A 52,570-nucleotide genomic window follows, 5' to 3' on the forward strand; every position below is an offset into this window, starting at 1 on the left:
TTAGTGTTCCCCCCGATAGCGGTAATGCACCAAGATTGCTCAACGCAGTTGTTTTATTTGATACATCATTGAGGTTCTGGCTTTTATCCATTTTACCTGAAACAGAGTTTACAACGCTGTTCCATGATGGCCCGCTGTACTGGCTTCCATCAGGCAGAGTGACCGTAATACTGCCGCTAGCGCTATATACCTGCTGCCAGTTTGCTTTGTCGAGGTTGAGTCCGCGGATGGCCTTGGCTACGTCTGCCGCCACCTGTGCAGTTATCCCCACTAGAGCGGCGTTCGGAACTGCTGTCCACGCAACGCCTGAAGCTGCTGGGCCATTGTAAGCCGTGATTAGGGTAACGCCGCTAGCGGAGTTCACTGATTGCACAGCGAGCGTATAGGTAACACCACCAACGATAGCAATAATGAAATCGTTAGCTTTCAGCTCGGTTGTGAAAGATGTTCCTGAGCCGGTAACAGCCGTTGAGTTGTTAGTTAATGCAATAGTGCCTGCTGGCATAGCGTTCTCCGGGCAATAAAAAACCCGGCGCGATGGCCGGGTGTTATTGGGAATGGTTTCCAGTTCTTCCGATTAAGCAAAATAAATACATCCATCTTATTAATTCACTCAATCATACAAACCGTGCATGATATAAAATCAGCACATAATAAGAAAAGGATATTTAAATGAAAAGGGTAATGACTATCATTTGTGTTGCAACGACTCTTTCGGCTTGATTATCAAGTTCGCCACCCATTTGCTATAACGAAGCCGTTATTTACAAACAAAAGTACGACATTGCAGTGTTTAAAATTGAAGACGGCAAGTACCTTGCTGGAAAACCTTTTTATACATGGACAAACAAATCACAGTTTACTGATACGGCAGCATGCGATCGATTAAACCCCTAGCGCCTGCCTGTAGTAAGAGTCATATACATTGCAGTATATAAATCCTGGAGGTCCGCATGAATAACTAGGCGGCCTTCCCTGTGGTACCTGATAGTTAGAGGATGAAAACAGATCGCCACCGCTAGCTTCATAGTTGCCAGAACTATTCACTCCCCCGCTGTAGCAGTTATAGAGCGTTACGCCTGTGTTTGGGTAGGCGGGATCGAAGGGCTGACTTACCACCACCGAAACACCGCTGGTAGATGCTACAGGCTGCCCCGCATTTGTAGTCGACCCAGTCTGCATTTGCAAAGGAAGGCAATTGCTGTGCCATACCATTTTTCCATTGTCGTACATGAAGAAGCCACCAGAAGGTACGTTCACCATCATCTTGGCAAAAACATAGATGCGTGTAGCCGTCATCTGGTAACCAAAGTTAGGCCTGAACTGCAATGCCCAATAGCCATTCTGGTTTATCTCTGTCCACCATACATGATTAAATCCAGAAGAGGCCAGGCTTCTGTGAAAAGCTATAAATGGAGTGCTGACGGGAACATTGGTCTGCATGACCTGACCAAAGGCGGGCGTCAAATCTATAACCTGAACAAGATTAAATGGCGTGAAGGTTGGTGCAAGTTTGAATACTGGAGGATTTAAAGAGTAATCATTATATACAAAGCCTGCATAACTGAGAGTAGTGGTCGTTGTCGCCGTCACTATCAATTTTGAGGATATGTCGACATCATTCCAAAATACCGTTTGTCCTGAAACAGAAACGGTGTAATTAATCTGGCTCGAACCGGCTGAGGTTCTTCCTCCTATGATTACAGCACTGATGGTGAATCCGTTTAGATTATAGGTTTTGTTTCCAGTTCCTGACACAGTAGCTACATCTGCAATAAAATTGTATGACATGGCATTAACTGCATCGAATGAGGTGCCATTAATAAAAGCCTGAAATCCTGCCATTACCTCTGTACCCCCATAGAGCAAACCAACTGTCCACTCGCGTTATACCAGGCTGCGCCCCTGTTATCTATTACAAACCTTCCCTGCCCTGAAACCGGCCCGTTAAGCTCGAATGATCCATCTGACCTCATGATTGTGCCAGTCTGTCCTGAAACATAATTTGCCGAATACCATGAGCCAACCTTGGCAAGCGTAAACGAGGCATAGTTAATGAACGCGTCTCGCATAAAGACCTGACCATTTACGGCCGTAAATGCGAGCTGATAAGTGCCATTGGTGGTGTTGTATATGCCAAAGTTATCAGCACTGAATAAGGCGAAAGACTGTGTTGTGCCGCCATTACCTTCAACGCCCAGCTGCATACCGGCAACATATTTATTACCGTTACTGTCCACCTGAACCTTCACGCCCCATTGAGCAGAAAGCTTGCCGCTGAGGTCTGAATAAGCGCTGGATACCTGCTGCACGGACGCGGTGTTCTGGTCTGACCGAGCCTGAATCTGCTCAAACTTCTGAGCATAGGCACTGTCATTATTAGCTACAGTCTGCCTGACTGAGATGATATCCGCTCGGTTGCGCCCATAAGCCTCAAACTGGTGATCGATTGATGCATCCAGGTTGAGGGCATTCTGAAGTATGCCTTCAATGTTCGTATCAATATTCGAAGTAAGACGGCCGAATGCCTCCGACTCTCGTATCGCTTTATCGATGTAATCAAGCATACCGGGGATGTCAGAGGATGCTTGGCCTGATGCCTGAACGAAAGGCGAGACGCCAAACGCGTTTTTTGTCCTGACATACATGTAATAGGTATGGTCAGCCTTAAGGCCATGCAGTGTCCACTGTGACGCCCTTCCGAGAAACTGCGCCTCTGTCTCCACGGCACCGATTGAACTGGCTGGCACCTCACCCGTGTACCAGAACTCAAATGTCGTGTCTGTAGTTGCTGATACGTTCATAACCGGCACGATATCGGCTGAGAAGATGCCCGGAGTCCATTGAATGAAAGAAGGTGCAGAAGGAGCGCCAATTACCAGGCTTACCTGAGTCTCCGCTCCTTTCATTCCGTTCTCATTGCGGCCACGTACGCCAAGCGTATAAATGCCTGAATCCAAACCATAGAAGTCATAACGGAACTGGTCTGTTTCGTACTGAGCAACAACCTTCCTGTCTGCGTTATAAACGTAGAGTTCGAACACGATCTTCTTGGTCAGCGTCGCCGTCTGCCACGTTGCCGTGACCTGAACGGTTTCACTGTTGACGTTAATAATGCGCAAGTTTTCGATGTTTGGGACACGATATCCATTGAGGGTATCGTTGGGCGCTTCGAAAACCGCGCCATCATCCACGATAGCCTGCTTGTTCGGGTCGAATAGCGTTGCTGAGATGCTGTAAACAGAGTTGTTTTCGTCTTCAGAGATACCCATAACCCGAAACAGACGCGTGGCTACCTCACCGGTAGAGATAACAAATATTGTTCCGTCTTTAACCCAGTTAGGCGGAGTTCTCAGCGTGATGACCCGACCCGAAACTGATGCGATCTGATAGCGTTTAAACTTGCCGTCAGAACCCATGAGCGACATTGTGTCACCGCCGCCTGCCAGAGATGAAACATCTGCGTCTACAGTTATCACCGCGCCGCTGTGAGAGATAATGCGACCGCCAAGGCGGGTTGCGGCATAGTTGTTATCCATGACTTCAATGACATCACCCGGCATAAAGGCGATAGCATCTCGCGCCATCTTGAAGGTGACCTTCTTCGTTTCCCTCTTCGCGGTTTCAAGAAGCCACTTGCCGGCACGAAACGCCTGGCCGCGCGAAGTGCAGCCGAATGCCTCCAGCGTTGTTTCGTTGTAGCCGTAGCGGTCAATCATCTGGTCGTCGGAAACGTACTCCTTAACCTGCTCCCAACCATTGTTAGGGTCAGTCCATGAGACAACCACGGCGTTAAAGCGCTCTGAGCGTTTCATAGAGCTGTAAGTGAATAGCCCGTCCACAACATTGGCATTGGTTACCGCTGCCACCGGGTCCTGCGGGTTGTCCAGCATGATTGAAAATCGCATGCCGTCCCACAGAGCAATGCCGCGGAACATGCCAGCAATTTTGTCGAGAATATCGCGGGCGCTTGATTGCTCAGTGATATAAGCATTAAGGGTGAAGCGTGGTTCTTTGCCGCCATAGCCATCATCTACAAGCTGATCGCAGAACTGAGAAAGAACATACAGGCTGCCATCGTCAACATCGATGTATCCTGCACGTTTAGCCAGTCCGTAACGTGTGTTTTTGACTAAAGCACGAAACAGCCAGGCGGGATTGTTAGTCCACGCCGATTTAAATCCACCGGTCCAGATGCCAGCGTATGTTCTGGCGATCGGATCATAGCTGTCCGGCACATCGACAATGAGTCCACGCAGGTGATACGTGCGGGTAGGCGTGTCGGTGTACTGGTCACGGTCAATTACTGCGCCTGCTATGGCCGCATATGGATATGAGAGGCTGTCGTCTGTGATTTCAGTAAAGCTGTTCCAGATAGTGCCGTTGGTCAGGAGGTCGCTTGAGCTATCCGCTGTAACCCGGCGCAGGCGAATATCAAACGGTTTGCTGGCAGGAGCATCAATTACATGCGCCTCAAGATACTCGCCTGATATTTTTCCGCTGATAGTCACCGTTTTCTGAATGCTCCACGAGCCAGCGGAACCGTTTCGCGTTTCAATGACCATGGTCACCGATGTTTCGTGCTGGTTGCCCTTTGTGTCCTGCTCGACCAGCCCGGTTACCCCAATATTCATGCGTACGCGTGTCACATCAGTGTCAGTTACTGTGCGCACCAGTGGTGTGCTCTGCGTGACATCGGTTTTAACGACGGTGGTTGCTTCAATCGCATCAAAGCCGGTGATTGGTGACTGATTTGCAGAGCCCGGACGCCATGCCACGCTGACGCCGTTAATCGTAACGTTACCGCCTGCATCAGTGACTGGCGTTTTATTCAGCATGAATGATGAGAGGTGGTTCTGATCTACCGGGCCGTAAATCGGGCCTTCCGAGATGAGATCGAGGACTTTGAGAAACTGCTTTGATTTGAGGTTGTCATCGATAAGTTTGGGAGTGCTACCGCCACCGCCGCCTGAGCTCATGCTTTCACCTTAACTGATGGAAATATCCCAGTCCTGATTGTTGCTGGTATCAATACCGAGAGAGATAACGTTACTTCCAACCACCATTTCGCCAATCAGTAACGGAACCGGCCTGCCCTGCCCGATCCGGTTCTCTGCACTGGTGAATGAGTTGTTGGTAATGGAGTTTGTGTCCTGGTCTGCTGAACTCTGCGTCTTCATGTGCGAGGTCATATAAAGCGAGTAAGCAACCGAGGCGACCGTGACGGCCACCATGATCCATACTGCAGCTACGGCACTGATTGCCCCCTCCACAATCGGCACGAAGAGGACTGTCGCGCCGTCTTTAAGGTGCCTGTTCATGTGGAATTCGAGGTTATCAGCTGAAACGTCACCGTCATCGATGCGCAGCCGCAGCCGGGTTTTATAGAAATCGCGTTTGAATTCGGGACATTGAGCAAGCAGAAGGCGCAGGCCTTGCGAGGGTGTATCGACGTTCAGAGTGATTTGGCGGAAATGTCGTCGGAGATTCCCCGCAAATCTAAAGATGAGCATTGTGCATGCCTCCATATAGAGTGCGTCAGGCTTACATAGGCTTGCCGGTAGGGCTCGCGGCGGCTGAGGCGCCCGGCCAATTCGTGATGAAGGACGGTGTTGTCTCCAAGCCAGAGCATTGCGTGGCAAGGGTCTGACTCAGGGAAAGCGCGCCGAATGATCACATCGCCCGGTAGAATGTCGGCCGGAGCAACTTCGTAAAATCCGTTGGCTGCCATATTCTTCAGGTAGATGTTTTCACCCCTTACCCACCAGCCGTTCGTGCGTTCGAAGTCTGGCAGGTCGATACCGCACAGGTGGTAAGCGTCCCGAAAGAGCGTGTAGCAATCCATAACGCCATGTTCGAACCGCCGACCCAGTAAATGCGGCACAGGTCGGAACTTTCGAAACCTGCCAGCGCTTACCAGCCACCACTCAATACCGGTAGAAATCTGCGCCACCCTGTCGGCAGCCGACAGAACGAGTTTTGGCTCAGGATGTGAATGAAAAACGGCGGTGATTTCTCCCGCCGCTTCTGCTCTCATCCAGTCTGTATCGCTTATGCGAAAGTTTCGCGCCGGGTCCGGGTGCTGGTTATCACAGCGCATGACCCGCTCACCATCAACAATCAGGCCACATACCTCATCGAGGGATGAGGCTGCATATGCAAGGCATTCATCTTCAAGCATCATGACACCTTGGCAGAGCCAGGATAGCCACCATAGGGAAGCGGTTCAGGTTTTGGGAATCGCATGCGGCAACCGGTGAGGTGCTTTGAGCACTTATCCCGAGACATGTCTGAGGTTGGGCTATCTTTCTCATCGGCCACCGGCCCGCCTGAATAATCACAGCCGTCGCCGCGGTAAACCCATTGGCAAACATCAGCCAGAATGGTTCGCGCCGGTATGATGGCGTTATCGCAGTCGACCGGCGTTGCGAGGTTATAGGTAACAGTTTCGAATGTCTCTTCTGCCATCTCCTCGATGACATAGCGAGATACAGCTTCCATAGTCGGGTCTGCATCAGCATTGCCATTCGGGAAGTTAACCGCGTCCAGATGCTTAACCAGCACCTGCCGGCGCGTTACTACCGCACCTAATGCATCATCGAAATCGTGGTTGATGCCGGTGATGAGTCCGGTGATGTTTGCTACCTTCATCGTCGGGCGCGAATAGGTGCCTTCGGACTTTGTTTCGAACCCTTCAACAGCAATCGGATAGGCTGAGTAAGCACGACCCTGCCAGATGACATCGTTGTAATAGCCGTTTGTTCCTGCATGGAAGCGGATAACATCGCCGCCGAATGACTGAAGGTCCACCTCGAACAGGTCGAGCATCGCGCCAACGCCGGAATCAGTGCTTTCGATGATTAGATTTGATGGAATGTCGCGCACGCAATCCTCCAATAAACCCACCACAAGGTGGAGATATTTTGAATTAAGGTATCGTATGAATTACATATGATAATGTTGTTGCTAATTTGCAGAATTGGACAGTTTATGGTGATAAATAAAATGCTGGGCTTGTTCAAAAAAGATAAATCGGACAGCTATGTGGAATCAGTTCTTAACATTCCTTCTTCGTCAGAGAAATGGCTTCCAGTTTTACAGGTCGCTGTTGGAGGCTTAACGGAAGTTGGCTTTTCCCATAAACAAAATCACTTACTGTTAGTCGTATCATCCTCCGGACGCAGTGTATACAACTGTATTAATGGTGAAAAGCTTGCCAGAGACTACTCTGACCATGCAGATTGGTATTCTCCGTTGAGCCTTATCTGTAAAGGGATTGGCCCTTTATCCCATGAAGATATCTCAATCTCCGGATTATGTGGTGGCGGTTTACCAATGTATAACCGTTATGGGGAAAGTTTAGTCCGCGTAGCGCCGCAATGGCCTCTTGAATTATTAATCTGGTGTCCGAAAAACAAAGATGCTTTAACGGTTGGTCATCAAGATGGCTGTATCAGACTTGCATCGGACCATTTCATTTGTACCGGGTTTTCATGGGATGGTGAGTTTATAGTTTCGGCTACAAGTAGTGATTTCACTGTTTGGTGTAGAAAATAATGCCCCTTGATGCAAATCTTCTTTAACGCGCTACCTGTTCAAATGTTGCCGTTAGTTCATATTGGTTGCCTGTTTTCTTTAATGACCATGCTCGGCATACAAACAGCCGCTGCACGCCGGTATCTGATGGTGTCCAGTAGAACGCCTCTACAGCCATTCTCTCCTTCAGGAAAGCATCGGCCGCCTTAGCTGCGTTGGGGCGGGAACATTTGGCATCGTCGAAGCCAATGAACGTCAGTTGGTACCGTCCCATTAACGGATTGATGCCCTTAACCTGCCGTTGCTCATAACCATCGCCCAGTTTAACTACGGCTATATCAGGCGTGCGGTCGCCCGTGAAGCCCTTTTGAGGGCTCCATGTGAAAGTTTCTGGCATTAAATGCTCCAGTGTATAATCAGGGGGAAACTTACTCTAAAAATGGAATATATATGAGCTCGAATAAAGGTTTACTGATTGACACAATGGCAGCGCATACAGCTATACAGTTCATCATTTCCGTTCTTTCTGATGAGCAGAAAAAGAGACTTGAAAATTTAGTAACTGCAGCATCAGCACTTCCTGCCGAAGCCGAGATTTCTGATGAAATTAAATCCTACATGGAGGAGATGCATCTGAAGGTTCAGGAAATGGTTAAAATTGGCACAGGGAAAACTGATTAACCATAAGCGGCCTGAGAGCCGCTTATTTTTTTCTTGCCTGTAGCATGCCGCCTGGTCGAGTGCTCTGGTCTTTCATTTGATAAAGTGCAACCTGCTTCATCATGCCGACCATTTTATTCATCGTAGCTTCATCTATGCCGTTCGTTGTTTCAATATTGAAGGCGACATTAAAGATGTTACCGCCGCCGGCACTGCCCCCTCCGCCAATATCTCGGTTGCTGATTACCGAACCATTGTCGCCGGGGATCATGTACTGGCTGCCATTGCTGGCTTTGAAGATTTCAGGCTTACCGCCTTCACCTACCCGGTACATGCTGCTGGCGTTGACTGGGCCGCCGTGCTCACGAGCGCCAGCTATTGCCAGTCCCTTTGATGCCGCTAATGCTGTGGTATAGGCGGTAGTACCCACCGCTGAAGCGCTGCCTAGTGTTGCTATTGACGCGCTCATGGCTGCAGGAGCCCATGCTGCGGTAGCTGCTGTTGCCTGAGCTGCAGTTGATGCCAAAGCAGCTGTTGCAGCCGCCTGCCCCATAATCATGTTTTTGACGTACTGCAGGCCCATTTCCACAAGGCCAGTCACGACGCTGTTCAGGATAGTCGTCCCAATGTTAGCGAACGACTCAGCCAGGCTTTGTGTCCCATTAAGAAGGCCAGTGATCGCATTTGTTGCTCCGCCCTGAAGTGAGTCGATTGCATCGCCCAGCATCTGATTTGCTTGGCTCTGGTTTTCCCATATCTTCCACGCAGCATCGATGCGGGCCTGCTCATACTCAGTATTGGCTGCGTTGATAAGTGCCAGGCCGTTAGCAGTAATAGCGCCTTTCTCAGTTTCGAACTCCTGAATCAGCGCCAGTTTGCGGGCATTCTCATTTGCGAGAGCCTGAACCGGATCTATGGCTCCTTGTGCATCCTGAGTAGGTGAAACTCCTGCAGCTGTTTCGGTACGGATCTTTGCAAGGTTAACCTGGTGTTGCGCCTCAAGTTGCTCTGATGTGGCGTTGTACTGCTGCTGGCTTATCTTTTTCGCTGATAATGCAGTCTGAAGATCAGCTACATCTTGCTTATAGCTGGCATCTTCCTTGGCTTCTGGGAGAAGTTTCTCAGCTGCCGCCTGCGCCCGGATTGCGTTGCCGGTATCCCACTTAGCTGCGGCATATTGCCCAGCAAGCCTGATATCGTTCTGCGTAGCCGCACTACCCAATGACTGTTGAGCTGTGAGGATTGCCTGCTCTCTGCTGAGTTCGCGAGTTGAATCGCCAGCCAGCTCTGACTGCTGCTTCAGATTAGCCAGTTTCTGCGCTATTGACTCAGCCTGAGTCTCAGCTTTCTTACCGGCAGCCAGACCGTCCTTCGTTTCTTTATTCCTGGCTGCCTCTGCTGCCTGAAGGTCGTATTGCGCTCCAGCTAATTGGCCTGCTGCATTTACCTGATTCTGGTTGCCGCCTTTATCTCCGGCCTCCATGCGGGCTTTAGTAACTGCGCGGAGGCGCTTGTCAGTGATGGCGAGCAGCGTATTTTCATCTTCCAGATCTTTGTTATATGCATCAGCTTTATCGCTGCGGGGTATTTCCAGACTGGTAGAGTTGAACTTATCCTTTGCGCGACTGGCAAAGTCTATTGCGTGGCCGAATTGATTCATCAGCCCGCTAGCCACGCCAGCAGCGTCACCGTCACGCTTCAGTAAGTCGATTCCCTGAGCAAAAGTGCCATTCATCTGAGCGCGGAGTATGCCCGTTTTACTGACGGTCTGGCTGAGCTTTTCTTGTGCTGATTCGTTCTGCGCCAGCAACTGAGTGTGCTCACTCTGAACATCAGCCAACTCAGAGAGCGTGACTTTATAGAGAAGGCTTCCCTCTTCAAGAGATCCGAGAGTACGACGGAGCCGCGACTGCTGAAGTTCGTTAGCCTCAAGTGTCGACTGATTGTCTTTTAACGCATCAACTTGAGCACGGATTGACTTGCTGGCGTTGTCGATTTCAGCAGCAAGCTGAACCTGACTCATGCTTTTCATTTTGGCAATGACGCCATCGAGCTTGTCAGCAAAGTCGATGCTTTCCTGCCGCGCCTGCTGCATCTTCTGATAGAAGTAGAAGATTCCCGCCGCTGCAATAACGGCCGCACCAACCGGTCCTCCAATAAGGGCGAGGGCGCCACTGGCAAGAGACTTGATCGTGGTTGTGGCAGTCACTGCTGCAGTTTTAGCTGTTCGCGTTGCGGCAGCCTGAGCAATCTGGGACTCTGCATATGCAGCAGATCGCTGGATAGCCACTGACTTTACGGCATTGAGATTTTGCAGGGCTAAGCCCTCTGCTGAAGAGCCTTTTGCAACGTTGTACTCAGCCTGAGCCAGTGCAAGCGAAGACAGAGCGGCTTCTTTATCCAGCAGTGCCTTTCTGGCGACTACAGTGGCTGCTGTGGCTGTGGCTGCGGTGGATTGCGCGGTAGAAACTGCCTGAGCTCTGGCGGCTAATGCGTCATCCACTCTTGCTTTGGTTGCCATTGCAAGCGCGCCGGTAAACCTACCGCCAAAAATTACTGCTGCGGCAGCAACCACGTTAGCAACCACATCCAGATTCTCACTTAAAGAAATGACGCCCTGGTTAAAAATCCTGATTGACGTGCTGACGCTGGAACTTTCGCCGACAAATTTAGTGATGTTATTTGTGGCAACTGTGAATGCCTGCCCCATGGTCAATGCGGTGTTGGCAAATTCCTTCGCAATGGCATCACTTTGCTTCAGCAGGCCATTGACCACTACCTCTGTCGTCAGCTTGCCCTGTGCGGCCATGCCACGAAGCTGACCAATAGTCACGCCCAGAGAATCAGCCAATGCAACAGCCAGTCGACTGCCGTTTTCAGAAATTGAGTTGAATTCTTCGCCGCGGAGAACGCCAGATGCAAGCGCCTGAGACAGCTGCGTCATGGTGGAGCTGGCTTCTTCAGTTGTTGCGCCAGATACGGTAAGACCCTTGTTGATGGTCGTCGTAAGCTTAATCAGGTCGGCTGTGCTGGTTCCTGCGCTCCTTGTAGATCGCTCAATGCGTCCATAAAGGGTTGCCGTTGCTTCCAGGCTAGACCTTGTATCCTGAGAAACATTGAAGACTCGCTGTGTAACATCCGCTAGCTGCTCATTAGCGCGAACGGAGTTGGCGAGCTTGTTGTTTACCGTGACCCATGCATTGCCGTATTCGGCAATCTGCTGCACGGAGATAGCAGCTGCTAAAGCTGAGGCGACTTTAGTAAGCGAGGAAAATGATTTCTCTGCATTCCCAACAGATTTGGCAGTGCTATTAAAGCCTTGGTCGAGCTTGTTGAGGCGATCATTTACCTGCCGCTGCCCTTCGATAAGCCTGGCGACATTCATTTCAATCTCATAAACGATGTTGCCAACCTGCTGCTCACCTGCCATTCGCTTTTCTCCGGGCGTAAAAAAACCCCGCCGGAGCGAGGTTTGTGATGTTAATTTCTTTTAGAAGTAACCATTGTCCCTGCAAGTCATTATCGTCGCTTGCGCATCAGTATCACTACCGCCCAATGCTATTATTCCCGCTCCAGTAGGCCTGCCTTTTTTATCATGCGTAATCATTGCCATAAATGGAGAGTCACCTACATAGCCGCCATAAGAGTTTTTCGAGTTAACGAGCCCGCAGTAGGCCCCCTTCCCATTTGAAACATAATATGAGTGTTTAAATTTGGCGCTATCTGGGTCTTTTAAGCGATCTCTAACTGCCCGCTCAACGAAGGTTCTTTCTGCTTGAGTAATACTTCTCTTTTCCCACTGCTTTGGATTTTTGCTTTCAATTGAAGCGGCGCTATACGACTTTACTAAAGAGCATTCTGCCCACTGCTCGGTGGATTTCGCGATGGTATCCGAAACTGCAAAGCTCTTAAAATCTTGACTCATTACATATGATTTACTTGCATCTGAAACTCTCCAGACCGTTTTCATGTCGTCTTTCATTTGCGGGCTCAAGAGATAAGTGCCATTAGGTCTATAAACCTTCATCGCACCATTATCCACTTCAACCTTTGCGGCTTCCCTGCCTATCATTGGCCCCATTTTGCCGTTGTTTACAGCCGCCTTAGAGTAGATACAATTAAACGTATCCGCAGCAAAAGCCCCAAGTGGCATCATGGAAAAAACCAGAATTAAAAGCTTCTTCATATCCCTATCCCCAAAGTAAATGATGGGATAAATCCTAGCCGGGATGTATCGCAATGGAAAGCAACAAAGCTATGGAGTTGGTGTTATGACGACTTCGCCACCCTCCTCGCCTTTTTAGCAAGGTAATCATCTGCAACCTGATCGTACTCTTCTCGAGTAAACCCCTTCTGGTCAGGGTATTTAGCTGCAAGCATGTGCTGAAACTCGGTCATCGTTAATTGCTCGGCTTCTGAGCGAGTCATGTTGAAGTGATTACGGGCTGCACTGACGTAGTCGAAGGCGTTGAACTCTGTCGTCGCTTTGCCGCTTTCATGGCGTTGTAGCTGGCGAACCTTGGCCTTACCGATGATGCCATGCGTTATCAGGGACTGAGCGATTAACAGCAGCTCAAAATCACCCATCACGCCCACGCGCCGCTTAATAGTCCTGCCTTTGCTCTTGCCGGGCGGAACTCACCGATAAGAGCCGATAAATCGTTTTCGCAGCAGGCTTCCATCACAGTCATGGCAGCCATGAGCGCCTTCTTTCCGTAACTGCTGCTGCGGATATGCTCGATTAGCCAAGCTGGAACGTGACCATATGCTGCTGTAGCTCGTTCAATAAGCGGCGTCAGCTCATCGTGGAGCAGGTCTGCAAATGCCTGGACAATCTCCTGTGGCTCGCCGATTCTGCTCATGGCAGCGAATGACGGACGGAAAAAATATTCATCTTCACCAGCAGTAATAAGGCATTCACCAATCTCTTTATACGGCATCATATAAATTTTGCCCATAAAAAACCCCGCAATTAGCGGGGCTTATGAAAATGAAGCTACTTAGGATAGTAGTGTCTGGCCTGAACCTAACGCAACAAATGCACCATTGTTACTGAAGTTTTGGATCGACTCGTAAAAACTGATTTCTTGGATTTTATTTTTGAAGATTTTCATTATTTAGCTCCTTCTGGATTGGTGGATTGCTGAGCAATTAGCTTGTTCTTTTTATAACCAGCGATGTAACTGATTGAAAATAGAATGCCTGCTGCGAATAGGGGGAGAATTGAACTCCCGACACCACCTAGCCTAAAGAACTTCACTTTCCCCTTGATGGTAACAATTCGCATTGCCCTTGTCAAACATCTTAGCAATCAAAGCTGTTGAAGCGCGGGCACAGTAATGCCCGCTGGATTATCAGCTTGTGACAGAAACCGCGCAGGTGCCGGTAAAGTTGCCGTCATTCGACTTGAAGGTGATGGTTGCTGTGCCGGCGGCCACACCAGTTACCAGACCGGTACTGCTGACGGTTGCTTTCGTAGCATCTGAGGTTGTCCACGTGCCGGATTTGTCAGTTGCATCAGCTGGTAACACGGTGCCGGTCAGCTGGCGAGTTGCACCAACTACGACTGAGGTAGTTGCTGGAGTCACGGTAACGCCTGTAGCAGGAATGCTGTCATCCGTATCGACCACCTGAATGGTATCGGCTGCTGCCACCTTAAACTCCGTAGAGAAGGTGATGATGTCGTTAGTACCACCGTCCGAACTTAGTGCGTTGATCAGCATGTAGCCCATGAACGTGACCGGGCCGAACTCCATACGAACCCACAGGGTGGGCTGGCGTGCTGCCTGAATCTCAGTGTTGAAATACTTAATCAGGCGACCAACTCCATACTGGTCCAGCTTATCGTTTCGGCGCACCTCACCCTCAAATGAAATGGTGAAATCAGCGTTTGTAACGATATTCTCTACATAGCCTTTTGTATCATCGGCATCTGACGTCACGCTGTTGGGCGAGAAGTCGAAGCCTTTGCTGGTGCCTGCCGCAAGCGCTTTCCACTCTGACTCTTGCGGTACTGCATCGGCGCAACCATCCGCTACTTCGAGCACAATGGCGCGGCCAAACAACTTTGTGTTGTCTGTTGGGCAATTTGCTGCCATGGGTAATTCCTCTTTTGATTAACTTTCGCCGTAAGAACAGGCAAATTGCAGGCGCCAGACCATACGCCCCTCTGCGGTGGGGATTGGTGATGGTATGCCACCCATATTGGTGATTTGGCCGACACAGGGGTCGCTGATGGGGTTTTGTTGCACGTAATCGATGATGGCCTGCACGTCTGCCTCTGACTTTGCATAATCACCTGCAGACTTGCCGGTAATCAGGTCAGCGAGCACGTAATAATCCGAGCCAGAATCTCTGTCTACCGGAGTGCCGCCGTTTGGACGGAACACGATGAAGCGCTGTTTCAGATCACCTGTATCAGTCCAAATGAGTGACTGAATCGAGTAACCGGAAGTCAGCCCGGCACCGATAAGAAGATTTTTAACGCGCTGATGCATTGGAGGATTCACAGGCTCATCTCCTTTTTAATGGTACGGTCAATGAGGTCGCGAGTATCCTCGAAGCCTTTGGTCAAAAACGCCTTCTGGGCTGTCGCCCGGCGGAAGGTCTGAGGCACGTTAGGGTCATGAACGTAAACCGCATAGTTAGCTGAGTAGCCAACCCTCCCGGTTAGACGCGTGCCTTTGATGTCGAGCTCTCGATACTGGCTGTTGATGAGCGTGGATGTGTCGATAGGCGTGTACATCGCCGCCTGTGAAGAACCGATGATTAATGCGCTTTGAATGGCCCTGACTGCCTTTCTGCCCTGAATGTCGCCAATCAGCGCGCTGAGATTCTGCTGAGCCTGCCGGATGCCTTTTACTTTCACACCCATATCAGCCTCCAGTCAGAATCGCATAATCATCAGTCAGCCGCTCAAAGGTGTCTGCATAGCGAATTGCCTGCATCACCTCATCAGCACCCGCTGCGATCGGGTCTGGATTGCCCGAAGCACCAATCAGGATGTAATCACCGGTATCTGCCAGTGCGTACTCCGTCCATATAGTGTTCTTGACCACCTTCTCGCCGCCTATCGCTCCTAACCGCTTACTCAGCCCACCCTGATAGTCGCATGCAATTATCAGCGGTTCAGACCAGCCAAGAGAATCGCCGTACTCATCCAGCCCCAAAGGCTTCCAGATGGTCGCCTGAGCCGTATATGACCAACTGGCTAAAGATGACATGTCATTCCCTCCAGCTGATTACAGTGGGCTTTTCAGCAGCGATACGCTTGCAGTTGAACACCCACTCACCAGCGCTATTCACGTAGCCGGTGGTTTCCCGTCCGGTAGACGTTTTCAGCCAGACGCGATCGTATGGTTTAGGCGGTGATGATGGAGGTTGCCAGCTCATTTCCGGCCCCCGCACATGCACCCGCCTTTAGCTACCCACAGCCCAGCAAATGCCTGCTGAGTAGGGTCGGCGGGAATCAATGCAGTGGCACACCCGTTTTTGTCCAGGCCACGCAGAAGGCCAAGCGAACCCTTCCACCGATCCGAAAATGAGCCATAGAGGAATGACCTCGACGCACCAGATGGGGCTGACTGAGAGCTGATATATTTATCGCCCTGCCCCAGCCCCATCAGTCCTAACAGGTACATCTGAATTAGTAACGCAGTAGCTGTCGGGTAGTTAGCATCCAGACATTCCTGAATGCTGTTTGCCTGCTCAACTAGCGCCGTGAGAATGAAATCTGGCAGCGTAATACCCTGGCTCACCAGATACTCTTTTGCCTGCTCCTGGGTAACCATGAATACCTCTCAGCCCTGCCGGAACAGGGCATAAAAAAACCGCCAGCGCGGCGGTCGTTATTCAGCAGATGGGAAAAGTTTTTCCAGCTCACCTTCTGGAAGCAGCTCTGCCAGCTTGTCAGCGCCTAATGTGCCTTTGAACTCGACCCCCAACTCCGTCAGGCGCGCTGCGATTTTCTCTTTACGCACTTGCTTATCGGAGGTGCCATCTGGAGTAGCCGGTACCAGCTGCGCAGAAGCTTTTTCCGAAATCTTGCGTAGGTGAGATTTCAGCGATGGATGAACCTTTTCAAGCTGCACAACATCACCCGTTGCCACGCCGTGCCACGGCTTAATTACTTCGTATTTCTCAGCCATGATTGCTCCTTATGCGAGGTTCGCGCCGTAGACCACACCGGATAGGCCTTCGCCGTCCTTCTTAATCTGCAAGCCTTCCGCAGACATGATCTGGAAGTTGTAGTTGCTCTGCGGCATTGGGCGCGGCAGTGGAACAACACCGACCGCCATGCCAACCAGCGGCGAGATAACATCCTGACGGCGCTCATAGGCGATGAACTCATTGCCTGACAGCGCATAAGTCATCTGGATAGACTTAACCGGGATGAACTTGCTGATCGCATCCAGCACTGTGCCGCTCAGAATTGCATTTGTGCCGGTGTTAATGTCTACCAGGTAAGGCTTCGCCATGTTCGCCCAGATTTCAGGGCTGACCCACATCTTGTCGTATGCGGTCACTTTGTTCGTGCGCGCATTGATACCGAATGGGCCGGTTGGACCGAAGAATGCAAGCAGTTGCGCCGGGGTCGCTGTGGTCAGATTGATATTCGCGCCGCCCGCGCCGCTACCCAGGTTGATTTTCTGAGTGTTGCGGTGGTTCTTCATGCCCTGCGCTTTGTAGCCATCAACTGAGATGGATTCATTGCCGTTCAGGTAGAAGTCGACGCGCTTTTTGTGGAACTTGCGCATCTTGGCAGCCTGAGAGTCCAGCGCCAGATCGATGCCGACAGTGCTCAGGCCTGCAGCATGACGCCAGTTAACGCCATAACCTGCGGTGAACACCGGGATCGGGTCGCCGTCTGAACCGAACTCGGTATGGTCGAAGGAGTACGGCGCCTGACCATCGATGCTGATTGATACGTCATCGGCAATATCGCCAGACACGTTATACAGCTTCGCGGTTTTGCCGATTGGCAGAACGGTCTGCACGCCCATCAGGTCATTGACGATTTCCATCCCAATTTCCTGATCTCGCATCTGGATAATCTGGCGGTCAATCTCAGCCCAGAATTCGCGAGTGAAGCCGCCGATGGCATTCGCTGCCAGCATTTCATGCGTCATGCGCGTGCGGAACGCGTTGACCATCATGTCGTGCTGAGCGTTGAAGATGTCACGGTTCGCCCACAGCTCGTTCCAGTGTCCGCGCAGTCGGCTGTTAGCAGCCAGTGTTTCAGCGGTAAAATACATTCTTATTCTCCTGATTAAGCGCCAGCAGCTGCGGCAACGGTGCCGACGCGCATACGCACGCGGATAAAGTCGGTAGAGCTTGCGGCGATAGTTGCTTCATCCTGGCTGTAGCCGATTACCGAATCGGTATCAGATGTCGCTTTGGTAAACTGACCGTTCGAGCCAAGCTTGATCGGGGCGTCTTTGCCGTAGGTGCCTGCAGCACACAGGAGTGCCAGCTCGCGACCTTCTTCCACGTAGTTACCTACAGCGGAGTCGCCAGCCGGGACTGCTTCAGTGATTTTCAGGCCCTGATGGTAGGCAACATCAATGATGTAGAGACGACCGGCCAGCGCGGTAGCCTGCGCAAACTCATTGTCGTCGTTGATGACAGCCGCAGTACCCGGCAGCAGAGCTGCAGCAGTAACGCGAGTTTCGGTCTTGTACAGAGACTGACCGTCGATGTTAACGCGACGATAACGTGCCATTACGCATCACCTCCGAAGTAAGCAGCCGGATCCGGTGCGCCGGTCACTGGTGGGTTTTTGGCGGAGTTGGTACCCAGTGGGGCAGCTTCGCCAAGTGATTTGAACATCGCTTCCAGCGCCTCACCTGATAATGCGTTAGCCACTATTTCACCGTGGACTGCAGATACAGCATCACGCTTGATTTTCTCTTCAGCGCGGGAGTTAGCGGTCAGGGAGTCGGAAAGTGTTTTCTGATTGGCCTGAATGCCTGCCAGCGCTTCGGTAATTGGCTTCAGTGACGCCTCGTTGTTAGCAGCGATTGCGCCGCTGACGATAGTGCCAATCTGTTCCAGTTCTTCTTTGGTTAAAGGCATATCGCCCTCCGTTTGGTGGTTTTTTGCAGGAGCATCCTGCGGCGTAAAAAGGGATTTAACTTTGTTAGCTACGATGGCGACCCATGATTCTTGGCGGGTAACTTTAGAGCCGGTATCGTCAAAGGTGATCTTGCCGCCTTCAGTGGTGTAACCGTAAACCTGCGCATCGCCCCCATTGCGGATGACTATCGCCTGAGAATCGGTGAAGTCAGCAATCCACGCGTAATCGTCCGGGCCCGTTGCAAACTTATCGCGGGCGGCCTGCTCTAGACGTCGTTCGCGTTCGCGGTATGACTCTCCAATCAGCGCGCCAGAATTAGCCTGAAGCGTTTTAGCCTGGTCAGCGTTAACCATCAGGCCAACACCCTGCTCTGGCTGTGCAGCACCCACCTCATGGAGCAGGATGGCGTCATGGTCCATCGCGTTAATCTTCGCGACCCACTCGATGCCCTGTGCCTTCTGTTCAGTATTGGCTTCCAGTTGCTCAAGGAAAACGGCAACGCTGGTGTGGATCGGCGGAACATCATCACCGCGTTCAATGGCGGATACGCGCTCAAGAAGTTCTCGACCGCCTTCACTCTGGTTGGCAACTGTGGTGTCGACCCATTTTTCCGCATATACGCGGTTTCCTGATTTCTTCACGTTGCGGTTCCACGCACCGATGTGACCGGCGTTGATGCCCTCAGGTGAGAAAGCTGAGACAAATTGGCCGTTAACCGTCGGATGCCCAAGCGGTGCAAGCGTGCCTTCCAGCCCCTGATAATGAGCGTCAATTTCCGATGCTGAATAAAGCCCGCCGTTCATCACAACGTTGGCCGGCAGCGTGTAACTCGGCAGAACCAGATGTTCACGACCGTTGTAAGTTTCACGGCGAATAGCCTGACTGTTCACCCTGGTGGTGACGTTTACCTGCATAGTCATGGTTATCTCTCAATTAAGCCGCGTGCTTAAGGTCGCAGCAGTGATGTGATTTGTTGGTTGCCATCCGCTTGCCCCATGTCTGGGTAAACTCTTTTTTGGCGATATCGATTACAGAGGAATTGAGCGGCACGCCCTTCTCATCAACCAGCACAGTGACCTGAGAGCATTTGCAGTTGATCGCATTGCCGTTGATGCTGTACCAGTCGCGGACATCTTCTGAGGTGTAAAGTTTGCCGTGACGCAGAGCGTGCGTCTGGCGGGTCGTGGGACTCAATGCTGACAGGTGCAGCAGCATGACATTCAGCCCGAGATCATCACTGGCTGAGTCATGCTCATCCCAGCGTGCACGGCGTAACGCCGTTGTTATCTCGGTTCGGGCGATGCGGTTAGCGCGCCCCTGTTCAATGCCAATCTGATCACGTATGCGTCTGGCGACTTCTTTCGGGTTCTGGCCCCGACCAATGCCGTCAGTCAGCACCCGTGACAGGCTCTGCTCAACATCAGCCGATAGGCCCTTCATCTCTTCAAACGTGCGCGCCCTGACAAGCACCAGGCGGTTTTGATACGCATCACTGAGAAGGATATCCTGCACGCTACCGCGATACGCCTCATAGGTTGCAGATTGCTGAGCGAGATTGGCAAACTCCTGCGCCGTGCCGCGCTGATACGATGGCGATACGTAGTCCTGAAACAGCCACGGATTAAACTCACCACCCTGCAGCAGGATTTCATCAACGAGTGAATCGCCGTTCTGCAAGAGCATCGAAAGCAAGGTCGGGTCTAACTGGAAGGTGTATCGCTGGTTTACTGCGGGTTCTGCCGGAATCCGATTGAGCAGTTCGATGTATTGCGCGCCTATTTGCTTCAATCGCTTCGCATAATCACGCATCGCGCCGCGTTCAAGCCGATCTACGCCGGTAGGGTCGAGCTTGTTAGCCGGCAGTATCGCTGGCTTCGGTTTCCTTTTCAGTTTCGCCATCTTCCTCGCCCTCCGGTAGTGGCTCACTGCCGCCTGGCTCATATCCTGCGGCCACGCGAATCTCATCAACCGTAAATACCTGCTCGCCAGATGCCAGCGATGTCTGGTTGATATTGCTCATCTTCACCGCGCTATCCAGCTTGTCAGATGGTGACTGCTCGTTGAGCTCATCCCACACGATGCTGAACTTAGCGACCGGCTTGATGATCTGCAGATAGGTGAGCTTGTCGACCATATCCTCTGCATCGAATGACAGGTCGCCACGACGAGACTGGCAGCAGCCATTAAAGTAAATCTGGTCTTCTGTGCTGGCACGCTCACCTGACTGATTGCCGACGATGATGCGAGAAGGCATATCAACTGATGAGCTGAATGTCTTCAGGTTGACGTCATAAGTTGGTGATGGGTCAGAAACCGCATTGACCATTGAGGTAACCTGAGCGCCCTGTGTGATTAGCAGCGTGTCGTTGCCGCGGTTAATCTCGCGTGCGGCTTCGTTATAGCGCTCCTGCAGCTCCTCAACCGTCACGCTGTACATGGAGGCCAGATTGTTGAAATCGACCTCTTTGTCGAAGTTGATATTCTGCTGACGGGCAGCGTTTTTGAGGAATGACTCTCCTGAGCCACCTTCGACTTTCTCTAGGCTCACGCAGGCGTTGTACCCCGGCTCAAGGAAGCCGATAGCATCCTCTGACATGTCGCCGATAATCAGCACGCGGTCTGGATGGATCTTGCGTTGCGCGGTGCTGCCATCAGTAAGCGATTCGGTGTACTGCCACATGGTTATGGTGCCGGAATTGTCACGGCTGCCAACTTTTAGCGCGCTGGCCCATACCGGCGTAATCTTCTGTAGCGCCTTTCCTTTGACAGCTGGCTCATCCCATTTTTTGCTGTCTTTAACGTGCAGCAGGATGCCAGCCCAGCGGCCAACTAATCGTCGTTTGTCAGCTTCAGCAAATGCTCGCCAGAAGCGATGGGTGAACACCTGTTTACTGGTCTTCTCCCATGCAGTCAGGTCGCGTGATTCGTCAGACTGCTCACCCTCAATCACCTGAGGGTTAGTTTTCCAGCAGTTTGAAACCAGTTTATTAACCGCGCCGTGAGCAATACCGCCGCGACGGTAGAGTTTGTGCAGGTCATCGAATGTCAGGTCTTCTTTGAAGCCGTATTCGCACCATGCGCTCTCACGCTTCACATCCAGCCCCATGCCGGGATTGAACGCCATAGCGCGAGCACGGGCAAGCCTGACGTCATTCAGCGCGTGATTGACGGCTAGTGATAGTTTGTCAGTCATGGTTTGTCCGTTGGTGGGTTATTTACCTTGAAGGCGCTTGGGGATCATCATGCCCATCGTTTGGGCTTTGCGCTTGATGTGACCATCGAGACCGTAGCGGATGCCATCCCAGCAGTGCTCATCTCCGTCAGCAAGCTTCGGCAGCACCTCGCCGGTAATGCGGTCAGTTTTGTATGACCACATGCGGGCTTCACGTGCGACATTCTTGCAACGGGGGTGAATGATGATCTCATCAAAGCCACGAAGATGAGCGATGCCATCCTCAACGCTGCCCTGCCACTTCTCAGCGGCTGATATGTTGAATCCCTGCCGCTTGAGATAGCTGATTGTTTCCGGACGCGCAGAGTCTGCTTTGATAGGCCACTCGCGCACACCGGGGATGGTGTCGTATAAAGCTGGCATGTAATCCAGCTCGGTCTGCTGACCATAGGCTTCATATTCAATATAGAGCCGGTTGTGCAGGATGAAGGAGCGCACCAGCGTGTTCGGGTCTTTGGCGAAACCGAAGTCGGCCCCGAAGAACAAACGCTCCGCTTCTTTCCAGAGGTTTTCCGAGAACTCAGCAATTCGGTATTTCCCAGCCAGCACCTGCTTATCGGAGTTCTCCAGATAAGCCCCTTCCCACACCCAAGCATAAGTTGCTGGGTCAAGGCGGCGTTGGTCATTCATACGCTCGCCTTCCAACACGCTGGGAAACCACGGATTATCCGTGTAATTCATCTCGACGGTAACGCAATCGTCGCCAGCCTCTTTGCGGAATCGCTTATCGGTGGCGCTACCGTCGCGCTCAGGGTTCCAGGTCACCCAAATCTCTGAACCTTCTTCACGCACCGTTGGGCTGAGCTTCTGCCAGGCAATTTCACTAACTGACTCGGCTTCGTCCACCCAGCACAGCAGGATTCGTGCTTTGGACTTGATACTGTCCAAGTTGTGCCGAAGTCCCGCGAAGACATAAGTTACCGATTTGTCGATGGTGCGGATGTATTTCTCGCCAATGTCAAAATTGGAAGCCAGCCACGGCACGGACAATATCGCCTGCTTGACCTCCTGCATGCTCGACTCTTCCAGCGAGTTCATGAATTCACGAGCACACAGGATTACGCCGCTCTCTCCATTCATCATGGCCTGATATGCCTTCACGGCAGTCATCAGAGCAAACGTCCGCGTCTTTGCGCTGCCGCGACCACCATGTGAGCAGCGATATCGCTTGTTGATGGCGGTAAACAGTGGCGCAAGTTTGGCGGGGATCGGGAGTTGAACGGCTTCACTCATGATTTAGGCTTAACAGGCAGTAACTGGATGGTTGTCGGCTTAGTAGCCATGCTGCCATCAGATGACTTGTGATCGATTTCCTGACTTACTTTGTCGCCGTACTTCTTCGGGTTCATGCGAGCCAGTGCCCATTTTCGTGTGTCGATGCGCAGGCGCGCTTTCGCAACAGCTGCTGATTCCTCAGTCGCATCGTCTGCTATGTCGAACATCTCCTCGAAAATTGCGTCGGCGCGGGTCTCGGTGGCTTTCGCGTATTGGTCTCTAAACTCTTGATGTTGTGCCAGCCAGCGGAATACAGTCGCCTTGGCGGGCATTCCCGGACGCTCACAAACTTTACGCAGGCTTTCACCATCGGCAAGCAGTGAACAGATATCAGCAGCCACCTCTGGTAGATAATCAGAAGGGCGGCCAGTTTTAGCTTTGGTCGCCATAATTCACCTTAAACTTTTCTTGCAGCCTACCGATATGGAAATAAAGGAGGCATTATGATTTACGTTCAATTGATACTTATCTTGTTGGCAGGGATTTTGGTGTGCAAGTGGCTACACATCAGGAACAGAACTATTTACTTTCATCTGTACAGTGTTGCCAGCCACGGTTCAAAGCCAGCGACTATTCATATGCGATTTAAAAACTGCCCAGTTGGCAAAGACGCTGTATTTGAAATCTATGAAGAGCTGCAGAGCACTTTGATAGAACTACAAAAAAAGGGATATGATCGCGTGAAATTTGTTTCACACCTTTTCCGTAAAGGAGGAACGCACGAGTTGCTTAGTTTCTTGAATTCTCATGGCATGGTGTGTGAAAAAAAGGCTTTCCGTCCTACACCGTGGACCCACGCTTTATCGAACAAAGTCTTGATGCGTTATCATAAAAAACGTGGAATAAAGGTCTCGTCTAAGTCTCTGGATATCACTATCAGATTACATTCCGATTCATCAACCAGCACTTGCTGTTGACGTGAGAGGGGCAAGCCGGTTACACAGGGCCCCTAACGCGATTTTGCTATACCCGCTCCAATAAAAAACCGCCCGGAGGCGGCTTATTTAGGTAGCTCTACTTATTCACAAATTCTTCATCAGGATACTTATCGATAATGCTTTGTATCTCTGAATCAAGAATTCCTCTTAGCTGGGTAGCTGTTAACGAACTCCCATCTTCGACTATTAAACTATGACTTCTGACATTGCCATTCACGCCCCACTGCCAAACGAGTCTTTTCATGGGTTCCACAGACAGAACTCTGAGGTTTCTAAATGGAATCATCGTTCCGGCAATGTCTTCAATTTCATAATCTGTCATGGCGCTCTCCCGAGTTAGTCCACCACATTATTATCTTTTTCATCATCAGGCGCACTCGCAAATGCTCCTTGTGATGGCCACAAAAAAGCCCCCCTGTGAGGGGGCTTTATCACTTATGACTTGAAGCCACTTTTACCGTGGGCTTTGCGCCATGCTTTAACAGCGGCGACAATATTGACAGGTGTTGCGTCCTTATCATCGCTGTAAAAGATGAGGTCAGAACCTTCAGGGTGCTCACTTACCGAAATGAAATTTTCCAGAAGTTTGTCCTGATGAGCTTCGCCGCCTTTAGCGCTGCAGATTTCACTCACAAGCTGGGTGAACTCGGCTTCCGTGTAATCATGAAAACTAGGTTTCAGCTTCATTACTGATGTCCTCCTTTTCGGTGAAAATCATCTTACTCCTTTTGCTCGTGCACGCGTTCTGACTTGAGCACCTCATCAGGCACTAGGTATTCCCAAGCGATAGCCTCCTGAGCAACGTCAATAAAGCCCTCAACCAATTTTGGCTATACATCTTTGTAGATCACTGCGCGCGCTTAACTTAATTTTTACATCGATCTGCTTTTTAATAAATTTACACGTTCGAATAAAAAACCCGCCAAAGCGGGTTTACATTTTTTGATACCAAGGTGCAAAAATCAGCTCCCTATGTGATAGTGCAAAGCTGTAATCTCTGGGACGTCAGCAGGCTTCACGGGGAACTTCATTTTTGCAAAATTGCTCAGAATACTTCCAACCACCCTCTGGCACTTAGATGGGTCGTTATTTTCATCAGCCCAGAACCGCACTGGCTTGCTCTCTCCGTGTCGCTGCTGAACATATACAGTGCATTCACCACCGTTAGAGAGGTCTGCTTTCATTAGTTTATAGGTTGGTACATCAACTGTGCCGACTTGGTTTACGTACTTCTGAGTGTTGCTATTAACCTCACTCGCATGCTTGTTAGGGTTGTTTGTAACTCCCCCAGTATGCTTAGCCTGACACCCAACAAGCGCCACTACCGCCAGTGCAAATAGTATTTTTTTCATCGCTTACTCCCTGTTGAATAGTAAGCATCTTATATCACATTGTTACATTGCATGATACAGATCTGTTAAAGGCTGCGGCAAACTTGTTATCGCTATGTTTCTTCATTAAAACCGCCCGTAGGCGGTTAGATTCAGATTTTGTTAAACGCAACGAGAATAATGTTTTTGGAATCAAGGCCCGTTTTACTGGAAACATCATGAATATATTTTTTAGTTATTTCCGAGTGAGTTTCGTTTGAAGGAATATCAAAAGTATCCCAGCCTGCTGCAGTCGTGCCACTTTCGTCAGCGTATTTCCAAGAAAAGAACCAGCTTTGCATAAAACCTCCTTTGTTTTTTGAGGGTTTAGATTACTCCTAAGAATATTCTTAGTGAAGTAAAATTTATGGTTCCGGATTCGCAACGTGGCTAACCGTTATCCATTGTCGGAGAGATTCATCATCAGGCGCACTCGCATGAAAACGGTTGTGAATTTTACCATATCGCCTAATCGACACGGTTGCTGGCTATTTCAGGGTACAACCGATGTCTGGCCCCAGGGCGCCTTTCTCAGACTTAATCTGTTTAGCGACATCCTCAGGAATGCCTGACCAGACCTTCAGGTGTGGGGTTGTTCTTAATTCAATTTCTGAGACCGTTACTTCATAGTCGCAAAAGTTAGACGCACGGGGTGTTTCCTGGTCCATCAGGAAGGCGGCAAATTTTCCTTCCGCGGGTGAAGAGCCGGTGTACAGAATTTTCCAGTAGCCACTGGGGATTTCCCCATGGGGAGCATTTGGTAATGTGCCGACAGGACGCTCAAACAATGGACCTGTGACGACATGTACCGCTGAAATATGAGCCCGATTTGCCAGTTGCCTTTCTTTGTCTTCCAGTCGAACCCATGCCCCCTGGTTCAGAGCGGCTTTTTGCGGGGTGATGTTTGAAAGGTAATTAAGGCTTTGCCAGTCGGAGGATGCACCTAATCCAGCCAGTGGAGCTTGATGACCACGATCGACTTTCAGCGCGGCATTTGCTCCGTTGTAGTCCGATGGAGCCAGCGTATCTGATGCTGGCAGGTCTGGGTCTTGCTTCCAGTTTCTGGCACGTCCTCCCTGCTGGCTGGATTTTGTTATTTTATACGCAACCCAGTTGGCAAATTTTGTCGCGCTGTTGTTATTTAGCGTGTACGCATTTCGAATTATTGTCTGCTCACTCCCACCTGTTGGACATCCAACCCCGCAGTTGTCAGATACCGCCATAATTGCAGTCTGCGGCTTATGCGTTGTAGAACATGCACTCAATAACATTACGGTCAAGAGTGTTAAAATTCTTCTCATCCCTACCCTTCTTAAACAATTTTGAATTCGACGAATTGGTTAATGCGTACGTTTGTGTGACCGCTTTAGTTCAGGCATTGCTCTTTAATGTATTCCTGCAGCCCAGCTATTTGCTTACCGGCGACTTCGATTCGCTCTCTGAGGGTGAAATAATCCCGTTGAGCAGCATCAGTAAGTCGGGCGCTGGCTGCATCATCCATGCTGGTGGTGCCGGTGGCGGATTGCCTCTGACAGGTGGCGTTGAGCTGCAGCCGGCGCTTGCCAGTAGCAACATCATCATGCAGCTGATCGATAGTCGCTTTAGCATCAGCTAGCTCCTTCGTGTATTTCTCATCGAGGGCAGCCACATCGCGCTGGCGTGTCTGCATATCGGTGATAGTGTCTTTTGCCAGCCTGAGATTGCTTGTTGCTGTGTCACGCTGCGATTTGTAGTCAATGGCATTGCCGCGGTAATAGAGCGCGAACGCTACTGAGGTAGCGAACAGCAGTAGAACCAGCAGAATTAGCGCAGTGAGCACTTTAGCCTTTAAGGTCATCGGCAGTCTCCGCCAGGCACATGGTGCGCTCCATATCGCGGCGGTTCATTAATCCCCGCCACTTCTGGCCGCCAGCGTAAATCCAGCGTCGTAGCTCTTCACACGCACCATCTACATCGCCAGAATTAAGCTTCTTCAGCAGTGAAGATTTGGAGAACGCCCCAGAGCCAACGTTGTAGGTGAAACTGTAGAGGGCTGCGCGCTGGTATTCGCCCAGCGGCACTTTGACCATGCTATCTACCGACTTCTTAACCGGCTGCAGATCATTCCATAGCAGGCGATCACATTCACGGTCCGTGTACTTCTTACCCTTGATGATGTCGGTTCCGGTATGGCCGTCGCAGACAGTCCACACGCCAGCCACATCTTTGTAAGGCTCGTATACCCTCCCCTCTACCCCATCCTTTCCGCCGAGGAATAACGTAGCGATAGCCATAGCTCCGCCACCCGCGACAGCAATAAGCTTATTGCGCAGGCTGTTTGACATAGCCATGGGTTATTCCTCGTTGATGTCTGGTGCAGTGGGCCAGCGCTGAAGGGCTTTGATTTGCGCGAGGGTGGCCTTGCGCTTGTAATACCAGTTGATGCCGAGCGTGAAAAGCGCGACCAGAATACCGGCCAGGACGCCTACAGCACTCCATTCATCGGGACTTAACCTTGTCAGCAGACCATTGGCGATTGTCCCGGCAGATGCGCCGTATGCCGCGCCTGAAGCCAGTTTGCTCATATCTATACTCATATCACCTCCGTGATTACGGGCGGTGCTGTAGGTAGTCAGAAGAAAAGAGCGCTCCTCCCCATCACAGCAATGAGGGTTATCAGATTTAATTTTGGGAGGGCGCTAAACGAAAAAAGGCCGCCTATCGGCAGCCTTCTGAAAAGTTGGAATGTTTAAATGCTAATGTTTTTCGTTGCATGACCGTTTAATACGCATAATTCACATAGCGCTGAGGGATCATGAAAAAGCTATTAGGATTTATCATTCTCGGGATTTATATATTTTTTGTGAGCTTTTGCGGCACCTTTGCTGCTTCTGTTGCCACTGCTGCGACCAGACAAGTGCTTGATGAATGCCAAATGCCTCAATTCAGCTCTGAACAGCTCGGAGTAATCGCTAAATCATCGGCAGTTTATGGATTGTGCTTAGTATGGGCAGTAGTTGTAGTCAGCATAGGGACAGTGATGCTGAAGAAATTTATCTGGCCGGCATTAAGATTTTTATGTCTCAAGATAAGATACTTTTTCCATGGTTATTAATCTGAACGCTTACTGATTAGATTCCATGATTCTCTTTCAGAGTAGCTACGATAGGCACAAGGAGCTGTACCAACAAAAGATTTGTGCATGTTTGACGAAATTATCAAACGTTGGACTTATTATCGGAGAAGTTAGAAACACCTATCCTAGGGAAGGGATATTCCCTGCTCTATACCCTGTAGCGGATAACGAAAAAGCCCCGTCGACTGGTGAGGTCGCGAGGCTATTTAACTATCACAAATCAATGGAACTGACTGGATTAAGTTATCGCGTTAAACAACAGCGCGCAACTTCAACTGTTGAGAATCATATCCCCAGCTTCATGAAAAGTAAATAGCTCACGATAAAATAACAGGCGATTTTATGTCTGCACTTCCAGTTGCGCCTTAAAGGAAAACTAAATCATAAGAACTGATCATATATCAGTATTAATTTATAGGAATGTTCTGATAGATTGTTGTGACCGTAACCTAACCAACCTCACATTCAGGATGCCGTAAATTTATGAAAAAGATTGCAGCTCTTTTAATGCTCACCGCAGTATTTGCTTTCTCAAGCTCAGCTATGGCATGCCCTAAAGGCACGCATCCACACGGTGGAACCGGTTCTCACCATGCTGGCGGTACATGTTACTAACCCAGTAATTTACTAAAGTGCAAAGGTGCATGCTTTGAAAAAAACATTAGCAGTACTCTTCCTTGCTTTATCTCTGGGCTCAATTACACAAGCTTTTGCTGGCAACTGCCAACATGCAAATGATACTGCAGCAGATGGCTCTCGTTGTGGCGGACGTTCATCAGATTCACGTCCCGGCGGGAATTGATTAGCAATAACCCACCTCACGGTGGGTTATCTTCAGCCTGTAACGTTATTCAGTGAGGAGTTAGCCCATGATTCCTCAATTTCCAGCTTGCCGATAAGCTGGTCATAGAATGGCTTTCCGCTCCTGTTCCATGTTGCCAGGCTGATAGCATCCGTAATTGCGCAAATATTCCGGAATGCTTCTGCTGCAGGAATGCGCTCATATCCACGCCCACAGCAGCGCTTACAGTCGCCCATTACAGGCAGGCCTTGCTCTTCAGTCAGCTTACGGTCTACCGCTCGCCCTCGACCGCTACAGTCACGGCATGACGACGATACCACGCCCTTTCCGCCGCACTGCTTACACAGTACCCGAACCGTGTCTTTTACGTTTCTGGCGTAGCCCCCTGATAGCGGCGACTTCATGGAGAACACGTCAGCATCAATGAACCCTTTAGCCTGACAGCATTCGCAGGGTTTGACGCTGGCAGCGCTGCGGCAATAATCCATGTACGCATAAGTTGCGAGAGTTTGCATCACGGCTGGTTTAACATCAGGGTCTAACTTGCGAAGGGCGGCAACCTTATCGCAGGTACTCAAGGCATATTCAGTTAATAACGATACGGCGCGTCGGGCGTCGTTATCGCTTACTCCAACCTTACCCATAAACGCACTGTAACCCAGCGGAGCGCGACTTTGGGTCATTCCCATTGCTGCCATGTAGTCAGTGCCGGATAACGCATCTGAGGCTGTTGCAGGTGGCATACCGGCAAAACTCGCCGTCTTCGGGAAGTGGTACTTCACTGTTGCTTCAAGCCCCATGGTTTGCTCCTCTCAATTTCAGTTCCAGTCGGATAAGTCGATAATTAATTTCCGCCATGCCCGGCATTTGCATAAGTCTTAGCCTGAGCCACTTCTCTCTGAGGTATTGGGTCATGATGACCTCCCGGTTAGCGACCTTATGGCTTGGTATTTCTGCTTAAATCGATGGCCTTTGTTCATTGCCCTTAGTGATTTCATTCGCTTGCGGTGCAAGGCATGCTCGCGTGGCAGCCAGATGAAAAGAAAAGTGGCCCACACAGTAATTACGAATGCTATGTCCCAGTTCATGCTGCTTCCCTCCGCTTAACCAATTCACGCAGCAAAGCTCTGTAACGCGCCCGGAGGCTGTCCAGTTCTTCTCTGGTGTATCGGTGAGGTTCGTTGTTTGATTCGAGCGCCAGAACGCGCTGAAGGCCGATGCGGGTTACTAACCCCTCTCGGAAGTGAATTGCATTGCCTGATAATTCGCAGTTACAGCGATGACACTGTTTTGCCAGATTGTCTTCATCGTAACGGAGGTGCGATGCCGCGCCGCGTGACCGGTAATGCCCTGCTTCCCACTGAACCGTCTCCCATGTGCCGCAGCTTATGCACGGTAAGTCCCTGTCTCTTACCTTTGTGATGTAGTCGTTGATAGCTCGCTGTGTTAAGTCTTCCCAGTGCTTTAGCGGCTTCAGGTCTGACTTGCGCTTATTCCAGGCGCGACGAGTTTCAGCGTCAGCTTCCTTCCGCTTCTTCTCTTTCTTTCGTTGCTGGTATTGGTATGCGCAGGATGGGGTGCAGATGTACTGGAGAGGTCTGTCCGGGATGAATATGGTTTTGCAGTGCTTACAGGTTTTCGGCTTATGCGGCTTGATGCCTTTAGCCATCACTTTCTCCTGTCATGTCGAAATTCGGATCGGCTAGTAGCCACAGGTCGAGACAGCAACCACAGGCGTAAACTTCGGTATCCTGCAGCTGAATTCCACAGCCAGCGCACACAGAAGCAGCTGGCTCGCCAGCGCCAGTATGCTGACTTGATTGGCTGGTCCCGATCGTGGTCTTCATATCGGCGATCTACCTCGCAGGTTTCGCAGTTAGCCCCGTAGTGATACTTGTCTTCTGAGGTGAGGATGGTGTGGCAGCGGCAGCAGCGTTCACGCGGCATCTTCGGCCTCCTGATAACGCTCAAACCAGAAAACAACTGGGTCAGGCTTCATCTCAACCAATCCCATCCTGACCAGCGCCTTACCCTTCCCTGAGCGCAAAAACTCGCGGCGGCCGTCATCAATAACTCGGCGATAGTCTTCAAGTTCGAGGCAGTGCTTGTGTAGATTGCATGGGTGGCAGGCCGGAACCAGATTTTCTTCAGTATCTAAGTTGGGATAAATCATACCGCTGCCGTCCATGTGCCTGAGGACTGGCTTTACATGGTCAGCGTGCCACTTATCGGCAAGTTCGCAGCCACAGTAAGCGCAACAGCCGCCGAATTTCATGCGCAGCAGTGCGCGCTGTTTAGGGGTTAGTCTCATCTTCAGCTCCACATTGGGTTTTTATACTGACGGCTCGGCTTTGGCTCATCCCGGAACGTAGGCAGCAGCGCGCTCACCAGCCAGAGGCGCGGGTCAAATGCGAGTGCTTTCTTTGCCTGGATGTTTCGGAGTTTGTAGCTGGAGAGGAGTTCGTCGGCGGCCTTGGTGTCTAGCGGGTCTGGGTGGGTAAACCACGTCTCACGCATGATGCCTCCAGCCTTGCATTCCGGCCGAAGCCCTCACCGCTTCCAGATATTCAGGCGATTTGCGAAGCCCCATCGAGCGTGCCTTGTTCGTGACCTGCTGGCGGGGCCGGTCGAAGATGATTGCCAGTAAATCGGTTGATGCCGTCGCATAATCTCTGACGAGGATTTCGAGATGCTCGCGGCTCCAGGTGTTTATCATGCTGCACTCCTGTATTCAGTGGTCACAACGCCGGGCATGCCGGTGGTGTACATAGGGTTGCGGTCAGGGTTCTCAGGCTGGACTTCCATCAGGCCGTCAAAGCGCTGATATACGCAGTGAGGCTTGCTATGGACGTGCGCAAGCCATGCAGCTTCTTCGACGGCTGCGCCTATATCAGTAAAGGGTGTCATTGGTTCTGCTTGTCCTTCAGTTTCTGGTACTCGGAGTCAGCGGGGATAGTCAGCGCCAGGCCGAACTGCGCGCACCACCGCTCAACCTGATTCAGGAAGAAATGCATCTCGCCTGTATCAAGACTGGATGTGTGCCGGGGTTCCCATGTGCTGACCTTCCCGCCGGTAACAAAGTCGGTGTATTCGACCTGCTCACAGCCCAGATAGGTTTTCTTGAGGTTCCGCTTTACCCACTCTGGCGTGGCATCAGTGCGCCCGGACCGAATCAGGTATTCGCTGATTTCGCCGTACCACATATGGGAGAGGGAGTTCTGATTGAGACTGCGTTTTTCTTTCCACGGTTTGAGGATTAGCCGGTAACAGTCGCCGGATTCGAGCAGGGGTTGAAGCTGTTGCCCGATGGCGTTGAAGTTTGACCTATGAAGCCTGAGGCCCTCTTTCGGTATCTCCATCGCGTTTCTCTCGCTTTAATGCGTCGCTGAGTAACTTCCTGATGCCGTGGCTCAGGCACATTGAGTCCGGATAGCGTTTAGCAAAGCTGCTGATGTCATTTGCCAGCTTATCCAGTTCGGCTTCTGATATGACGTGCTCAGAGCGTTTTAAGGGGATTACGTTGTTCATGTTTGATCCTGCTTTCCACGGGCCAGCCACGACGCCTGCCAGCAATTCCAAGCATTTGCTGTAGCTGGGTCATCGTAATCGCCATCAAAAAAGAGGAGGTCGAAACCTTTCGAGTCCGCCCACCGTTCGAATTCATCTCTTTTCAGCTCTTCGTTGTTTTTCATCGCCACCACCACTCAATACATAATTTGCCAACCCACAAAGCGCGCATCGGGCCGTCATGCCATAGTGAGAAGTATCCCCATTTTGATTTCTTATTCCAACTGACGCCTAACCACCATCCGCCATATCTTCCGGGAATTGGTATCTTCATATCACTGCTCTCCGTTCTGATTGGTGGCCCGCTCCGGGATGATGCGGTAGGCGATGATGTCGCCGATATCGCCATCTAATCGCCAGTCCAGGTGTCGGGGTTTATAACCACGGATGATGTCGCCGTTTCGAAACTTAATATCAACTAACGTTGCTCCCTTAACGGGACATTCCCCACCACCCCACTCAATCCACTCACCCTCACCCCGCTCCTGCTGCTCCAGTATGGGGAGTGCAATCCGGGCAATTTCCATCATCTGACCGCGGCTCAGCGGGTTGTTTAATGGCTGGCTGATGAATAATTTCACGGCTTCTGCTAATTCTTTGTTCATATCAAAATCCTCCCCGTTTCTGGCCTTTGGCTGGCTGTTGCTCATCTTCCGCATCAACCATCAGGTCATGCGCTTCCCGCGCCAGCATGTCGATGGCGTTCAGGTGCGCGCGGAACTGCTCCGGCTTCAGGTCGCGCTTTTTAGCCAGGTCGATGATTGCCAGTTGCAGGTTGCGGGCCTGACGCATCAGCGGTTGTGTGACTACCAGTTGTGTTACCTGTGTCATGCTGCGCTCTCCCTTCCCTCAAGCCAGAAGAAAAACGCCTGGTCCACCACGGCATCTTGATAGCCAAGATGTGATCGGGTCAGGTTGTGTTTGTCACCGTGAACGCTGCGATACAGTCGCTCAAAGCGTATGCGGTTCATCTCAGTCATGACGGCCACCTTTCAACCCAAAGCGGCGGCGAATGTCGGCGAGGTGGTCCAGGGCCTTTTCGTTACCAGTCGGGATGTGGAGTTGTGGAATTTGTTTGCGCGGCGGCGGTATTACTTCGCCAGCCTCAATGCGGCGGGACATCTTGCGCAGCTCATCGCCAAGACGTTTACGGCATTCAGAATCCGTCAGGTTGAATGATCGCATCTGGTTGTAGACCGCTGTCACCATGTGGAAACAGGCCGGGCTTTCCCAGGGGAACTCCTCGCTGCTGTCGTACATGCCACGGTCCCGGCAGTACAGGCGGAACATGTCATAAAGCTCCTCGTCGGCTGGCAAACCCGCCGCACGATGCTCGCCCTGCTTGCACCACTCGATAAATTGGCCGGGCGACGGCAGGAATGGTGAGCCACTCGCTCGGGCCAGCTTCATGCCTGCTGAGAGCTGCTGCTTGTTGTGAATGCCGTTCTCGGCGAAAGCGGCGATCCACTGACGCTTAGCTGCTGCTTCGTCGTTCGGATTGCGCCATGCAGTGCTGACCGATGCCGGGAATACCTGCTTCAGATTCGAAAACAGGGCGTTTACCAGGCGCTCAACGTCTTCATGCACTCCACGCTCAACCGGGCGCGGGCCATCTCCTGCAATGCGAGCCAGTGCGCCTGCATCACGGTTCTGGATTGCTGATACGAGGTTTCTCATAGGAATTCATTCTCCCAGGCTTCGCGGCTGTTCCAGTGCTGAGCGGGTTGCTGAGCGACTGCCTGCCGGTTACGCCCTGGCTGGCTCATCTGCGCCCGGAGTGTGTCCCATTTGGCGCGGAGTTTTGCAGGGCTGAGGATATTGGTCTGCCAGAAGTGATCGGCGTTAGCCCACTTGAAGGTTTCGCAGATATCGTGATGCGTTGCCTCAAGGGCGCCTCTCATCAGGCGGATGTCGTTAGCCCAGGCGGGCCAGTTTGGTTGCTGTGCAGTCGGGGTGACCATCTGCACTCTGCTGAATATCCACTCGGCTGCCTTCAGGTCGTCAGCAGTTCCCCACTTGTCGCCTTTCGGTGAATGGGTTGCAGCCTCAGGTCGAATTGCAGGGAGATTACTCAGGTGTGTGTCGGAGGATTCGCCAGAATTCTCTGACGTATGTTTATTGTCTTTCTTGTCTTTTGTAATAGTGTCTTTTGTGTGTCCCTGTTTTGGTGACAACCCTGTCACCGTTTTGGTGACACTTTTTGTCACTGATTTGGTGACAGTGACACCATCTTGGTGACACTCTGGAATTTGCCAGTCTGTGAGGTTCTTATTCGGACCGATTAACATACCTTCCCGGACCAGAACACCCATCTGAATTAACTCGTTTTTTGCCTTGTTTACCTTCTGCCTTGGCAACCGGGTAATCTGGCTGTCAGCAATGCGATCCATCTTTTTGTTGAAGCCGTATGTTTTCCGGCAAACAGCATGTGCAACCTTCGCCTGATTCCTGGTCAGGTTGGCCCCTATCAGCTCTTCGTACAGCTCGTTTGCCAGACGCGTGTATCCATCGTCTGTATCTGCCACACGTTGCTCCACGGCCCTGAGGGAGGGCCTGATTGGTGATACGTTGTCATGCGCAAGATTCATCGCCACCTCCGTCAGAAGGAATGCCTGAGCGGTATTCAGCCAGGATGCGTTGAATTTCTTCCGATGTGTCCATGTACAGCAGGAGATAATCGCCTTCGCCGCCACGGTTAAATTCAGCATCAACCAGCAATTCCGCCAGGCGGCGTGCTTTGGCTGCGCTGAACTGAGGGATAGCTGCGGAGCGCGTCAGTTTTGTTTTACCTGCAGCTTTAGCCTTCTCCATCTGAACCTGCGCCACGGCTTCCGCTTTCGGGCCATGCTCACGGGAGAGTGCCACAGCAGTTGTCGGTGCCACTTCGCCAGCCTTCACCATGGCTATAAGACCATCGCCACATTCCAGCAGCTGAAGATGCTGATCCACATCTGCCGTTGAGCGTTTAACCTTTTTAGCAATCTCAGCAGGCGTCCAGCCCTGATTAAGCAGGCGCTGATATGCCGCCGCGCGCTCCAGAGGAGATAGCGCCTTACCCTGTGAGCTGGTGACCATGAATGCGATGCGATCAGCTTCAGAGCCTGAGAAGTCCTTGCACTCAAGGCGCGGTATTTCGTGTCCGGCTTCAGACGCCATCTTTGCGCCGTAATACCGGTGGTGGCCGTCGATAATCTTGATGCCCTGCTCTGTCACCTGAACCGCCAGCGGCGGCACAAACTCACCGGCAATGAATGCGTCACGGAATTCAGCGACGTGCTCCTGGTCGATTTCACGGACGTTGTAGCCAGGCTCGACGTAGAGCTCAGCTAGCGGAACCAGAAACGTTTTCTTAACCGTTGTTTCCGTGCCGTTTTTCTCTTTAGCCTTGTAAAGCGATAATAAAGAACTCATAATTACTCCTGTACGTTGATCCAGTAAGATTCGTGCATCAGGCCTCGAAACTGTTCCCGCAGTTCGGGGCTTTTTCTTTTCCCATCGCAGCCGCAACCGCTTGTCGGGCTACTTCTGCAATCAGGCTCGTTTCCCACACCTTCTCAAGCAGCACGAAAACCGTCGCCATATCACGCAGGTTTAAGCGGCTTACCTTCGATTCATGCCATCCGGCCTCGTCAGCCAGAACTCGCTGGCCTTTGTGAGTAAGGCGGCTGCGTAATTCTGTTTCTACTTCGTTGATCAACTTGCTATTTCTTGCGTGTTCCATGATTGATAATTTCCATGTAGGTAAATGATTGCGTGACATTGCGGTGAGCAAGTCACTTCGTTTTAAAGGTTCCCCGCGTTGGCGGCGGGCTAGATTGTGTAAAGAGCAGTGATTCTTAAGCTGCCGTAGCGCGCTGTGGTGCAAAAACTAAACTTTCCTTCTTCACCGGCGTGTAATCGGTGAATTTCTTTGTGGCTTCCTCAATTGCCTGGGCTTTACCTGGTGATGCTCGGCGGAATCCATATGCAATTTGGTCGAGGTAGCCAACAGATGTTTTCGCTAGTACAGCAAGGCTGATCCAGTCTTCAGCTGAAGATTCCTTGCGCCAGCGGAGCAGTTCATTACCCATTGGTGCCTCCTATTTAACTTCAAAGCTAAGTTTAGCGTTATGCTAAATAACTAACAAGCAGTATTTAGCAAAATGCATATTTATCGCATTGCTAAATAGTGTGAGAATCAGGCCATGGAAAATAAAAGCGTCAGAAAAACCAATCTCAATAACCTCCTTAAGAGGCATCTTGAGAACGATGGCAATACAAAGGCTGGATTCGCAGAGCTTTTGGGCATCAGTGCGTCCCAATTTAGTCAGCTGCTTGGAGAGAATAGCGTTAGGAACATCGGGGATAAGATGGCGAGGAAAATTGAAGTGGCTTTGAAGCTGCCCAATGCCTGGCTTGACTCCATCCACGAAGATCAGCCACAGGTTGACGCCAACGTTTCAAACCCTCGGGACTACAAGCCGACTGCGCGCTACCCCGTTTTAAGCAAGGTTCAGGCTGGCGCATGGGATGAAGCCTGTGAACCCTATACGATTAAGGATGTCGATATGTGGCTTGAATCTGACGCACATACGCAGGGAGATGCTTTCTGGTTGCAGGTGGAAGGTGATTCGATGACTGCGCCGATTGGGCTGAGCATACCAGCAGGAACTTACGTTCTGTTCGATACAGGACGTGAAGCCGTGAATGGCAGTCTGGTCGTAGCAAAGCTGACTGACGACAATGAAGCCACCTTTAAGAAGCTAATCATTGATGGCAGCCAGAAGTACCTGAAGGGACTAAATCCGCAATGGCCTATGGTGCCGGTGAACGGCAACTGTAAGGTGCTGGGCGTGGCGATCGAGACGAAGATGCGGCTGGTTTAATTTTCGATAGGCTAATAAGAAATTTGACTAAAGCTATTATGGCATTTGCCGAAAACACACACAGCGCGAACTCGACAGTAGATTGGGTCGCATCAGTCTTTTACTAGGGAATGGCGGAAATGCCCGCCACTTAAAATCTTTGGTAATCAAATGGATAATAGAAATAATCAATTAGCACCCCGCCAACAGGATTTAGAGCTTTTCCCGGTAAAAGAGGTCGAGGTCGATGGTGTCCAAATGGGCGTCATGAATGACGGCACCCCTTTTTTGACAGGGCGAAGCCTTGCAGTAATGTGTGGGGTTCACCACAGTGTAATTCAGGACTTGTCTACAGGCTGGAGTTCTGAAAGGCTGAAGCCGCGCGGAAAAAAAATAGATGCCATTATCCGTGAGCAGGGCTTTGAGGCATCTAATCTTTATATTCCATCAACGACATCCAGGCGCGATCATTATCACTACCCTGACTATGTTTGCATGGCTGTTCTTGAGTATTATGCATTTGATGCAAGCCAAGCGAATAACGATGTAGCATTGAGAAATTACCGCCTGATGGCGAGAAGAACTCTGCGCGATTTTATTTATAAAAGTGTCGGCATAGATCCCTCGAATCCTATTTCAGGCGCATGGAAATGCTTTCAAGAACGTATAACCCTGAATGATACCGTGCCTGCTGGTTATTTCAGCGTATTCAGGGAGATGGTTGACATTACAGTACCATTGATTAACGCAGGTTTTGAGCTAGGCCCTAAAACGGTACCAGACATCAGCGTTGGCGTAAGGTGGGCTAATCACTGGAAGCGAAATAACTTTGATGAGCGATATGGCTCAGTAGTTAAGCATCCACACGTTTACCCTGATTGGTTTCCTCAAAGCAAAGTTGGACCAGTTCCTGCCACCCTTTATCCAGAAGAATCGCTTGGCGAGTTTCGTCGCTGGCTTCGAGAAGATTACGTACCTAAGGGTTTTCGTGAGTACCTCTCTGATAAAGTACAGCAGAAAGTTATTGAAAATAAAAAGGCCCTTGAGGTTTTAGAAAATTTGCGCAGGCCCGAATTGCCAAAAAAATAAGCTGATTCAAGTATCACACCTTAATAGCCCGCCTCTGAGCGGGCTTTTATACACTTACATTATGAGCAAAAAACTAGCACTACTCTTCAAGCGAGAACGACTGAACCTGAGACCTTGGGAGCCAACGCCACTTGAGGGCCTTCACCGAATAGCAGCTAAATGCAGGCGGGACGAACTCGCAGAGATACACATCAGGCTAAAGTATTTTGAGGCTGAGAGAGCAATGACACCCGAATGGGATGGCGACACCCAGGATGACATCTGGAAAGCTAGTAATGAGCTTCGTCAGATACTCAAGTTGATCCCTAAAAGCTAAGAGCCCGCCACTAAGCGGGCTTTTTTGTGCGCCGCGTGCCATACATAGCAAATTGTTGAGCGTCTATTTCCTAATTATTGCAACGCAAGTATCATCGGTGTCGTCAGCTGCTGCTGACAGATGGTTTGCCCCACTTGAACAAATTCATACCCGTGTAACGCGGGTTTTTTTGTGCCTGCAAATCCCACCTCGAAAAAATAAATCCCTTTCTAAATCATTTAGCTAAATCCCACACCCAAATTATTTAGCATTTTGCTATTGCCATTCATTTAGCATAAAGCTAAATTAAATCCCATCAGCAGGACGCACTACTCACCAGGACGGTGATGCTCTTTAACAACATTGCAGCGCTGACAAAGCGCCAACTAACCAAACGAGATGGGTTTGGACTGTATATCGGCTTACAAGTCGGCAGTACCAAAACCACTTCAGGAGGCAACCATGACAGTAATCACTTACGGCACATCGGTTAAAGAGAACGCCAAATCACGCCGCCATGCTCGTCGTCGTGCGGTGGCAATGGATCGTGAACGCATCGAATCAATTATCGACACAGCTTTCGGCATCGAGCCGGAGGTTGTGGCTATTGAGGTTAAGCACATCAGCCGCATCGAGAAGGCTTGCTCCTCCCCTTCTATGCGTGACAGGCATGAGAGCACATCAGTGTGTCTGCCTGAGATTGCATTATTCAACGCGGGTTACCGAAAAACCAGAAAAGATGCCACGCATGTTATTGGCTAAGAGATCTTTTTTTTCAGGCTACTAAACAATCCAAGCGCCCGCCGAAGTGGCATCAGGGTTTGGAAACTTATATTCGGACTTACAGGAATGGCAGATCATAATCATATGGGCAAAGTCACTTGTTTTATATTGCAACATAGACTTCACGCCAGACTCATAGCATGTAGCGCAAAGATAATGAGGAGTTTGATTCGAATCATCCTCCAGCTTGAGTCGATAAACGGCAGTAGCAGGAATGGGGTGGAAAAGTTCGTATTTAGATTTCTCACTTTCCCACTTAACCTTGGAGTTAGCCTCCTCTTCAAGCTCAATAATGCGATTCTTTGCAGCCATCAAAAGCTCTTGTAATCCCATTTGCTGTTGCTGTGCGTCCATTAATTTATCTAGCAAGTCATAGGTCTTTTCCTTTACCGAATAATCGACCTGCATTTTTTGAATTTCTCGTGCAGCGCCTACTGCTCCTTTTAATGCGCCGCCGGCACCAGTAACTGCATCGGTAATCTTACCGATGATTCCTTTATCATCAGACATATGGGCTATCTCAACACTGTAGGGGGTGTTGAAATGGTATCACCAATTCTCGCTGTAGGGGTATAGCGTGAAGCACCTCGCCTGATGTGGATAAAAGCAGGCATCAAATCATCATGAGGTCGCTTCGGCGACACTTTTATTACCTGTTATCACCAATGAGTAACACCTTCAGCCGTATTCACTAAGTGCGGCTGAAGGTGCTACGCACCATGCACCTTAGAGAGAATCGTTTCATCCTTCAGGCCTGCGCTACGCGGGCCATTTTTTGATCCCAACCTAACCAATAGCAAGGAACCCACGATGAACTATGCCATCGCGGGCGGCGCCATCGTGGGCGCTGCTCAGCTAAACGAATCACTGCTCGACACCATCACCCGCCGCCTCCGCACTGGCTGGCGCAACCTTATCGACAATCTGAATCATAGGGGCCAGCCATGAACGCGCCGACATCAGCACAGCAGTATAAAAAGCAACAGAGCGAGTTAGAGCGCCAGCGCGAAATGCTGGATAAGACAAAGGACTTCACCTTTATCAACCTGCTGCTGAAAAGCCTGGGCATGGGAGAGCGGAAATGAGACTGAACAGAACGGCCCAGAATGAGGTGCAGGATATCGCCGATAACCTGCCAGAGAGCGAGCTGGAATGCATTGCTGCTGAAGTCGATGCGCGGATGAACCAGCACAAGACAAACCCGCTGATGCCAGCTCTGTGCGCCTTCCTGACGAAGCATTACGACTACCCGGCTATTGAGATGTTCGATGAAGACGACGAGCAGCACGAAGCCGCCGAGGCGTTTTTGCGTGAGGCGATGGTTCGGGTTGGGCGTCGTGAAGTGGCAATCGAAATTTACCGTAACAAGCATGGAAATCAGGAGGCGGCGTAATGCAGCCTGGCATCTACTACGACATCAGCAACGAGGACTATCACGGCGGACCGGGCATTAGCAAGTCGCAGCTGGATGACATCGCCATTAACCCGGCGATATTCCTGTGGCGCAAGGAAGCGCCGGAAGACGATGAGAAGAAAGCCGCTTTGGATATGGGTACCGCGTTGCACTGCCTGTTGCTGGAGCCTGAAGAGTTCGACAGGCGTTTCATTGTTGCTCCTGAGTTCAACCGCCGCACGACAGCCGGCAAGGAGGATGAAAAGCAGTTCCTGAAAGATTGTGCAAACAGTGGCATGACAGTAATGGATGCTGAACAGGGACGAAAGCTGAAGCTGATGCGGGCAAGCGCCCTCGCCCATCCTGCGGCCCGCTGGTTACTAGAGGCTGATGGTTATCAGGAGGCGTCAATCTACTGGAACGACGAACAGACTGGTGAGCTTTGTCGTATCCGCCCGGACAAGTTCCTGTCAGGCCAGCCCGTCATCGTCGACGTGAAGAAAGTCGCTGATATGTCCCGCTTCGCCCGGCACGTTGAAGAGTTCCGTTACCACGTTCAGGACGCCTACTACCGAGAGGGTTTCAGTCAGCACTTCGGCGAGTATCCAATTTTCGTTTTCATCGCCGTCAGTGAGTCGATCGACTGTGGCCGCTATCCGGTGCGCACCTTCCAGCTACAGGAAGACGATGTTGCCGTGGGCTACGACCTGTTCCGCCGCAACCTCGATACCTATCACGAATGCATGCTGTCTTGTAACTGGGGCGGCATCGAAGAAATAACACGCCCGGACTGGGCCAAGAGAAAGGATTATGCATGAGCAAAGACATCATCACCGCGCCGGTCAATGAGGCCGACACTAAAGCGGCCATCTTCAGCCCGAGCGGCCTGCAGAAGCTACAGGCGTTTGCTGAAGTTATGGCGCAGGGTAAAGCAACGGTGCCTGCCCACCTGTCCGGAAAGCCCGCTGACTGTCTGGCGATCGCATTACAGGCCGCTCAGTGGGGAATGAACCCTTACGCAGTGGCGCAGAAAACCCACCTGGTAAACGGCACGCTGGGTTATGAGGCCCAGCTGGTCAATGCGGTAATCACCAGCTCTACCGCCGTGCAGGGGCGCTTCAAGTACGAATACGGCGGCGACTGGGAGAAGTTCAAGCCGGGCGCAGCCAATGCATCGAATGAGCGCGGGCTGTCTGTACGAGTCGGAGCAGTGCTGAAAGGCGAAACGGAAATAACCTGGGGTGAGCCGCTTTACATGGAGTACGTGACCACTCGCAACTCCCCTCTCTGGAAGACAGCACCAAAGCAGCAGCTGGCATATCTGGCCGTTAAGTACTGGGCGCGCCTCTACTGCCCTGACGTGATTCTGGGCGTCTACACGCCGGATGAGTTTGAGCCGGCGCAGCGAGCGGAACGCGACGTTACATCGGCGCGCAGCCGAGCTGACCTGAACAACCTGATTAACAGCAAGCCTGAAACGCAGCAGCCAGAGCGCGAAATTAACCCGGCGACGAATACCAGTGCGGCGGCGCGCACGCCGGATGAGCTGCTTGCTGATTTCACCGAAGCCTCTGCTAACGCCGATTCCGTTTCAAGTCTCGATCGCTTCTACAAGTACGCAGCACGCATGCTGGCCAGCGAGGCTGAAACGCTGGAAAAGGCCACTGATGTTTATCTGCTTCGTAAGGCGGAGATTGAAGAGGCGCTCAGTTAATAACAGGAGACGACATGGACTCGCCTGAATACCGGCGTCGCGGCAATCAGTTAACTCTTGGTCGCCGCTGGTCACCCGATGAGATAGGCCTTCTGAAAGAACTCGCAGCAACCATCCCACCCAAACTTATAGCCCGGCAACTAAACCGCTCTTACGAGTCCGTACGCCAGCGTGCCAGTCGCAGCCGGATACGTTTTCTGGAAGAGCGCAGCAAAGGAAAAAGTGGCACTAAGCCAAATTTATGACACAAATACACTGTACATATAACCAGTAATTGGCTGGTCATCATCAGGTGTTGAGAGTATGGTGGCTGAGTGAATTCACAGCCTAACTAACTCAACTGAAAGAGGATTTAATATGGATCATACAGACCAGGAATTTGAAGATCTGCAAGACCTGAATACTCTGTATCGCTCTGCAATTCTGGATACTACCGAAGTTGTCGGCCTGGGTATCGAAATTCTGACCAAAGTGGTAGCGGCAAGTGAAGCCGGCACGCCGGGCTCACTCACTCCGGCTGAACAGTATCAGGCTAAGCAAACCCTGATGTACCTGAAAGAGCGCAAAAACGACAATGCCATGTTCCGCAAGCCCGGCGATCCGGTACCTCGTACTTTCCAGCAGTACGAACACCCGTAACGGGTTGTGCATCAATTAAAGAGCCGCCTTCGGGCGGTTTTTTGTTACATGAGCCAGTAGAAAAGTTGAAGTTAGTCTGATTGTATTAGGCAAAATTTCATCCTAATTTAAAAGCGCGGTTACGTATAATTGAGGTTAATATGCCAGACATGATGCTTTTTGGAGAAGGATGGAGAGGCGAGAAAAGATTTCACGGGTATATTGATAATGGCGATGTTTTCAGCTACTTATCAAAAATTGAGTTCACACAAAATCAACTGGAACGTGCTGCACCAGAACCTTTAGATTTCAGACATAACTTTAATGTTTTTACCTTCATGTCTCGTAATGGCAGCTCATATTTAATTGCAGTAAAAGGCCATCATCCAGATGATGAGACTGTAGAGCATGCAATAATTGCTCATCAACCTACACCTGTTAGCTAATCAACGTTATGTCACACAACTTAGCAGCACGCAGCAGAGAAGAGAGCGACAGTACTAACGTGGATTTAGCCGCCTCAGGAGTCGCATACAAAGAGCGTATGAATCAGCCTGTTATCGAGCAGCCTGAGAGTCAGCGCGAATACTTCAGGGAGAGATTGCAGCATTACAGGAACGTTGCGCTGCAGTTCCCGCGCGGCACTGACCCGGTTTATTTTAAGGAGGAAGGAAAGTGATAGTTCTTTTCATTCCCTCCCTCATCAGCCTGCTTGTTTCTAAAGCCGAAGAGAAAGGCTCTCCTTTGACTGAAGAGGAGGTGTTGGCTATTCGTGATAATGCCACGGCTATTGTCACGGATGCTGAAGGGGTCTTAGCAGTAGCTGAGCGGCGTGGGTATCAGGATATTGACCCTGAGCATTGCTGGGAGGAATGGCTGGACTTTAATAAGCAGGATTAAAGTTTTCACGCATAGGGACGATGAAGTTTAGACGGGGATCGGACCCGGTTTAACAAAGGGAGGAGAAGTGATGAGTTTTGACTGCTTAGTGTTCAAAGAGGGACAGACTCCGTTTATAGAGCAGGTTAAATCCGACATTGGTAGTTTCGAGATCGAAGATAAATCTCGGAGTGTTTATGAGGTTTTCTCGATAACAAGAATTGAAGAGATTGAGCAATCAACAGGAAAGCTGGCCTTGTTCATAGTCGCTAACAAAGCTCGAGTTAGCCGCGAGAAAATAGCGGAAGAGATAAAGCTTCGAAAACCAAGACCAGTAAAATACTTCTGATACCTAGCGACCCGCCAAGTGCGGGTTTTTTATTGCCTATAGGAAACCAAAATGACACATCCAGATCCGATAGATGAAGCCGCAGAACGCGAGCAGCAGATGATTGAGATTGCCCTGGCTAACCGCAGGCATCCGGAAATGTCATTCACCGACACCTGCTATTACTGCGAAGAGGCGGTGACGGCTGGATGCTTTTGTTCGACTGAATGTAGAGAAGACCATGAGCGTGTTGAGCACGCTAAGCAGCATAGGAGAGTGGAATGAGCGTTTACACGCTGGTAGTTGAGTTCCCGGATGGCAAAGAGCCACCAATTGGCCCGCTAACAGATATCCTTGGCGGCAGAGCAATGACTGTCGCTTTCTTCGACCATCGGGATGATCACCTTTCTGCTGAACAGGCATCTCTGATTAAGAAGGCAGTTGAAGAGTACTGCGAGAATCACGACAAGGATGATTTGGATATCTGGCACAAATTGCAGTTTCTCACCAAAGAATAACCACCTAAACCCCCACCCACCCTATTCACTATCGCGCTCTGCGTGAGGAGTTGTTATGTCTGAAATAAATAGTGAGGTGCCATGAATGAGCTGGCTCTTTTCGGAGGCGCTGGCGGAGGAATACTCGGCGGGCACCTCCTTGGATGGCGAACAGTTTGCGCCGTTGAACGTGACGCCTACGCAGCACAGGTTCTGGCGCAACGACAAAATGATGGAATTCTCCGACCTTTCCCGATTTGGTCTGACGTGTGCAGTTTTGACGGAAAGCCATGGAGAGGAATTGTTGATGTCGTTTCTGGCGGGTTTCCCTGCCAAGACATTTCAGCGGCAGGCTCCGGAGCAGGAATATCAGGAGAGCGATCGGGACTTTGGAAGCAAATGGCAAGAATCGTCGATGAGATTCGACCTCAGTACATCCTGCTGGAAAACTCACCTTTGCTTGTGGGAAGAGGACTTGCCGTGGTCCTTGGTGATATTGCCTCGCTGGGGCTCGATGCGGAATGGTGTTGTATTTCAGCATCAGAGTGCGGAGCGTCCCATAACCGCGACAGAATCTGGCTTGTTGCCTACCCCAAGGGCCAGCATGGGCGGGCATGGAATAGCATGGTGTCGGGCGAGGACTGGCGATCACAGACACAACCTCGAGGATTATCTAGCCTGGCAGCACCTGGAGGCTGGCGGGGAAGAAATGCCTGGCCTGAACGCCTGCCCCGATTATGTCGAGTGGCTGATGATGTGGCCTATGGGGTGGACAGACTTAAAGCCCTTGGCAATGGACAAGTTCCACGAGTGGCAGCAACTGCATTCAACATCCTGAGCAGCAAGACATGAACACCATCCGCGACATCTCCCCTGGCGAGTTCACTCTGTGGCTCGCCTTTTTTATTTGCATCGTGCTGGTCTGGAACTGGTCGTATAAGGGGTAGAAGTCGCTCCACATGAAAACTTGCGATAGTTTGCGATCAAGTTCTGTTAAAAAGTGCAGGAGAAATTATGGCTAAGCTAATGAACCTTCAGGAGTGGGCGTCGGCAACATATTCGCAGCCGCCCTCTTTATCCACCCTGCGCCGCTGGGTCAGGGAGGGCAGGATTTACCCATGCCCGGAGCTTCACGGAAAAGAATACAAACTCGAACCGGATTCGGTATACGTTGACCCGCGCAAGAAGATGTTGAAGCGCAGGCCGGAATACGTAGCAACGCCGAAAAAGGGCTCGCTGATGGAGAAACTGAAACATGTCGAACAGGCCAAAGCGGTACGACGCTAATCTGCCAAGGAACCTGACGTTTCGTAAAACGAAGCAGATATACTCCTGGCGAAATCCTGTGACCGGTCAGGAGATTTCACTGGGTAAAATACCCCGCAAGGATGCGGTAGCCCAGGCTATCGAAGCGAACAGCTACATTGAGCAAAACTACCTACCATCCGCCCTTCTCGATCGGCTTAAAGAGACGCCTGATTTCACAGTGAGTAAATGGCTTGAACGGTACGACGTCATCCTGGGGCGGCGCAGTTTGAAGCCAAGCACAATGAAGATACGTAGCAACCAGCTACTAACCATTCAGGCTGAGTTTGGTCGCCTACCAATTACCGCGATCAGTACGCGTGATATTGCAGTTTTCCTTGAATCGTATGTCCAATGTGGGAAGCACAGCATGGCGGTTGCATTGCGATCGCTGCTGATGGATGTTTTCCGCGAGGCTGTTGTTGAAGGCATTATCGATAGGAATCCAGTAGAGCCAACCAGAACCCCATCACCTGAAGTCAGGCGTGAGCGCTTATCACTTGAGCAATTTCTGGCTATCCGCAAGGCTGCTGAAAGCATGGGAGGTTGGCTGCAGAATGCGATGAACATCGGCCTGCTCACCGGACAGCGCCGGGAGGATGTAACGCGCATGACCTTCAGCGCGATCAAAGATGGACGACTTTTTGTGACACAAAGCAAGACTGGCCATAAGCTGGCGATGCCAATGGATTTAGAGCTGAAAGAACTGGGAATGTCACTGGAGGGGATCTTAGAGGAGTGCCGGAAGGATAACCCATCGGATAGCCTGATTTATTCTGCAGTCCGTCGCGGGGGCAGAAAACCGGGGCCGGTTTCACCAGATGCGCTCACAGGCGCATTTGCAGAAGCGCGTGAAATAAGCGGAATTAAATTTGGCCCTAACCCTCCGACATTTCATGAAATCAGAAGTCTTGCCAGCCGACTGTATGAAGTGGAAAATGGAGAGGATTTTGCGCAAAGATTACTCGGCCATAAAAACCTTTCTATGACTAAAAAGTATCTCGATTCGCGCGGTCAGGAATATGTCATGGTATAGATTGGATATAGTGATTTCGGGATATTTTCGGGAAATTTCGTAACCACCCTCAAAAAAACCATATAAATCATATCACTAAAAAAAGACCGAATACGATTCCTATATTCGGTCCAGGGAAATGGCTCTCAAGGAGCCGTGCGCTAAAAGTTGGCATTTATGAAGGCGGTGTCGCCTTGCAATTTAAGGTTAGAACAGCGCGGTGGAAATGCCAGCAAACGCAGGGATCAGGGCCATAAACCGGATCAGTTTGTGATCGCAACGGCAAAAATCCTTGATTGGGCGCAGTGCGAGGCTGCACCCGGGAGGTTTATTTACCGCACAGCGCCTGAGTGCGCTCAACAATCGGCTGCAGACTCATCATCTGGCCCGGATGCGCCTTGTCTTCGGCCTGAATCACGCTAATCGGCTGCGCTTTCACCTGTTTGTTTTTAAACAGCTGGTCGGCGATGTCGTTCAGCGGGTATTGCATCAGCGTGCTCGGGTTGATGGCAAACATCGCACCATCTTTCTCGCAGGTCAGCATCACCTCTTCACGGTTAAACGGCCACTTCTCTTTCCCGATCTCAAAGCGGCTGACGGTAATGATTTGTGCCGCCAGCGCCTGGCCGCATACGGATAACAACAGGATTGCGGGGATCACTTTCTTCAGCAACATAACTACCCTTTTCTCTCTTAAACCACATTCAGGCGGGTGACAGCGTAGCAAATACGCTCACCAGCCCAACCACGCCACACGCCAGCAGCAGTTCAAGCTGCGTCATGCGAATAAATTTTTGCTGCGTCCCGCTGCCCGCCAGGCGGAAGCGCGGCACCAGCCAGTATCGATTGATCAGCGCCACCAGCACCATCAGGGCAACCAGCAGCACCTTGCACAGCAACAACACAATGTAGCGTGAATCGTGCCACATGAGTGGCCAGCCTGCGATCATCACACTGTTTATCACACCACTCAGCAGCGTTAGCGCTACAGCCAGATGACCATAGCGCGAAAACCGCATCATGGTACGAATCGCATCAGTGCGTCGATCGATCTGGCGCGCCTCGCGCATCAACAGCAGCAAGGGCAACAATCCGCCCACCCAGAACGCCGCCGCAATCAGATGCATTGCCTGGTTAATCTGCTGAAGCAGACCGGGCAATCCATCACGCATCGCGGCATGACCTATCAGGGCCATGCAGGCAAGTTGCAGCAGGCCCGCCAGCAGTAACACCTGCTGACGCAGCTTTCCGGTCAGTAATAATGCGACAAGAGCCACAACACTAAAGAGTATTTCCCACTGCCACACCGCACCAAAATGCGTGTCGAGCACCGCCAGCCAGATGTCTAAATCAGCAAGATTCGTGCTGTCGCCGCTCATCAGCACATTCTGGCAGGCCAGCATCAATAGCGCACTCAGCAGCGCCAGCCAGGCGCTCCCCTTCAACAGCGGATTTAATCGTCGCGCCAGCAGGGGTCGATAACGTTTGGGTGCCAGCAGTGCGCTGTAACAGGCGCTGCCGGTCAGCAGCATCACGGCAGCGAAATGCAGTCCGCGCAGCAGGATCCAGAGGGTGGTCACCGGGTTACTTCACGCTAAAGCGATAGCTTCCTGAGGTTTTATGTCCATCCACCGACAGCACATGCCAGTTGACCTGATAACTCCCCGCTTTCAGCGGCTGAGAAAGGCCGATAATCAGGCGATTTTTCTGGTCAGCTTCAACGCGGGCTTTGGTCGTCTCAACGGGTTTCTGTGCATTGTCCAGCAGCGTAACGCCGCTGAATGCCGCTTCAATATCTTCGCTAAAATTCAGCGTCAGCGCATCGGGGGATGTCGTCACCTGCGCTTTAGCTGCGGGTGCGGAAGACTGGAGATGCGCATGCGCTGCGGCCAGAGAGCTGAATGCCATCAGTCCGGCTGCCGCCAGCGCAATAACCATGCGGGAAATGGGTTTTTTCTGCATAAGATCATCCTTTTAACCGCCGCCAGGGCGATAAACGTGGCAAAAGGATACGCTGCTGGTTTTGCACTGTCGAGGCCAGCGATGCGATCCTTATCCTTGATTCATACCGCCGAAAACATTACTTTTGCCGGCTATCGTCAGGAGAATATTATGAGCCATAACCTTGCCGTGCTGTCCCAGGAAGAGAAAGACAAGATCAATGTCGATTTAGCGGCAGCGGGCGTGGCGTTCAAAGAGCGCTATAACATGCCGGTCGTTGCCGAGATGGTGGCGCAGGAGCAGCCCGAAGCGCTGCGTGACTGGTTTCGTCAGCGTCTGATGCAATACCGCCAGGCGTCACTCAGCCTGTCGCGCCTTCCTTATGAACCGAAGATGAAGCAATGATGTTCCGCGTTATCGATACCGAAACCTGCGGTCTGCAGGGCGGCGTGGTGGAAGTCGCGTCCGTGGATGTGGTCAACGGTCAGATTGTGAATCCAATGAGCGATCTCACCCTGCCCGACCGCCCTATCAGCCGTCAGGCGATGGCGGTGCATCGCATTACCGAAGCGATGGTCGCTGGTAAACCGACCATTGAAGAGGCGATCCCGCGCTATTACGGCAGTGCTTTCTATGTGGCGCATAACGCCAGCTTTGACCGCCGGATGCTGCCGGAGATGTACGGTGAATGGATCTGCACCATGCAGCTGGCGCGCCAGCTCTGGCCGGGCATTAAATATGGCAATCAGGCACTGCGTCATTCGCTGAAGCTGGATGTGACGCCGCCCGCTGACCTGCATGCGCACCGCGCGCTCTATGACTGCTATGTCACGGCGGCGTTGCTGATTCGGATTATGGAGGTCTCTGGCTGGGGTGCTTCCGAGATGATTGTGCGTTCACAACCGGCGGCCCAGCGCGACGACATTCTGCCGTTCGGTAAATATCGCGGCCAGGCCATTGCGGTGATTGCGAGAAAGGATCCGGGCTACCTGAAGTGGGTGCTGAATAATGTCAGCGATCTGCGCCCGCCATTGCGGCAGGCGCTGAATAAATACCTGTCGGAGTCTCAGTAATCCTGAGCGGGCGGCAGGGTGCCCTGCGCCAGTCCCAGCAGGAAGGTGTATTCCATCGCGATACCTTCGTAGGCTTTGTAACGCCCCGACTTGCCGCCGTGACCGGAATCCATATCGGTGCAAAGCAGCAGCAGGTTGTTATCCGTTTTCAGCGATCTCAGCTTCGCCACCCACTTGGCCGGTTCCCAGTACTGCACCTGTGAGTCGTGCAGGCCGGTGGTGACCAGCAGGTGGGGATACGCTTTCGCCTCAATGTTGTCATAGGGGCTGTACTGGCGGATGTAGTGGTAGTACTCAGGATCGTTGGGGTTGCCCCACTCGTCATACTCACCGGTCGTCAGCGGAATCGACTCATCCAGCATGGTGGTGACCACATCCACAAACGGCACCTGCGCCACCACGCCGTGGAACCGCTGAGGCGCCAGATTAATCACGCCGCCCATCAGCAGGCCGCCTGCACTGCCGCCCATCGCATAGAGCCGTTCCGGGTGGCCGATGCCGCGCGCCACCAGTGCATCCGTGACATCAATAAAGTCGGTGAAGCTGTTCATTTTGTTGAGCAGGCGACCGCCGTCATACCATTGCTGTCCCAGCTCACCGCCGCCGCGCACCTGTATCAGCGCATAGACAAAGCCGCGATCCAGCAGGCTCAGACGGCTGACGCTGAAATCGGCATCCATGCTGCTGCCGTAGGCGCCATACCCATAGACCAGCATCGGGTTCTGACCAGGCTGATAATGTTTGCGGTGATAAACCAGCGACACCGGTACTTCGGTGCCATCGCTGACTTTGATCCAGTGATGCTCGCTTTTGTAATCTTCCGCGTTAAAGCCTTTAACCTGGCTCTGCTTCAGAATGCGGCGTTCGCCGGTATCCATATCCAGTTCAAACAGCGTGGTCGGCGTGGTCATCGACGAATAGCCGTAGCGCAGTTTACTGGTGCGCGGCGTCGGATTGTACGCCAGCCAGGTTACATAGGTCGGATCGTCAAAGGCGATGCCGCTGGTCTCGCCGCTGGCCCAGTTAATCTGTCGCAGGCTGGTCAGGCCGCGCTGGCGCTCCTCAACCACCAGCCAGTCGCGGAACAGCTGGAAATCCTCCATCACTACCTGTTCCCGTGCCGGGATAAGTGTTTCCCAGCGTGTCTCATCCAGATAGCGACTGCGATACAGCCCGAAGTTTTTGCCTTCGCGATTGGAGCGAATGAAGAACTGATGATCGTAATGGTCGATGCTGTATTCATGATCGCGACGGCGCGGCAGAAAGACATGTGGCTGTGCATCGGGGAAGTTCGCATCGATCAGCTGAATTTCGCTGGTGTTGGTGCTGTAGAGCGCAATCATGATGAACTGCTTGGAGGTGCTCTTGTGCACGCTGAGATGATAGGTGTCATCCTGCTCTTCGTAGACGAGCTTGTCTTCCGACTGCGGCATACCCAGTTCATGTCGCCACACCTGATACGAGAGCAGCGTCTGCGGATGTTTCTGCACATAGTAGATCGTACGGGAGTCATTGCCCCAGGCGAAGCTCGATGAGGCGTTACTCAGCACTTCAGGATACCAGCTGCCACTCTCGAGGTTGCGGAACCGGATGCCGTACTGGCGTCGCGACAGGAAATCTTCGGCCAGCGCCATGACCCGGTTATCGGGGCTGATGTGCAGCGCGCCCATCGTGTAAAAATCGCTGTGCGAGGCGCGCTGGTTGGCATCCAGCAGCAGACTCCACTCGCCAGACTCCTCGCTTGCTGCCGGTTGCCGGTAATAGGCCGGATATTCGTTACCGCTCTGATAGCGGCTCTGATAGCGGTAACCGTTTTTCACATAGGGCACAGAGTGATCTTCCGGCGGCAGCCGATCGATAATCTCTTTTAATACCCGGTCCTGCAGCGGCTGCTGCGATGACATAATTTTTTTGCCGTAATTGTTTTCGGCACGCAGGTAATCAAGGACTTCGCTGTTTTCACGTTTGTCGTCGCGCAGCCAGTAATAATCGTCAACGCGCGTCTCGCCGTGCAGCGTCATCTCATGGGGAATTTTTTTTGCGATGGGTGCTTTCATCCATCCGTCTCCATCAACGTAATGATCTGTAAGCGTAACACTTCGGCAGCCGGAAGCCAGGTATGACGAGAGAAGCTGCCGCTGGCCAATCACTTCGTGTGACCAGCCAGCGGACTTCAGCCAGGATTAACCGGCAGGCAGACGGGATTTTTCAGCCTCAAGATCCTGC

79 protein-coding genes and 1 pseudogene (2 of these 80 cut by a window edge) are annotated in these 52,570 nt (G+C 51.4%); 26 read left to right on the forward strand and 54 right to left on the reverse strand.

Annotated features, from left to right (window positions below; translation table 11 throughout):
• The 6 genes from BY447_RS02565 to BY447_RS02590 all read right to left on the reverse strand — a co-directional run.
• Positions 1-505, reverse strand: the start of a protein-coding gene (locus tag BY447_RS02565) for a tail fiber domain-containing protein (protein ID WP_110330410.1). 743 nt of this gene lie to the left of the window's left edge; only the first 505 of its 1,248 coding nucleotides appear in the window; the start codon lies at positions 503-505; the stop codon falls past the left edge of the window.
• Between the two features lie 380 nt (positions 506-885).
• Positions 886-1,845 (reverse strand): hypothetical protein, encoded by a 960-nt coding sequence (locus BY447_RS02570; RefSeq protein ID WP_110330411.1) that lies wholly within the window; start codon positions 1,843-1,845, stop codon positions 886-888.
• Positions 1,845-4,979 carry a host specificity protein J gene (locus BY447_RS02575; RefSeq protein ID WP_110330412.1) on the reverse strand — a complete coding sequence of 1,045 codons (3,135 nt, stop codon included), beginning with the start codon at positions 4,977-4,979 and terminating at the stop codon, positions 1,845-1,847. Before BY447_RS02575 ends, BY447_RS02570 begins: the two co-directional genes overlap by 1 nt.
• Before the next feature lie 9 nt (positions 4,980-4,988).
• Positions 4,989-5,513, reverse strand: a complete 525-nt coding sequence (locus tag BY447_RS02580) for a tail assembly protein (protein ID WP_110330413.1) — start codon at positions 5,511-5,513, stop codon at positions 4,989-4,991.
• Positions 5,456-6,184 carry a C40 family peptidase gene (locus tag BY447_RS02585; RefSeq protein WP_110330414.1) on the reverse strand — a complete coding sequence of 243 codons (729 nt, stop codon included), beginning with the start codon at positions 6,182-6,184 and terminating at the stop codon, positions 5,456-5,458. The genes BY447_RS02580 and BY447_RS02585 overlap by 58 nt, the downstream gene beginning before the upstream one ends.
• The gene (locus tag BY447_RS02590) at positions 6,181-6,885 is read right to left on the reverse strand and encodes a phage minor tail protein L (protein WP_110330415.1); all 705 of its coding nucleotides are present in this window, start codon (positions 6,883-6,885) and stop codon (positions 6,181-6,183) included. The genes BY447_RS02585 and BY447_RS02590 overlap by 4 nt, the downstream gene beginning before the upstream one ends.
• 105 nt (positions 6,886-6,990) lie before the next feature.
• Between BY447_RS02590 and BY447_RS02595 the strand changes: the two genes are divergently transcribed.
• The gene (locus BY447_RS02595) at positions 6,991-7,557 is read left to right on the forward strand and encodes a hypothetical protein (RefSeq protein WP_323859479.1); all 567 of its coding nucleotides are present in this window, start codon (positions 6,991-6,993) and stop codon (positions 7,555-7,557) included.
• A gap of 22 nt (positions 7,558-7,579) precedes the next feature.
• Here BY447_RS02595 and BY447_RS02600 read toward each other — a convergent pair whose 3' ends face one another.
• The gene (locus BY447_RS02600) at positions 7,580-7,933 is read right to left on the reverse strand and encodes a phage tail protein (protein ID WP_110330416.1); all 354 of its coding nucleotides are present in this window, start codon (positions 7,931-7,933) and stop codon (positions 7,580-7,582) included.
• Between the two features lie 53 nt (positions 7,934-7,986).
• Here BY447_RS02600 and BY447_RS02605 point away from each other — a divergent pair, with 53 nt between their 5' ends.
• Positions 7,987-8,217, forward strand: coding sequence for a hypothetical protein (locus tag BY447_RS02605; RefSeq protein ID WP_110330417.1), 231 nt, complete (start codon positions 7,987-7,989; stop codon positions 8,215-8,217).
• Between the two features lie 22 nt (positions 8,218-8,239).
• On the opposite strand, the gene BY447_RS02610 is transcribed toward BY447_RS02605, so the two are convergent.
• From BY447_RS02610 to BY447_RS02690, 17 genes and pseudogenes are all read right to left on the reverse strand, one after another.
• A complete protein-coding gene (locus BY447_RS02610) occupies positions 8,240-11,626 on the reverse strand; it encodes a tape measure protein (RefSeq protein ID WP_110330418.1) in 3,387 nt (1,128 codons plus the stop codon).
• Positions 11,627-11,686: 60 nt separating this feature from the next.
• Positions 11,687-12,382 carry a hypothetical protein gene (locus tag BY447_RS02615; RefSeq protein WP_110330419.1) on the reverse strand — a complete coding sequence of 232 codons (696 nt, stop codon included), beginning with the start codon at positions 12,380-12,382 and terminating at the stop codon, positions 11,687-11,689.
• Between the two features lie 83 nt (positions 12,383-12,465).
• Positions 12,466-13,139: pseudogene (locus tag BY447_RS02620) on the reverse strand (DUF6246 family protein).
• A 411-nt stretch (positions 13,140-13,550) separates the two neighbouring features.
• Positions 13,551-14,294, reverse strand: a complete 744-nt coding sequence (locus BY447_RS02625; RefSeq protein ID WP_110330420.1) for an Ig-like domain-containing protein — start codon at positions 14,292-14,294, stop codon at positions 13,551-13,553.
• Positions 14,295-14,312: 18 nt separating this feature from the next.
• Positions 14,313-14,705 (reverse strand): hypothetical protein, encoded by a 393-nt coding sequence (locus BY447_RS02630; RefSeq protein WP_110330421.1) that lies wholly within the window; start codon positions 14,703-14,705, stop codon positions 14,313-14,315.
• A complete protein-coding gene (locus BY447_RS02635) occupies positions 14,702-15,070 on the reverse strand; it encodes an HK97 gp10 family phage protein (protein ID WP_110330422.1) in 369 nt (122 codons plus the stop codon). The genes BY447_RS02630 and BY447_RS02635 overlap by 4 nt, the downstream gene beginning before the upstream one ends.
• 1 nt (position 15,071) lies before the next feature.
• Complete coding sequence (locus tag BY447_RS02640) at positions 15,072-15,419, reverse strand: hypothetical protein (protein WP_110330423.1); 348 nt, start codon at positions 15,417-15,419, stop codon at positions 15,072-15,074.
• A 1-nt stretch (position 15,420) separates the two neighbouring features.
• Positions 15,421-15,588, reverse strand: a complete 168-nt coding sequence (locus BY447_RS02645) for a 50S ribosomal protein L13 (RefSeq protein ID WP_110330424.1) — start codon at positions 15,586-15,588, stop codon at positions 15,421-15,423.
• Positions 15,585-15,986, reverse strand: a complete 402-nt coding sequence (locus BY447_RS02650; protein WP_110330425.1) for a DUF7370 family protein — start codon at positions 15,984-15,986, stop codon at positions 15,585-15,587. The genes BY447_RS02645 and BY447_RS02650 overlap by 4 nt, the downstream gene beginning before the upstream one ends.
• Before the next feature lie 57 nt (positions 15,987-16,043).
• Entirely contained in the window at positions 16,044-16,343 is a 300-nt protein-coding gene (locus tag BY447_RS02655; RefSeq protein WP_110330426.1) for a hypothetical protein, read from the reverse strand.
• A 9-nt stretch (positions 16,344-16,352) separates the two neighbouring features.
• Entirely contained in the window at positions 16,353-17,450 is a 1,098-nt protein-coding gene (locus BY447_RS02660) for a major capsid protein (protein ID WP_110330427.1), read from the reverse strand.
• A gap of 14 nt (positions 17,451-17,464) precedes the next feature.
• Positions 17,465-17,917 (reverse strand): hypothetical protein, encoded by a 453-nt coding sequence (locus tag BY447_RS02665; RefSeq protein WP_110330428.1) that lies wholly within the window; start codon positions 17,915-17,917, stop codon positions 17,465-17,467.
• Positions 17,917-19,191, reverse strand: a complete 1,275-nt coding sequence (locus BY447_RS02670) for a hypothetical protein (RefSeq protein ID WP_110330429.1) — start codon at positions 19,189-19,191, stop codon at positions 17,917-17,919. Before BY447_RS02670 ends, BY447_RS02665 begins: the two co-directional genes overlap by 1 nt.
• Positions 19,192-19,204: 13 nt before the next feature.
• The gene (locus BY447_RS02675) at positions 19,205-20,170 is read right to left on the reverse strand and encodes a phage minor head protein (protein ID WP_199226916.1); all 966 of its coding nucleotides are present in this window, start codon (positions 20,168-20,170) and stop codon (positions 19,205-19,207) included.
• A complete protein-coding gene (locus BY447_RS02680) occupies positions 20,124-21,464 on the reverse strand; it encodes a DUF1073 domain-containing protein (protein WP_110330430.1) in 1,341 nt (446 codons plus the stop codon). The genes BY447_RS02675 and BY447_RS02680 overlap by 47 nt, the downstream gene beginning before the upstream one ends.
• Before the next feature lie 18 nt (positions 21,465-21,482).
• Positions 21,483-22,736, reverse strand: coding sequence for a PBSX family phage terminase large subunit (locus tag BY447_RS02685; protein ID WP_110330431.1), 1,254 nt, complete (start codon positions 22,734-22,736; stop codon positions 21,483-21,485).
• Positions 22,733-23,167 (reverse strand): ubiquitin carboxyl-hydrolase, encoded by a 435-nt coding sequence (locus tag BY447_RS02690; RefSeq protein ID WP_110330432.1) that lies wholly within the window; start codon positions 23,165-23,167, stop codon positions 22,733-22,735. The genes BY447_RS02685 and BY447_RS02690 overlap by 4 nt, the downstream gene beginning before the upstream one ends.
• Before the next feature lie 54 nt (positions 23,168-23,221).
• Between BY447_RS02690 and BY447_RS02695 the strand changes: the two genes are divergently transcribed.
• Positions 23,222-23,695, forward strand: a complete 474-nt coding sequence (locus BY447_RS02695; protein ID WP_110330433.1) for a hypothetical protein — start codon at positions 23,222-23,224, stop codon at positions 23,693-23,695.
• A 97-nt stretch (positions 23,696-23,792) separates the two neighbouring features.
• Here BY447_RS02695 and BY447_RS02700 read toward each other — a convergent pair whose 3' ends face one another.
• The 8 genes from BY447_RS02700 to BY447_RS02735 form a co-directional block, all read right to left on the reverse strand.
• Complete coding sequence (locus tag BY447_RS02700; RefSeq protein WP_110330434.1) at positions 23,793-24,038, reverse strand: hypothetical protein; 246 nt, start codon at positions 24,036-24,038, stop codon at positions 23,793-23,795.
• Positions 24,039-24,151: 113 nt separating this feature from the next.
• A complete protein-coding gene (locus tag BY447_RS02705) occupies positions 24,152-24,403 on the reverse strand; it encodes a bacteriocin immunity protein (RefSeq protein ID WP_110330435.1) in 252 nt (83 codons plus the stop codon).
• Positions 24,404-24,678: 275 nt separating this feature from the next.
• Positions 24,679-25,068, reverse strand: coding sequence for a hypothetical protein (locus BY447_RS02710; protein WP_110330436.1), 390 nt, complete (start codon positions 25,066-25,068; stop codon positions 24,679-24,681).
• Positions 25,069-25,199: 131 nt separating this feature from the next.
• Entirely contained in the window at positions 25,200-25,388 is a 189-nt protein-coding gene (locus BY447_RS02715) for a hypothetical protein (RefSeq protein WP_110330437.1), read from the reverse strand.
• Between the two features lie 186 nt (positions 25,389-25,574).
• Positions 25,575-26,387, reverse strand: a complete 813-nt coding sequence (locus BY447_RS02720) for a DNA/RNA non-specific endonuclease (RefSeq protein WP_110330438.1) — start codon at positions 26,385-26,387, stop codon at positions 25,575-25,577.
• Positions 26,388-26,452: 65 nt separating this feature from the next.
• A complete protein-coding gene (locus BY447_RS02725; protein WP_110330439.1) occupies positions 26,453-26,923 on the reverse strand; it encodes a lysis protein in 471 nt (156 codons plus the stop codon).
• Positions 26,907-27,416 (reverse strand): lysozyme, encoded by a 510-nt coding sequence (locus BY447_RS02730; protein WP_110330440.1) that lies wholly within the window; start codon positions 27,414-27,416, stop codon positions 26,907-26,909. The genes BY447_RS02725 and BY447_RS02730 overlap by 17 nt, the downstream gene beginning before the upstream one ends.
• A gap of 3 nt (positions 27,417-27,419) precedes the next feature.
• Positions 27,420-27,662 carry a phage holin gene (locus tag BY447_RS02735; RefSeq protein WP_033758113.1) on the reverse strand — a complete coding sequence of 81 codons (243 nt, stop codon included), beginning with the start codon at positions 27,660-27,662 and terminating at the stop codon, positions 27,420-27,422.
• Positions 27,663-27,880: 218 nt separating this feature from the next.
• Here BY447_RS02735 and BY447_RS02740 point away from each other — a divergent pair, with 218 nt between their 5' ends.
• Together BY447_RS02740 and BY447_RS23465 are read left to right on the forward strand one after the other, a co-directional pair.
• The gene (locus BY447_RS02740) at positions 27,881-28,180 is read left to right on the forward strand and encodes a hypothetical protein (RefSeq protein WP_110330441.1); all 300 of its coding nucleotides are present in this window, start codon (positions 27,881-27,883) and stop codon (positions 28,178-28,180) included.
• Positions 28,181-28,850: 670 nt separating this feature from the next.
• Positions 28,851-29,003 (forward strand): transmembrane anchored protein, encoded by a 153-nt coding sequence (locus BY447_RS23465; RefSeq protein ID WP_110330442.1) that lies wholly within the window; start codon positions 28,851-28,853, stop codon positions 29,001-29,003.
• Between the two features lie 32 nt (positions 29,004-29,035).
• Here BY447_RS23465 and BY447_RS02750 read toward each other — a convergent pair whose 3' ends face one another.
• From BY447_RS02750 to BY447_RS02825, 16 genes are all read right to left on the reverse strand, one after another.
• Positions 29,036-29,803: an antitermination protein gene (locus BY447_RS02750; protein WP_110330443.1), complete on the reverse strand. Its 768-nt coding sequence runs from the start codon at positions 29,801-29,803 to the stop codon at positions 29,036-29,038.
• A gap of 284 nt (positions 29,804-30,087) precedes the next feature.
• Complete coding sequence (locus BY447_RS02755; RefSeq protein ID WP_110330444.1) at positions 30,088-30,672, reverse strand: recombination protein NinG; 585 nt, start codon at positions 30,670-30,672, stop codon at positions 30,088-30,090.
• Positions 30,665-30,850 carry a protein NinF gene (locus BY447_RS02760; RefSeq protein ID WP_110330445.1) on the reverse strand — a complete coding sequence of 62 codons (186 nt, stop codon included), beginning with the start codon at positions 30,848-30,850 and terminating at the stop codon, positions 30,665-30,667. The genes BY447_RS02755 and BY447_RS02760 overlap by 8 nt, the downstream gene beginning before the upstream one ends.
• An 89-nt stretch (positions 30,851-30,939) precedes the next feature.
• Positions 30,940-31,314, reverse strand: coding sequence for an HNH endonuclease (locus tag BY447_RS02765; protein ID WP_110330446.1), 375 nt, complete (start codon positions 31,312-31,314; stop codon positions 30,940-30,942).
• 2 nt (positions 31,315-31,316) lie between these two features.
• The gene (locus BY447_RS02770) at positions 31,317-31,520 is read right to left on the reverse strand and encodes a hypothetical protein (protein ID WP_110330447.1); all 204 of its coding nucleotides are present in this window, start codon (positions 31,518-31,520) and stop codon (positions 31,317-31,319) included.
• Positions 31,513-31,719, reverse strand: coding sequence for a hypothetical protein (locus BY447_RS02775; protein ID WP_110330448.1), 207 nt, complete (start codon positions 31,717-31,719; stop codon positions 31,513-31,515). The genes BY447_RS02770 and BY447_RS02775 overlap by 8 nt, the downstream gene beginning before the upstream one ends.
• Positions 31,720-31,906: 187 nt before the next feature.
• Entirely contained in the window at positions 31,907-32,362 is a 456-nt protein-coding gene (locus tag BY447_RS02785; RefSeq protein WP_110330450.1) for a YbcN family protein, read from the reverse strand.
• Between the two features lie 165 nt (positions 32,363-32,527).
• Positions 32,528-32,695: a hypothetical protein gene (locus BY447_RS23225; protein ID WP_158280070.1), complete on the reverse strand. Its 168-nt coding sequence runs from the start codon at positions 32,693-32,695 to the stop codon at positions 32,528-32,530.
• Positions 32,696-32,845: 150 nt separating this feature from the next.
• Complete coding sequence (locus BY447_RS02795; protein WP_110330452.1) at positions 32,846-33,175, reverse strand: hypothetical protein; 330 nt, start codon at positions 33,173-33,175, stop codon at positions 32,846-32,848.
• A gap of 1 nt (position 33,176) precedes the next feature.
• Positions 33,177-33,401: a hypothetical protein gene (locus BY447_RS02800; protein ID WP_110330453.1), complete on the reverse strand. Its 225-nt coding sequence runs from the start codon at positions 33,399-33,401 to the stop codon at positions 33,177-33,179.
• On the reverse strand, positions 33,398-33,550 hold the full coding sequence (locus BY447_RS23230; RefSeq protein ID WP_158280071.1) for a hypothetical protein: 153 nt from the start codon (positions 33,548-33,550) through the stop codon (positions 33,398-33,400). Before BY447_RS23230 ends, BY447_RS02800 begins: the two co-directional genes overlap by 4 nt.
• Complete coding sequence (locus BY447_RS02805; protein ID WP_110330454.1) at positions 33,543-34,247, reverse strand: replication protein P; 705 nt, start codon at positions 34,245-34,247, stop codon at positions 33,543-33,545. The genes BY447_RS23230 and BY447_RS02805 overlap by 8 nt, the downstream gene beginning before the upstream one ends.
• A complete protein-coding gene (locus tag BY447_RS02810; protein ID WP_110330455.1) occupies positions 34,244-35,158 on the reverse strand; it encodes a replication protein in 915 nt (304 codons plus the stop codon). The genes BY447_RS02805 and BY447_RS02810 overlap by 4 nt, the downstream gene beginning before the upstream one ends.
• Positions 35,142-35,981, reverse strand: coding sequence for a ParB/RepB/Spo0J family partition protein (locus BY447_RS02815; RefSeq protein ID WP_110330456.1), 840 nt, complete (start codon positions 35,979-35,981; stop codon positions 35,142-35,144). The genes BY447_RS02810 and BY447_RS02815 overlap by 17 nt, the downstream gene beginning before the upstream one ends.
• Positions 35,982-36,018: 37 nt before the next feature.
• Positions 36,019-36,291, reverse strand: a complete 273-nt coding sequence (locus tag BY447_RS02820; protein WP_078805207.1) for a CII family transcriptional regulator — start codon at positions 36,289-36,291, stop codon at positions 36,019-36,021.
• A 115-nt stretch (positions 36,292-36,406) separates the two neighbouring features.
• Positions 36,407-36,640 (reverse strand): transcriptional regulator, encoded by a 234-nt coding sequence (locus tag BY447_RS02825; protein WP_110330457.1) that lies wholly within the window; start codon positions 36,638-36,640, stop codon positions 36,407-36,409.
• 114 nt (positions 36,641-36,754) lie between these two features.
• Here BY447_RS02825 and BY447_RS02830 point away from each other — a divergent pair, with 114 nt between their 5' ends.
• From BY447_RS02830 to BY447_RS02845, 3 genes are all read left to right on the forward strand, one after another.
• Positions 36,755-37,435, forward strand: a complete 681-nt coding sequence (locus tag BY447_RS02830; protein ID WP_110330458.1) for a LexA family protein — start codon at positions 36,755-36,757, stop codon at positions 37,433-37,435.
• A 150-nt stretch (positions 37,436-37,585) separates the two neighbouring features.
• Entirely contained in the window at positions 37,586-38,503 is a 918-nt protein-coding gene (locus BY447_RS02835; protein ID WP_110330459.1) for a hypothetical protein, read from the forward strand.
• Between the two features lie 757 nt (positions 38,504-39,260).
• A complete protein-coding gene (locus BY447_RS02845) occupies positions 39,261-39,560 on the forward strand; it encodes a regulator (protein WP_110330461.1) in 300 nt (99 codons plus the stop codon).
• Positions 39,561-39,581: 21 nt separating this feature from the next.
• On the opposite strand, the gene BY447_RS02850 is transcribed toward BY447_RS02845, so the two are convergent.
• A complete protein-coding gene (locus BY447_RS02850; protein ID WP_110330462.1) occupies positions 39,582-40,091 on the reverse strand; it encodes a hypothetical protein in 510 nt (169 codons plus the stop codon).
• Between the two features lie 300 nt (positions 40,092-40,391).
• Between BY447_RS02850 and BY447_RS02855 the strand changes: the two genes are divergently transcribed.
• The 16 genes from BY447_RS02855 (at position 40,392) to BY447_RS02920 (ending at position 47,351) form a co-directional block, all read left to right on the forward strand.
• Positions 40,392-40,529 (forward strand): protease FtsH-inhibitory lysogeny factor CIII, encoded by a 138-nt coding sequence (locus BY447_RS02855; RefSeq protein WP_110330463.1) that lies wholly within the window; start codon positions 40,392-40,394, stop codon positions 40,527-40,529.
• Entirely contained in the window at positions 40,526-40,666 is a 141-nt protein-coding gene (locus tag BY447_RS23235; RefSeq protein ID WP_158280072.1) for a hypothetical protein, read from the forward strand. Before BY447_RS02855 ends, BY447_RS23235 begins: the two co-directional genes overlap by 4 nt.
• A complete protein-coding gene (locus BY447_RS02860) occupies positions 40,663-40,974 on the forward strand; it encodes a hypothetical protein (protein WP_110330464.1) in 312 nt (103 codons plus the stop codon). Before BY447_RS23235 ends, BY447_RS02860 begins: the two co-directional genes overlap by 4 nt.
• Entirely contained in the window at positions 40,974-41,792 is an 819-nt protein-coding gene (locus BY447_RS02865; protein ID WP_110330465.1) for a PD-(D/E)XK nuclease-like domain-containing protein, read from the forward strand. The genes BY447_RS02860 and BY447_RS02865 overlap by 1 nt, the downstream gene beginning before the upstream one ends.
• Entirely contained in the window at positions 41,789-42,688 is a 900-nt protein-coding gene (locus tag BY447_RS02870; RefSeq protein ID WP_110330466.1) for a RecT family recombinase, read from the forward strand. Before BY447_RS02865 ends, BY447_RS02870 begins: the two co-directional genes overlap by 4 nt.
• A 14-nt stretch (positions 42,689-42,702) precedes the next feature.
• Positions 42,703-42,933 carry a hypothetical protein gene (locus BY447_RS02875; RefSeq protein ID WP_110330467.1) on the forward strand — a complete coding sequence of 77 codons (231 nt, stop codon included), beginning with the start codon at positions 42,703-42,705 and terminating at the stop codon, positions 42,931-42,933.
• A gap of 112 nt (positions 42,934-43,045) precedes the next feature.
• A complete protein-coding gene (locus BY447_RS02880) occupies positions 43,046-43,327 on the forward strand; it encodes a hypothetical protein (protein WP_110330468.1) in 282 nt (93 codons plus the stop codon).
• Between the two features lie 140 nt (positions 43,328-43,467).
• Positions 43,468-43,752, forward strand: coding sequence for a hypothetical protein (locus BY447_RS23155; protein WP_146210983.1), 285 nt, complete (start codon positions 43,468-43,470; stop codon positions 43,750-43,752).
• Positions 43,753-43,760: 8 nt separating this feature from the next.
• On the forward strand, positions 43,761-43,985 hold the full coding sequence (locus BY447_RS02885; protein WP_110330469.1) for a DNA polymerase III subunit theta: 225 nt from the start codon (positions 43,761-43,763) through the stop codon (positions 43,983-43,985).
• Positions 43,982-44,206: a hypothetical protein gene (locus BY447_RS02890; RefSeq protein ID WP_110330470.1), complete on the forward strand. Its 225-nt coding sequence runs from the start codon at positions 43,982-43,984 to the stop codon at positions 44,204-44,206. The genes BY447_RS02885 and BY447_RS02890 overlap by 4 nt, the downstream gene beginning before the upstream one ends.
• Before the next feature lie 70 nt (positions 44,207-44,276).
• On the forward strand, positions 44,277-44,534 hold the full coding sequence (locus BY447_RS02895) for a hypothetical protein (protein WP_110330471.1): 258 nt from the start codon (positions 44,277-44,279) through the stop codon (positions 44,532-44,534).
• A 51-nt stretch (positions 44,535-44,585) separates the two neighbouring features.
• Positions 44,586-44,798, forward strand: coding sequence for a hypothetical protein (locus BY447_RS02900; protein ID WP_110330472.1), 213 nt, complete (start codon positions 44,586-44,588; stop codon positions 44,796-44,798).
• Complete coding sequence (locus tag BY447_RS02905; protein WP_110330473.1) at positions 44,795-45,031, forward strand: hypothetical protein; 237 nt, start codon at positions 44,795-44,797, stop codon at positions 45,029-45,031. Before BY447_RS02900 ends, BY447_RS02905 begins: the two co-directional genes overlap by 4 nt.
• An 81-nt stretch (positions 45,032-45,112) precedes the next feature.
• Positions 45,113-45,862, forward strand: a complete 750-nt coding sequence (locus tag BY447_RS02910; RefSeq protein ID WP_110330474.1) for a DNA cytosine methyltransferase — start codon at positions 45,113-45,115, stop codon at positions 45,860-45,862.
• A gap of 162 nt (positions 45,863-46,024) precedes the next feature.
• Positions 46,025-46,297, forward strand: coding sequence for an excisionase (locus tag BY447_RS02915; RefSeq protein ID WP_110330475.1), 273 nt, complete (start codon positions 46,025-46,027; stop codon positions 46,295-46,297).
• Entirely contained in the window at positions 46,266-47,351 is a 1,086-nt protein-coding gene (locus BY447_RS02920; RefSeq protein WP_110330476.1) for a tyrosine-type recombinase/integrase, read from the forward strand. Before BY447_RS02915 ends, BY447_RS02920 begins: the two co-directional genes overlap by 32 nt.
• 307 nt (positions 47,352-47,658) lie before the next feature.
• Here the strand turns inward: BY447_RS02920 and BY447_RS02925 are convergent, their stop codons facing one another.
• Genes BY447_RS02925 through copC form a run of 3 tightly spaced genes read right to left on the reverse strand, consistent with a single transcriptional unit; the run spans position 47,659 to position 49,292 of the window.
• Positions 47,659-48,006: a YebY family protein gene (locus tag BY447_RS02925; protein WP_013358153.1), complete on the reverse strand. Its 348-nt coding sequence runs from the start codon at positions 48,004-48,006 to the stop codon at positions 47,659-47,661.
• Positions 48,007-48,034: 28 nt separating this feature from the next.
• Positions 48,035-48,910, reverse strand: coding sequence for a copper homeostasis membrane protein CopD (gene copD, locus BY447_RS02930; RefSeq protein ID WP_110330477.1), 876 nt, complete (start codon positions 48,908-48,910; stop codon positions 48,035-48,037).
• 4 nt (positions 48,911-48,914) lie between these two features.
• On the reverse strand, positions 48,915-49,292 hold the full coding sequence (copC, locus tag BY447_RS02935) for a copper homeostasis periplasmic binding protein CopC (protein WP_110330478.1): 378 nt from the start codon (positions 49,290-49,292) through the stop codon (positions 48,915-48,917).
• A gap of 150 nt (positions 49,293-49,442) precedes the next feature.
• On the opposite strand from copC, the gene BY447_RS02940 reads away from it, so the two are divergent.
• Positions 49,443-49,676, forward strand: coding sequence for a DNA polymerase III subunit theta (locus tag BY447_RS02940; RefSeq protein WP_033733020.1), 234 nt, complete (start codon positions 49,443-49,445; stop codon positions 49,674-49,676).
• Entirely contained in the window at positions 49,676-50,344 is a 669-nt protein-coding gene (gene exoX, locus BY447_RS02945; RefSeq protein WP_033783311.1) for an exodeoxyribonuclease X, read from the forward strand. Before BY447_RS02940 ends, exoX begins: the two co-directional genes overlap by 1 nt.
• Here the strand turns inward: exoX and BY447_RS02950 are convergent.
• Entirely contained in the window at positions 50,338-52,401 is a 2,064-nt protein-coding gene (locus BY447_RS02950) for a prolyl oligopeptidase family serine peptidase (RefSeq protein ID WP_013358157.1), read from the reverse strand. The genes exoX and BY447_RS02950 overlap by 7 nt on opposite strands.
• 126 nt (positions 52,402-52,527) lie before the next feature.
• On the reverse strand, positions 52,528-52,570 hold the 3' portion of the coding sequence (locus BY447_RS02955; RefSeq protein WP_033783313.1) for a tellurite resistance TerB family protein. The gene runs 614 nt beyond the window's last position; the window shows 43 of its 657 coding nt (coding positions 615-657); its start codon lies off the right edge, out of view; it ends in the stop codon at positions 52,528-52,530.

This window comes from Pantoea sp. JKS000250 (assembly GCF_003201065.1).
Taxonomy (GTDB): domain Bacteria; phylum Pseudomonadota; class Gammaproteobacteria; order Enterobacterales; family Enterobacteriaceae; genus Pantoea; species Pantoea vagans.

Coding starts and splice junctions, on each gene's coding strand:
- BY447_RS02570 (WP_110330411.1), bottom strand. CDS start 1,845: ATGGCAGGATTTCAGGCTTTTATTAATGGCACCTCATTCGATGCAGTT.
- BY447_RS02575 (WP_110330412.1), bottom strand. CDS start 4,979: ATGAGCTCAGGCGGCGGTGGCGGTAGCACTCCCAAACTTATCGATGAC.
- BY447_RS02580 (WP_110330413.1), bottom strand. CDS start 5,513: ATGCTCATCTTTAGATTTGCGGGGAATCTCCGACGACATTTCCGCCAA.
- BY447_RS02585 (WP_110330414.1), bottom strand. CDS start 6,184: ATGATGCTTGAAGATGAATGCCTTGCATATGCAGCCTCATCCCTCGAT.
- BY447_RS02595 (WP_323859479.1), top strand. CDS start 6,991: ATGGTGATAAATAAAATGCTGGGCTTGTTCAAAAAAGATAAATCGGAC.
- BY447_RS02600 (WP_110330416.1), bottom strand. CDS start 7,933: ATGCCAGAAACTTTCACATGGAGCCCTCAAAAGGGCTTCACGGGCGAC.
- BY447_RS02605 (WP_110330417.1), top strand. CDS start 7,987: ATGAGCTCGAATAAAGGTTTACTGATTGACACAATGGCAGCGCATACA.
- BY447_RS02610 (WP_110330418.1), bottom strand. CDS start 11,626: ATGGCAGGTGAGCAGCAGGTTGGCAACATCGTTTATGAGATTGAAATG.
- BY447_RS02615 (WP_110330419.1), bottom strand. CDS start 12,382: ATGAAGAAGCTTTTAATTCTGGTTTTTTCCATGATGCCACTTGGGGCT.
- BY447_RS02625 (WP_110330420.1), bottom strand. CDS start 14,294: ATGGCAGCAAATTGCCCAACAGACAACACAAAGTTGTTTGGCCGCGCC.
- BY447_RS02635 (WP_110330422.1), bottom strand. CDS start 15,070: ATGGGTGTGAAAGTAAAAGGCATCCGGCAGGCTCAGCAGAATCTCAGC.
- BY447_RS02640 (WP_110330423.1), bottom strand. CDS start 15,419: ATGTCATCTTTAGCCAGTTGGTCATATACGGCTCAGGCGACCATCTGG.
- BY447_RS02645 (WP_110330424.1), bottom strand. CDS start 15,588: ATGAGCTGGCAACCTCCATCATCACCGCCTAAACCATACGATCGCGTC.
- BY447_RS02650 (WP_110330425.1), bottom strand. CDS start 15,986: ATGGTTACCCAGGAGCAGGCAAAAGAGTATCTGGTGAGCCAGGGTATT.
- BY447_RS02655 (WP_110330426.1), bottom strand. CDS start 16,343: ATGGCTGAGAAATACGAAGTAATTAAGCCGTGGCACGGCGTGGCAACG.
- BY447_RS02660 (WP_110330427.1), bottom strand. CDS start 17,450: ATGTATTTTACCGCTGAAACACTGGCTGCTAACAGCCGACTGCGCGGA.
- BY447_RS02665 (WP_110330428.1), bottom strand. CDS start 17,917: ATGGCACGTTATCGTCGCGTTAACATCGACGGTCAGTCTCTGTACAAG.
- BY447_RS02670 (WP_110330429.1), bottom strand. CDS start 19,191: ATGACTATGCAGGTAAACGTCACCACCAGGGTGAACAGTCAGGCTATT.
- BY447_RS02675 (WP_199226916.1), bottom strand. CDS start 20,170: ATGGCGAAACTGAAAAGGAAACCGAAGCCAGCGATACTGCCGGCTAAC.
- BY447_RS02680 (WP_110330430.1), bottom strand. CDS start 21,464: ATGACTGACAAACTATCACTAGCCGTCAATCACGCGCTGAATGACGTC.
- BY447_RS02685 (WP_110330431.1), bottom strand. CDS start 22,736: ATGAGTGAAGCCGTTCAACTCCCGATCCCCGCCAAACTTGCGCCACTG.
- BY447_RS02690 (WP_110330432.1), bottom strand. CDS start 23,167: ATGGCGACCAAAGCTAAAACTGGCCGCCCTTCTGATTATCTACCAGAG.
- BY447_RS02695 (WP_110330433.1), top strand. CDS start 23,222: ATGATTTACGTTCAATTGATACTTATCTTGTTGGCAGGGATTTTGGTG.
- BY447_RS02700 (WP_110330434.1), bottom strand. CDS start 24,038: ATGACAGATTATGAAATTGAAGACATTGCCGGAACGATGATTCCATTT.
- BY447_RS02705 (WP_110330435.1), bottom strand. CDS start 24,403: ATGAAGCTGAAACCTAGTTTTCATGATTACACGGAAGCCGAGTTCACC.
- BY447_RS02710 (WP_110330436.1), bottom strand. CDS start 25,068: ATGAAAAAAATACTATTTGCACTGGCGGTAGTGGCGCTTGTTGGGTGT.
- BY447_RS02715 (WP_110330437.1), bottom strand. CDS start 25,388: ATGCAAAGCTGGTTCTTTTCTTGGAAATACGCTGACGAAAGTGGCACG.
- BY447_RS02720 (WP_110330438.1), bottom strand. CDS start 26,387: ATGAGAAGAATTTTAACACTCTTGACCGTAATGTTATTGAGTGCATGT.
- BY447_RS02725 (WP_110330439.1), bottom strand. CDS start 26,923: ATGACCTTAAAGGCTAAAGTGCTCACTGCGCTAATTCTGCTGGTTCTA.
- BY447_RS02730 (WP_110330440.1), bottom strand. CDS start 27,416: ATGGCTATGTCAAACAGCCTGCGCAATAAGCTTATTGCTGTCGCGGGT.
- BY447_RS02735 (WP_033758113.1), bottom strand. CDS start 27,662: ATGAGTATAGATATGAGCAAACTGGCTTCAGGCGCGGCATACGGCGCA.
- BY447_RS02740 (WP_110330441.1), top strand. CDS start 27,881: ATGAAAAAGCTATTAGGATTTATCATTCTCGGGATTTATATATTTTTT.
- BY447_RS02750 (WP_110330443.1), bottom strand. CDS start 29,803: ATGGGGCTTGAAGCAACAGTGAAGTACCACTTCCCGAAGACGGCGAGT.
- BY447_RS02755 (WP_110330444.1), bottom strand. CDS start 30,672: ATGGCTAAAGGCATCAAGCCGCATAAGCCGAAAACCTGTAAGCACTGC.
- BY447_RS02760 (WP_110330445.1), bottom strand. CDS start 30,850: ATGAAGACCACGATCGGGACCAGCCAATCAAGTCAGCATACTGGCGCT.
- BY447_RS02765 (WP_110330446.1), bottom strand. CDS start 31,314: ATGAGACTAACCCCTAAACAGCGCGCACTGCTGCGCATGAAATTCGGC.
- BY447_RS02770 (WP_110330447.1), bottom strand. CDS start 31,520: ATGCGTGAGACGTGGTTTACCCACCCAGACCCGCTAGACACCAAGGCC.
- BY447_RS02775 (WP_110330448.1), bottom strand. CDS start 31,719: ATGATAAACACCTGGAGCCGCGAGCATCTCGAAATCCTCGTCAGAGAT.
- BY447_RS02785 (WP_110330450.1), bottom strand. CDS start 32,362: ATGGAGATACCGAAAGAGGGCCTCAGGCTTCATAGGTCAAACTTCAAC.
- BY447_RS23225 (WP_158280070.1), bottom strand. CDS start 32,695: ATGAAAAACAACGAAGAGCTGAAAAGAGATGAATTCGAACGGTGGGCG.
- BY447_RS02795 (WP_110330452.1), bottom strand. CDS start 33,175: ATGAACAAAGAATTAGCAGAAGCCGTGAAATTATTCATCAGCCAGCCA.
- BY447_RS02800 (WP_110330453.1), bottom strand. CDS start 33,401: ATGACACAGGTAACACAACTGGTAGTCACACAACCGCTGATGCGTCAG.
- BY447_RS23230 (WP_158280071.1), bottom strand. CDS start 33,550: ATGACTGAGATGAACCGCATACGCTTTGAGCGACTGTATCGCAGCGTT.
- BY447_RS02805 (WP_110330454.1), bottom strand. CDS start 34,247: ATGAGAAACCTCGTATCAGCAATCCAGAACCGTGATGCAGGCGCACTG.
- BY447_RS02810 (WP_110330455.1), bottom strand. CDS start 35,158: ATGAATCTTGCGCATGACAACGTATCACCAATCAGGCCCTCCCTCAGG.
- BY447_RS02815 (WP_110330456.1), bottom strand. CDS start 35,981: ATGAGTTCTTTATTATCGCTTTACAAGGCTAAAGAGAAAAACGGCACG.
- BY447_RS02820 (WP_078805207.1), bottom strand. CDS start 36,291: ATGGAACACGCAAGAAATAGCAAGTTGATCAACGAAGTAGAAACAGAA.
- BY447_RS02825 (WP_110330457.1), bottom strand. CDS start 36,640: ATGGGTAATGAACTGCTCCGCTGGCGCAAGGAATCTTCAGCTGAAGAC.
- BY447_RS02830 (WP_110330458.1), top strand. CDS start 36,755: ATGGAAAATAAAAGCGTCAGAAAAACCAATCTCAATAACCTCCTTAAG.
- BY447_RS02835 (WP_110330459.1), top strand. CDS start 37,586: ATGGATAATAGAAATAATCAATTAGCACCCCGCCAACAGGATTTAGAG.
- BY447_RS02845 (WP_110330461.1), top strand. CDS start 39,261: ATGACAGTAATCACTTACGGCACATCGGTTAAAGAGAACGCCAAATCA.
- BY447_RS02850 (WP_110330462.1), bottom strand. CDS start 40,091: ATGTCTGATGATAAAGGAATCATCGGTAAGATTACCGATGCAGTTACT.
- BY447_RS02855 (WP_110330463.1), top strand. CDS start 40,392: ATGAACTATGCCATCGCGGGCGGCGCCATCGTGGGCGCTGCTCAGCTA.
- BY447_RS23235 (WP_158280072.1), top strand. CDS start 40,526: ATGAACGCGCCGACATCAGCACAGCAGTATAAAAAGCAACAGAGCGAG.
- BY447_RS02860 (WP_110330464.1), top strand. CDS start 40,663: ATGAGACTGAACAGAACGGCCCAGAATGAGGTGCAGGATATCGCCGAT.
- BY447_RS02865 (WP_110330465.1), top strand. CDS start 40,974: ATGCAGCCTGGCATCTACTACGACATCAGCAACGAGGACTATCACGGC.
- BY447_RS02870 (WP_110330466.1), top strand. CDS start 41,789: ATGAGCAAAGACATCATCACCGCGCCGGTCAATGAGGCCGACACTAAA.
- BY447_RS02875 (WP_110330467.1), top strand. CDS start 42,703: ATGGACTCGCCTGAATACCGGCGTCGCGGCAATCAGTTAACTCTTGGT.
- BY447_RS02880 (WP_110330468.1), top strand. CDS start 43,046: ATGGATCATACAGACCAGGAATTTGAAGATCTGCAAGACCTGAATACT.
- BY447_RS23155 (WP_146210983.1), top strand. CDS start 43,468: ATGCCAGACATGATGCTTTTTGGAGAAGGATGGAGAGGCGAGAAAAGA.
- BY447_RS02885 (WP_110330469.1), top strand. CDS start 43,761: ATGTCACACAACTTAGCAGCACGCAGCAGAGAAGAGAGCGACAGTACT.
- BY447_RS02895 (WP_110330471.1), top strand. CDS start 44,277: ATGAGTTTTGACTGCTTAGTGTTCAAAGAGGGACAGACTCCGTTTATA.
- BY447_RS02900 (WP_110330472.1), top strand. CDS start 44,586: ATGACACATCCAGATCCGATAGATGAAGCCGCAGAACGCGAGCAGCAG.
- BY447_RS02905 (WP_110330473.1), top strand. CDS start 44,795: ATGAGCGTTTACACGCTGGTAGTTGAGTTCCCGGATGGCAAAGAGCCA.
- BY447_RS02910 (WP_110330474.1), top strand. CDS start 45,113: ATGAATGAGCTGGCTCTTTTCGGAGGCGCTGGCGGAGGAATACTCGGC.
- BY447_RS02915 (WP_110330475.1), top strand. CDS start 46,025: ATGGCTAAGCTAATGAACCTTCAGGAGTGGGCGTCGGCAACATATTCG.
- BY447_RS02920 (WP_110330476.1), top strand. CDS start 46,266: ATGTCGAACAGGCCAAAGCGGTACGACGCTAATCTGCCAAGGAACCTG.
- BY447_RS02925 (WP_013358153.1), bottom strand. CDS start 48,006: ATGTTGCTGAAGAAAGTGATCCCCGCAATCCTGTTGTTATCCGTATGC.
- copC (WP_110330478.1), bottom strand. CDS start 49,292: ATGCAGAAAAAACCCATTTCCCGCATGGTTATTGCGCTGGCGGCAGCC.
- BY447_RS02940 (WP_033733020.1), top strand. CDS start 49,443: ATGAGCCATAACCTTGCCGTGCTGTCCCAGGAAGAGAAAGACAAGATC.
- exoX (WP_033783311.1), top strand. CDS start 49,676: ATGTTCCGCGTTATCGATACCGAAACCTGCGGTCTGCAGGGCGGCGTG.
- BY447_RS02950 (WP_013358157.1), bottom strand. CDS start 52,401: ATGAAAGCACCCATCGCAAAAAAAATTCCCCATGAGATGACGCTGCAC.